This is a genomic window from Pseudomonas sp. B33.4 (assembly GCF_034555375.1).
In the GTDB taxonomy this organism is placed as follows: domain Bacteria; phylum Pseudomonadota; class Gammaproteobacteria; order Pseudomonadales; family Pseudomonadaceae; genus Aquipseudomonas.
The window spans coordinates 288015-343944 of record NZ_CP140706.1 but is presented as its reverse complement, the minus strand read 5'-3'; the positions used below and the strand labels follow the sequence as shown (position 1 = coordinate 343944).

The window sequence follows — 55930 nt, the reverse complement described above, 5'->3', positions numbered from 1 at the left end:
TCGATTTGCGCGTGCTCGGCATGGACTATCGCGTCGGCATCATCGTCGAAGGCGACACCAGTGCCATGCCGGATCCGGCCTGTCAGGTCGGCGAAAAATTTGTCGGCATCGAGTGGCCGCTGCGCTGCCGTGGCCCGCTGGAATTGGGCGCCAAGGCTTGCCGCGTCGACAATGATCGCCTCGGCCAGGTCGCGACCAAAATGGCTGGCGACAAGCTCAGTGAAAAGATCGACGAGAAGCTGGGCGACAAGGTCAGCCCGGAACTGAAAAACGCATTGAAGGGGCTGTTCAAGCGATGAGAGCGGAGCAGTTTTCCACGGCGGTGCTGGACTGGTTTGACCGCCACGGCCGCCACGATTTGCCTTGGCAACAGGACATCAACCCGTATCGGGTCTGGGTGTCGGAGATCATGTTGCAGCAGACTCAAGTCAGCACTGTGCTCAATTACTTCGACCGTTTCATGGCCGCGCTGCCGACGGTCGAAGCGCTGGCCGAGGCACCAGAAGACGAAGTGCTGCACCTGTGGACGGGCCTGGGTTACTACACCCGCGCGCGCAACCTGCAGAAGACCGCGAAGATCGTCGTCAGCCAGTACGGTGGCGAGTTTCCGCGTGACGTCGAAAAGCTTACGGACCTGCCGGGCATTGGTCTGTCCACTGCTGGCGCCATCGCCAGCATCAGCATGGGCCTGCGCGCGCCGATTCTCGACGGCAACGTCAAACGCGTTCTGGCGCGCTTTACCGCGCAAGAGGGCTATCCCGGGGAGCCGAAGGTCGCCAAACAGCTCTGGGCCAACGCTGAGCGCTTTACGCCACACGACAGGGTCAACGCTTACACCCAGGCGATGATGGATCTCGGCGCCACGCTGTGCACGCGCAGCAAGCCGAGTTGCCTGTTGTGTCCGCTGGAGCGCGGTTGCGAGGCGCACATGCTCGGCCTCGAAACCCGCTACCCGATTCCCAAACCGCGCAAAGCCATCCCGCAGAAGCGCACGCTGATGCCAATGCTCGCCAACGGCGACGGCGCGATTCTGCTTTACCGTCGCCCCTCAACGGGTTTGTGGGGCGGTTTGTGGAGCCTGCCGGAACTCGATGACCTCGACGACCTGCAACATCTCGCCGATCAGCACGCGCTGACCATGGGCGAGCAGCAGGCGCTGCCGAACCTTGTCCACACGTTCAGCCATTTCCAGCTGTCCATCGAACCCTGGCTGGTTCAGGTGCAGGAGGCTGCCCATCACGTGGCCGAGGCCGACTGGCTCTGGTATAACCTCGCCACCCCGCCGCGCCTGGGCCTCGCCGCCCCGGTCAAAACCTTGCTCGAACGCGCGGCCGCCGTCTTGAATGCAGGAGAGTCGCCATGACCCGCACCGTAATGTGCCGTAAGTACAAAGAAGAACTGCCTGGCCTGGAACGCCCTCCTTACCCGGGCGCCAAAGGTCAGGACATTTTCGACCACGTCTCCGCCAAGGCCTGGGCCGACTGGCAGAAACACCAGACCCTGCTGATCAACGAAAAGCGCCTGAACATGATGAACGCCGAAGATCGCAAATTTCTTCAGGGCGAAATGGACAAGTACTTCTCCGGCGAGGAATACGCTCAAGCCGAAGGCTACGTTCCGCCTGCAGAGTAAACCCCGGAAATCGGGGGTCGGATCGTAAGCGACGGAATTAATTTAAGAAATTTTAAAAAAGTCGTTGACGTAAATCCGAAAAACCCTTTTAATGCGCCCCGTTGCCCAGATAGCTCAGTCGGTAGAGCAGGGGATTGAAAATCCCCGTGTCGGCGGTTCGATTCCGTCTCTGGGCACCAAATACCGAAAACCCTGAATCGCAAGATTCAGGGTTTTTTTATGCCTGCGATTCAACAGGCCGTACTTCATCCCCTCTTTCAGTGCTTTTGCTGGCCATTATTTTGATGTTAGGCTCCGTCAGCTTTTTCCGGCAGGTCATTGCTGACTGTCGAAAATAATCGCCGAGTACTTCAGTCCTGATGACCGGCATTTAACGCATTACCCGAATAACGCACTCCGCGCCCTCGAACCCTCGAACCCTCGGAATCTATCGAGGTTATTGCAGGCAGCAGGAGAGTTGCGTCTGCGAGCAGGATCGCTCGCAGAACCAAGCCCCCTCATAAAGTTGTCATGGAGGACAAGACCTCAGCGCAGGTCATCTGCTGTTGTTTCAACTGTCAGGCAAGCGACAGCAAACACGGACCCGGCATCAACATTTGTTTGAAATGTCGTGTCACAGCGCCCTGTGCCCTCCCGAAAAAACCAGACCTGTATCAACTCGCCCACGTCCGGATCTGTGCGTGCGCCACACGCATGCATCATCGAAACAGCCAACAGCTCCCATAAAAAAATACAAAGGGAGCCGATACGACAGGGATGTAAAAAATGACCGAAGTCCTACAACAAACCAATAAAACCGTTGAGTCTTTAGTTGAACAGGAAGTCAGAACTTTCAGTTTTGATACGCAACAAGCAAAGCTGCTGCACACCTTCTCCGAAGAACTGGCGGTCATGGGCGGGCCACAAGCCGCAGGCGCAAAGTCCAAGGCCTCGCTGGCAGCGACCGAGTTGAAGTTTTCGTTTTCCAAGAATCAATGCGAACTGCTTGGCGCGTACTCCGACGGCCTCGTTTCCCTGCTGATTTTTGAGGGCATGCACACATTCACCGAGACCAGCCCACCTGATGAACTTCCCGAGCTGGACGCGCTGGAGAACCGTCACGACGTACTGTGTCTGGCGGCACGTAATCAGATTCTGTTGAAACTGGTGGATAACAGCTCTTTTGCTTACGACATGGACAACGAAGGAAAACTGGTCCGACTCGTCGCCAACTTCAAGGGCGGCGGACTGACCAAAATCAATGATGAACCGGAAATCAAAGAGCTGAGTTCCCATTCCGGTCTCGCCCTCGGCCCGCACACCGAAGCGCCGTACTGGTGCGCCGTGAACGCGAAAGACGGGCACTCACCCTCGCCTTCGTCGTTGATACTTTCGGCGCTGTGGAATCCAAGCCTGGAACCGACCTCGGTGATTCCGTTGCCACCTCTGCTGGACGAAATCGGCGTCACTGGATGCCTCGCACTGACGACAGGCAGCTTCCAGTTCACCCGCAGCGACTCTTTCGTCAACGGTAAGGGCGAAGACGGCCGTAATGTTTCGATTCTGGAGTTCGACGACAACGTCGGATTCGCTGCGCGTTTCAACTCGTACCGTTTTTCGGTCAACGAAAACGCCTCGGACTTTGTAAAAGACGCTTATTCCGCGCTTTGCCAAAGCGTGGGTGAAGCATCACCGGTTCAATACACGCTGACGCAAGAGTCGGCGATGGTGATCAACAATGTCCGGGCGCTGCACTGTCGCGATGTCATTAAAGACAATCGACGGGTATTGGTGCGCATCTTCGGTCTGTCGAAGTTCTCATCCCCCATTGTCATTTCAGACGATCCGCTGCTGATACAGGGCTGAGATTCACTGCACGGCAAGGCTGTTGAACGGCCAGTCATGTGAATGACTGGTCAATAACTATAAAAGGGAAAATGTAATGGCTTGGGATGTAATTGGCATGTTGGCGCTCGTGGCTTTTTGCGCCGGTTTTTTTGATGCGATTGCCGGTGGCGGCGGACTGATCACATTGCCTGCCTTGTTTCTGGCCGGTGTCGATCCGATCAGTGCGATTGCCACCAACAAGTTCCAGGCTGCGTCGGCCACTATCTCGGCCACGGTCACTTTTGCTCGCAAAGGCATGATTGAATGGCGCGAAGGACGTTTCCTGGTTATCTGCGCATTTCTGGGTGGCGCCAGCGGAGCACTTTTGGTCAGTTCTATTGATAAGCGCTACCTGGAAGTGTGCGTGCCCGTCATGCTTATTCTGGTGGCGATCTACTTTGCGCTCTCGCCGAAACTGGCCAATGAGGATCGACGCAAGAGAATCGGCATTCTGCTCTTCTCGTTCACCGTGGCACCCATCCTGGGTTTCTACGACGGTATCTTCGGTCCGGGCGTAGGCTCGTTCTTTATCGTCGGTTTCGTGCTGCTTTGCGGGCTTGGCATGATGCGCGCCATGAGCTTCACCAAACTGGCCAACGCTTCGTGCAACCTGGGTTCGCTGTCAGTCTTCATCACCAAAGGCGTGATCATCTGGCCGATCGCGATTGCCATGGCTTTGGCAGCCTTTCTCGGCGCACAACTCGGCGCCAGAGCCGCCGTGCGGGTCGGCCCACGCTTGATCAAACCCATGTTGATCGTGGTCTGCTGTGCCCTGGCGATCAAGCTGCTGAGCGTGGAGACCAATCCATTGCGTGTTGCTGTCCTGCACACCCTGGCAGCCCTGTGATCAATCGGTTGGTATTGACCGGCGCGTCTCGACTTCAATCTCGATTGCAGTTCAATGAGGCGCCAACAGGTCCCGAGTTTTTCTTTTCGCAGAACTTTGCGGGCTACCAACTGGAAGCTCGAGTACTGAGCGGCTCCGACGGCGAAGCGTCAATGCCAAAGGTGCTGGCGATTCACGGCGCCCGCTCTGACTATTCGCGACTCAACACCATTCTGCACCCCTTGCAGGCGCTGGGGGTTGCCAGCCTGAGCTTCAATCTTTCCGGGCACGGCCCCGGCGCTGACGTCGCCCTCGAGGACAGTTCGCTGGCGCAAAACCTTCAGGAGGCTTTGCAGTTTGCCGGTCATCTTGGCGCCGAACTCAGCACAGTGATCGGCCACAGCCTGGGGGGCGCACTGGCGCTCAAGGTGGCGCAAGTGCATCGCGCTTCAGTCAGGCATATCGTGCTGTTCTGTCCTGCCCTGTATGCGGAGGCGGCCTGGCCGCAACCGTTTGGACCACCCTTCAAAAGCGCCATTTCCGTGCCTTACGGTTTTCTCGACTCGTCATCGCTGGATTTCCTGCGCACGTTCGACGGCAAGGTCTTGCTGGTGATCGGCGAATACGATGGCCTTCGATCAACCGCGTTTGGCGGGATTCCCGGTACGTCTGCCGGGACGCAGCAAATGAGAGCGCGCGTGATCAATAGCGCCATTCCTCATGAGGTCATCGAGGCCATTGAAAAGAGTCTGGCCCCCCATCAGTTCAGAAAAATCGTGCTGCCAGAGTGTGATCACGCTGTATCAACGTGGCTCAGGGAAAACCCGCTGCACGCGGCGGATCTGGCGAACGAGATAGCGCGGTTCATCAATGCCTGATCGCCGCTGTGCCGCCACAACAGAAAACAGGTCCCAAGCGTCATGAACCAAAGGAAAACCCGCGTCCCCCTGCCCCATCCGCCACCCTATCGCCCAAGTCGGGTGACTTACTGGCTGACTGTTCTCGTTGCTCTGCTGATTACTTTCGCCATCGGGCTGTCGATGTGGATGCTGATCGACAGCTGGATCACCGGCTCTATCACCACCAATAATCGCGGCCCGCGCAGCACTTACACCCTGGCCCTGCAACCGCGGCAGTTCTGGTTCGAGTTTGTCTGGCAGAGCGTTGCCACAGTGTTTCTGCTGGCAGTGGGTGTGTTCGGCGTGTGGATCTATCGCAAAGTGCAAGAGCCAGTGCACACGCCGAAGAGCAAGCGTCGCGCAAAGAAAACCTAAAGCGTATTGATGTAATCGACAGGCAACAAAACCGTGTCCAGAGCGGCGTCCACTGGCAGGGATACGACGGTAATAAGCGGACAGACAATCATCATGTAACAGACGATCGCCGCCGGCATGCCATCGCTGCCGCCGCCACGCACACCCAGCAGGTGAAGGTTGCCATCCACCCCACGGTAATACTGAGCATCGGACAAACCGTCATTCAAACGCCCGATAAACGTTCCGCAGCCGGCCAACTGCAATAACAGGCCGATGACACCAACAGTACGCAAAATCCCTTTCAAACCAGCGTTTCCTTACGTCACAAAGATGAGGCGCGGGATTGTACCCGCGCCTCGGCTTGGCAATCACATCCATCGCTATCCAGCGTCATTCCAGTGGAACACCAGATTGCGCGCCGTGCCGCTGCCAACGTCGGTCACGTCGTGCCGCGTTTCGCCTTTACGCGTGGCCACCACCGTGTACTTCCCGGGTGGTAGTTGCACATATACCAATGGGCCCGTCTGGTTAAGCGTCAGTACGGTTTGCCCTGGCGACTTTTCAATCATCACATCGACATCAGCGGTGTACTCGTCCTGCGCGCCGACTGCGAACGTCATGTGCAGGTTGTAACCGCTGCTTTGCTGAATGGCCTTCGCCTCATCCTCACCGATCCCGCCGGCCAGATAAGTGACGCCGTTCTGTTGTTGCTGCTGAACTTGCACCCCGGCACTGTCGATGGGCTCAAGACTGGCTGCCTGCAACATCACCGGAAACAACAATGCAGCGACGGCGGCGATGGGCAGCATGAATGAAAGAACGCGTTTCATGATCACGACTCCCGGGTTCGTGTAGAACCCAACCGTTACTCCTTTTAGATTTTGCGTACCGGGGTGGGTTTTAGATTGTTTGGAACTTGGTGCGTGTACGAAATGGACTACAGATCATTTCGTTCTGGCGCATCTTTCAACGGCAACGTCCTGCAACATCAATCCCCTCTTCCTTCCCATATCACCGGCTCGCCCGACATACGCGGTCGGCGACTCTGGGCATGCTTTGACGCCTGTTTCCAACGATGTGGAAGAGCCGATGAGCCCGCTAAAACCTGCTGACACGCAAGACCCGAAAATCGATTCATTGTTGGGGGAGCTAGGCGAACTGATTCGCCAGGCGCGGCAAAAAGTGCTGCGTGCGGTGGATACGATTCAAGTGCAGACCTGCTGGCAGATCGGCAGGCATATTGTCGAGTTTGAACAAGAGGGAGCCCAGCGTGCGGGGTATGGCAAACAGCTGATCGGCCTACTGGCGAAGGATCTGACTGAGCAGTTCGGAAAAGGCTTTGATGAAACCAATTTGTGGAAGATGCGCCTGTTTTATCAAAAATTTCCAATTCGAGACGCACTGCGTCCCGAATTGAGCTGGACCCACTACCGCCGACTACTGCGGGTCGAAAGCGAAAAAGCACGCCATTGGTACATGGACGAATGCGCCAACCTGAACTGGTCAAGCCGCGCCCTCGATCGCCAGATCCTCACGCTCTACTACGAGCGGCTTCTCATGAGTCGCGACAAAGCCGATGTCATCGAAGAAGCCACCACCAATATCGAAGCGCTGAAATGCAACCCGCGTGAATTCATTCGCGACCCCGTGATGCTCGAGTTTCTCGGTCTGCCCTCAGCAGGCAAGGTCAGGGAAAGCGGTCTCGAGCAAGCCCTCATCGACCACCTGCAGGGCTTCCTGCTTGAGCTGGGCAAAGGCTTTTCCTTTGTCGCCCGCCAACAACGCATCAGTACCGACGGCGTCGATCTGTACATCGATCTGGTGTTCTACAACTACCTGCTCAAATGCTTTGTGATCATTGATCTCAAACGCGGCAAGCTCAGCGCCCGCGATGTCGGGCAGATGGACATGTATGTGCGCATGTACGACGAGCTCATGCGCAGCGAGGGCGACAAACCGACTGTTGGCATCATTCTGTCTGCCGAGAGCAACGAATCGGTGGCGCGCTACTCAATGCTCAAGGGCAATGAGCAACTGTTCGCCAGCAGTTACAAGACGATCCTGCCGAGTGAAGAAGAGCTGCGTGCAGAACTCAATCGCGAACAGGCCTTGATCGAAGAGCGAATGCTCACTCAATCCACTGAATAAAACCTGTGGATTGTTCCCGGGCGGCACGGCGACTATCGTTGGCAGCTTACCCGTCAAGGTCGAGAGTCATGAGCTGTCAGGACATGCCCGCAACGCAGAATGTGCAGTCAATGTCACCGACTCTGGCTGCAACGCCAGGGGAGCCTTTCAAGGAATCGGCTGCCGACGGGTATGTCCTTGGCGGTTTTACCTGGCGCCACGCATCACCCGATGCTCAACGCCCGGTGGTCATCATCAACGCCGCCACCTCAGTGCGTTGCCGCCACTACTCGCGCTTCGCAGCTTATTTGTTCGCCAATGGCTTCGACGTGATGACCTACGACTACCGCGGCATCGGCGAATCGCGCTCCGTGTCGATCAAAGGCTTGGATGCTTCATGGACAGATTGGGGCGCGCTGGATTTCGAGGCGATGCTCAAACGCGCGCAACGGGAGTTTCCCGGTCAGCCAATCGACGTGGTCGGTCACAGTTTTGGCGGTTGCGCGGCAGGTCTGGGCGAGTCCGGGCGGGTTATCCGACGGCTGGTCACCGTTGGTGCGCAGTTCGCCTACTGGCGCGATTACGCCCCCGAGCATCGCTGGCGCATGTTCGGCAAATGGCATGTCGTCATGCCGTTGCTGACGCTGTTCTACGGCTTTTTCCCCGGCAAGCGGCTCGGCTGGCTGGAAGATACGCCGACAGGCGTTGTGCGCGACTGGAGCACGCCTGCCACGCGTTACGAACAGCGCCCAAGTGGGTGCGCACTGATGAAAAAGACCGGCGCCCTGCCCTTCGCCAACGTCCGCGCGCAAACCTTGGCCATCAGCATCAGCGACGATCCCTATGGCACGATTCCAGCCATCGAACGCCTGCTCGGTTACTTCAGCAACGCGGCAAAAACCCACCTGCGCATCGATCCGCAGGACATCGGCGAACAACAAGTCGGACATTTCGCCTTTTTTCGCAGCGCATACCAAGCCACACTATGGCCCATCGCTCTGACCTGGCTGCAAACCGGCGCACTGGCCCCCGACACACCCGGGCGGCAAGTCCCGCGCAGCTGAGCCCCTCTCAACGCACGACGGAACACATCATGGCCTCCGCCAACAAGCAGCAGAAACGCGCCACCCGGGCCAAAGCCAAGGCCAAGCAAAACCGCACCAAACGCGCTGAAACGCCGGTCGAGCTGGACCCGAACGATGACCGCATCGATTTCGAGTCGGTGGACCTGACCGAGCTGTTCAAGAAAATGATCGACGCCGAGAAGATCAGCCAGCAAGCGCTGTGCAGCGCATTCCTCGAAGACCCGCTGCTGGAGCTGGTCTACGAACAGGAAGGCGAAGAAGGCGCGATGGATTTCATCCTCGCCGCGCTGATCGAGTATCGCCAGTGGTCGCAGGAAACCGACGAAGCCGGCGCGCTGGCGTGGATCGAATCCCCGGCCTTCCAGGCCGACTATGTGGCGGCGTCCGACGCGATCGCCGCGCAAACCCAACAGAAGAACTGAGTTCCCATGGCATCCCTGAACAAGCAACAGAAACGCGCCAAACGCGCCAAGGCCAAAGCCAAGCAAATCCGTATGGTCGGCCGCAAGCCGCTGGAGCAGGACGAAGATCTCGACCACCTCGCCGAGCCGGTGCCGGAATACGTCCTGGCGATGTTCAGCAAAATGCGCGACGCCGAAGCCATCAGCCGCAACGAAATGCTGCTGACCCTGCTGCGTGAACTGGCGTTCGTCATCGTTGACCATCCAGAGCTGCTGGACATGGAAAACGCCGACAACGAAGGCATGGCCGCCACCCACCTGGCCGCCGACATGCTGATCGACTACCGCATGTGGGCCGAAGGCGTAACGATCGAAGAAGCCCAGGCCTGGCTGAGCGAGCCGCAGTTCATCACCGATTTCGGGGTTGCGCTGGATGCGTATGGCAAGTCAGTGGACACCCAGGAAGAAAAGAGCGAATAACCCCTCTCACAAACAAAAACGGCCGCTCGTCATCACTGACAGCGGCCGTTTTGCATTACGCGTAACGGATCAGTTCAACACCACCGCGCCACGTTTTTCCAGCTTGCGACGGCGTGCAACCAGCAAACCGGCAGCCACCACCATCAGGCTCAGCAGGCCAGTCGCGAGGATCTCCACGCGATGCGCTTCCTGGAACAACATGATGGTCAGGGCTGCGACGATGAAGATGATCACCGCGTAGGTCAGGCCCGGGAACAGCCACATGCTGAAGACGATTTTCTCGCCGCGCGCCATGCGCTGTTTGCGCATACGCAGTTGCGAGAAGGCGATTACCAGGTACACCAACAGTGCGATCGCGCCGGAGCTGGCCAGCAGGAATTCGAACACGGCGGCCGGGGCCACATAGTTGGCGAAGGTGCACAGGAACGCCGCGCCGGTGGACAGCATCACCGCCCAGTAAGGCGTACCGCTTTTGTTCACCCGAGTTGCCATGGCCGGGGCATCGCCACGCTTGCCGAGGGAGAAGAGCATGCGCGACGAGGTGTACAGCGCCGAGTTCAGGCAGCTGGTTACCGCGACCAGAACCACGATGTCGACGATCATCTTGGCGTTCGGGATGCCCATGCGCTCAAGCACGGTCTGGTAGGAACCGAGGTTAGCCAGCGTAGGATCGTTCCAAGGCACCAGGGCCACAACGATGAAGATCGACACGAGGTAGAACAAGCCGATCCGCCAGATCACCGAGTTGGTGGCTTTGGAGATTTGCTTGCCCGGGTTTTTCGATTCCGCGGCCGCGATGGTCACGATTTCGGTACCCATGAAGGAGAACATGGTGGTCAGGATCGCGCCCAGTACCGCACCCATGCCGTTAGGCAGGAAGCCGCCGCTGTCGAACAGGTGCGAAACGCCGCTGACCTGGCTGTTCGGCAGGAAGCCGAAGATCGCCGCCAGACCGAGGGCAATGAAGCCGATGATTGCCAGCACTTTGATCAGGGCAAACCAGAATTCGAACTCGCCGTAATTCTTCACGCTGAACAGGTTGGTAACGGTCAACAGCAGGGTGATGACCAGCGCGAAGGCCCAGATGCCGACGTCAGGGAACCAGGCGTGCAGGATGGTCGCGGCGGCGTTGGCTTCCAGCGGAATCACCAAGACCCAGAACCACCAGTACAACCAGCCGATGGTGAAACCGGCCCAGTGGCCGATGGCACGGTCGGCGTACGTCGAGAAGGAGCCCGTGTCCGGCGAGGCAACGGCCATTTCGCCGAGCATGCGCATCACCAACACCACCAAGGTACCAGCGGCGGCGTAAGCCAGCAGCACGGCAGGGCCGGCGGCAGCGATGGCGTGGCCGGAGCCAACGAACAGACCGGCGCCGATGACACCGGCGATCGACAACATGGTCACATGACGCGGTTTGAGCCCCTGTTCGAGGCCATTGGAGCTTGGGGTACTGCTCATCGAAACTACCTTTGCAAGGAAAGCGATTCAGTCCGTCCTGCCTGGTGTGTTCTTTCTCGTAAAAAGAAACCAACAGGGCGTTCCGGATTCTGCACGCAATAAATGCGCCAAAATGTTTCAAAGTCTTTTGGCTCGCGGCTTTGCGCGCGACCGGATGGTCATCGCAAGTCCTTGAGATTAATGGCTATTCGCCAGAGCGTTACCCTGCGACTCACTTTCAAGACGAATTCGCGCACCAGAAACACACTGAAAAAGTGTGGGATGCACAATAAAAGGGCGAATCCGGAACGTTCGGCCGGATAGCGCTTCCAACACCCCGCCAAAGCTGGCAACATCGCGCCTTTTTTTACGCGACACCCACGGGTTTGCACGATCAAACACCCGTTCGGTTGTTGATGGGGCGACAGTCTGCTGTGCCGATGCGACAACCTGCCACATGCCACCCGTTAACCGCTCGTAGCGCTGTTGGCTGCCATTGAAACGCTATGCTAGCTTGGCCGCCTCGCCAGGAAGGCCATCCAACAGCAGGAGCGCAACATATATGAGGAACGCACATGGCTGAGGCCACGCCCGCGCTTGAAATCCGCAACTTGCACAAACGCTACGGACAGCTTGAGGTGCTGAAAGGCATCTCGCTGACCGCCCGCGACGGCGATGTGATCTCGATCCTCGGTTCCTCCGGTTCCGGCAAGTCCACGTTCCTGCGTTGCATCAATCTGCTGGAAAACCCGCACCAGGGCCAGATTCTGGTGGCCGGTGAAGAACTCAAGCTCAAGGCCGCCAAGAATGGCGAACTGGTTGCCGCCGACGGCAAACAGATCAACCGTCTGCGCTCCGAGATTGGTTTTGTGTTTCAAAACTTTAATCTGTGGCCGCACATGAGCATCCTCGACAACATCATCGAGGCGCCGCGCCGCGTGCTCGGCCAGAGCAAAGCGGAGGCGATCGAAGTCGCCGAAGCACTGCTGGCCAAGGTCGGCATCGCCGACAAGCGCCACGCCTACCCGGCGCAACTGTCCGGCGGTCAGCAACAGCGCGCGGCGATTGCCCGCACGCTGGCGATGCAACCGAAGGTGATCCTGTTCGACGAACCCACCTCCGCGCTTGACCCGGAAATGGTTCAGGAAGTACTTAGTGTCATCCGCGCATTGGCCGAGGAAGGCCGTACCATGCTGCTCGTGACCCACGAAATGGGTTTCGCCCGTCAGGTCTCCAGCGAAGTGGTGTTCCTTCATCAGGGCCTTATAGAAGAGCAAGGATCGCCTCAGCAGGTGTTCGAAAACCCGCTTTCGGCGCGCTGCAAACAATTCATGTCCAGCAACCGCTAACGGAGCAACATGCATGCAGAATTTCAAGAAGGTCTTCCTGGCCGCCGCCGTCACCCTCGCGTTCAGCGCCGGCGCGATGGCTGAAACCCTGAAGATGGGCATCGAAGCGGCCTACCCGCCGTTCAACAACAAAGACGCCAGCGGCAACGTGGTCGGCTTCGACAAAGACATCGGCGACGCCCTCTGCGCGAAGATGAAAGTCGAGTGCACCGTGGTCACTTCCGACTGGGACGGCATCATTCCGGCCCTGAACGCGAAGAAGTTCGACTTCCTGATCTCCTCGCTGTCGATCACCGAAGAGCGCAAGGGCGCGGTCGACTTCACCGACCCGTACTACTCGAACAAGCTGCAGTTCATCGCGCCGAAAAACGTCGACTTCAAAACCGACAAGGACTCGCTGAAAGGCAAGACCATCGGTACTCAGCGTGCCACTCTGGCCGGTACCTGGCTGGAAGACACCTACGCCGATGACATCAAGGTCAGCCTCTACGACACCCAGGAAAACGCTTACCTCGACCTGACTTCCGGTCGTGTCGACGCGATCCTCGCCGACAAGTACGCCAACTACGACTGGCTGAAAAGCGACGCCGGCAAGAATTACGAGTTCAAAGGTGACCCGGTCGTAGAAAGCGACAAGATCGGCATCGCTGTGCGTAAAGGCGACCCACTGCGTGAGAAGTTGAACGCTGCTCTGAAGGAAATCGTCGCCGACGGTACCTACAAGAAGATCAACGACAAGTACTTCCCGTTCAGCATCTATTGATCCTGACCTGTGGGACTGGCGCCGTGATTCGACGGCGCCGGCTCCCGACTTTGCCTGCCGCAATTTGAACAGAAACCCATGATTATCGACCTCTACGGATTCGGCCCGGCCCTCACTGCCGGCGCGCTGATGACCGTCCAACTGGCTCTCACCGCCCTGTGCCTGGGACTGGTACTCGGCCTGCTCGGCGCCTTGGCCAAGACTTCCCCGTACAAGCCGCTGCAATGGCTTGGCGGCACTTATTCGACCCTGGTGCGTGGCGTCCCGGAATTGCTCTGGGTCCTGTTGATCTACTTCGGTACGGTCAACCTGATGCGCGCCCTCGGTGAGTTCTTCGGCAACCCCGACCTGCAACTCAACGCCTTCGCCGCCGGTGTAATCGCTCTGGGCCTGTGCTTCGGCGCCTATGCCACGGAAGTGTTCCGCGGCGCGATCCTCGCCATTCCCAAAGGCCACCGTGAGGCCGGCCAGGCCCTGGGCCTGTCGAAATGGCGGATCTTCACCCGGCTGATCATGCCGCAGATGTGGCGTATCGCCCTGCCCGGCCTGGGCAATCTGTTCATGATCCTGATGAAGGACACCGCGCTGGTCTCGGTGATCGGCCTGGAAGAAATCATGCGTCACGCGCAAATCGGCGTGACCGTGTCGAAACAACCGTTCACCTTCTATATGGTCGCCGCGATCATGTACCTGGGCCTGACCGTGCTGGCGATGACCGGCATGCACTTCCTGGAAAAACGCGCCGCTCGCGGCTTTGCGAGGAGCGCCTAATGAACTGGGAAGTCATCATCAAGTGGCTGCCGAAACTGGCGCAGGGCGCGACCCTGACCCTGGAACTGGTGGCCATCGCGGTGATTGCCGGTCTGCTGCTGGCAATTCCGCTGGGCATCGCCCGTTCTTCGAAGCTGTGGTACGTGCGTTCGCTGCCTTACGCCTACATCTTCTTTTTCCGTGGCACACCGCTGCTGGTTCAGCTGTTCCTGGTTTATTACGGCCTGGCGCAGTTCGACGCAGTGCGTGAAAGCGCGTTGTGGCCGTACCTGCGCGATCCGTTCTGGTGCGCAACCGTAACCATGACTCTGCACACGGCGGCGTACATCGCCGAGATCCTGCGCGGGGCGATTCAGGCGATTCCGCCGGGCGAGATCGAAGCGGCGCGGGCCTTGGGCATGTCCAAGCCGAAAGCGATGTTCTACATCATCCTTCCGCGTGCCGCGCGCATCGGCCTGCCGGCCTACAGCAACGAAGTGATCCTGATGCTCAAGGCCAGCGCGCTGGCTAGCACCGTGACGCTGCTGGAACTGACCGGCATGGCGCGCACGATCATCGCCCGCACCTATCTGCCGGTGGAGATCTTCTTCGCCGCGGGCGTGTTCTATCTGCTGATGGCTTACGTGCTGGTCCGCGGCTTCAAGCTGTTGGAGCGCTGGCTGCGCGTCGATGCCTGCCAAGGGCGTTGATTCTTCCTACGTGCTGACGGGCGAGGACTTACTCGCCCGCTTCACGGCGCTGGATGCTTTTTTGATTGAGCATCAGGCGCTGTGGAAACCTCGACCGTTCACACATCTTTCGCTTGCTTGGGAAGCGTCCTACCCGGAACTGGCCTTGTGGCTGCGCGGGCGGTCGCTGGAAGACGCGGAAAACGCTCACAACCAACCTGCTGATCTTGTTGATGCGCCGGAGCCGTTTGCTTCATTGGCGGCGTTGTCGGCTGAGCTGAGTGCTATTGGTGAGTTGCCGGGGCATGCACTGGAAGTTGCGGGCCATCGATTGAATGTCGATGTGCCGGGGCGCAAGTGGCAGCAGATCGAGGCGTTTGCCAGCCGTTTGTCCTTTGCTTCGCAGCCGACGCACTGGCTGGATTGGTGTTCGGGCAAGGGGCATTTGGGGCGGCGCTTGCTGGGCGCGGGGCAGCAACTGACTTGCGTTGAATACGATCCGCTATTGGTTGCCAGCGGTCAGGCGTTAAGTCAGCGCCATCATCTGCACGCTTTGCATGTGCAGCAGGACGTACTGGCGGCGGACGCCTCTGCCGTATTGAGCGCGACTCAAACTCCCGTCGCACTCCACGCCTGCGGCGATTTGCACGTGCGCTTGATGCAACTGGCCAGCGCTGCCGGTTGCCGGCAAATGGCGATCGCGCCCTGCTGCTACAACCGCGTCAGTCGCAGTGAATATCAGGCTTTGTCTTCGGCCGGTTCGGGATCGCTCCTACAGCTCTCGCTGGAAGATCTGGCACTGCCGATGAGCGAAACCGTCACCGCTGGTGCTCGCGTCCGACGTCTGCGCGACATCTCGATGGCCCGTCGTTTAGCCTTCGACCTGCTGCAACGGCAAGTGCGTGGCGTCGACGAATACCTGCCGACGCCCTCCCTGCCCAGCGCCTGGCTGGAAAAACCGTTCGCTGATTACTGTCGAGATGTGGCTGTGCTCAAAGAGTTATCCACAATCGGTGCGCCAGATTGGCTCGCAATCGAAGCCGCCGGTTGGCAGCGGTTGGCCGAAGTTCGTAACCTCGAATTGCTTCGCGGATTGTTCCGACGGCCACTTGAGCTTTGGCTGAATCTGGATCGGGCGCTTTTCCTCGAAGAACAGGGATACGTCGTACGCCTCGGCACCTTTTGCGATACCACGCTTACACCGCGTAATTTGCTGCTACTGGCCGAACGCGCTTAAAACGTTACAGCCTGTGGATAACTCTGTTGATGGTTTTCCCATGGATCCAATATCTGCGCCTGTTTCGCGGCCTTAACAGCACTGGTCATTTTTTGTTCATATAAATAAAAAACCTGTAAAACAGGGATTTGCGAACAAAATGAGAATGGGTTCACAAAACCTCGCCTGACTTCGATTTCGTGCCTTTCAGTTGTGCATAAGCTGCCAATCAAAACGACATAACCGCCGAACAATGGGCTCGCCGAGTGAATAATTGCAGCCTCGCGAAAGCCTAAACTCCACTGCCTGCCCTGCAAAACAGCCCTATCGTGCGTAAGGCGCAAATGCTGTGTTACGCATTGCGCAGGACTTAATTTGCTGTGATGCAAAAATAGTCTGAATTCAGGGGTTTACAGGATCTTCCCAATCGCTATAATCGTCGCCCACAACGCCGGTATAGCTCAGTTGGTAGAGCAACTGACTTGTAATCAGTAGGTCCCGGGTTCGACTCCTGGTGCCGGCACCATACAAAACAAAGCCCCTGCAGAAATGCAGGGGCTTTGTTGTTTCTGGGGTGGTCATATTTTTGGCAGTGTTTCTGCTTCAGTAGAAATTGCTCCCTTCTTCCCCGTACTCGCCACACTTCCGCTTACAAACCCCGAAAGCATCGCTTTGCCTCATAAGTTCACACTTCAGTCTTTATGCCAAATTATGAGCTGGCGATAATTATTGTGTGGGCATAAAGAGGTGTAATCGTATGAGCCGCATTTTTCAGCGCCCTGTATTGGCTGAATCAATGGCACGCCAGCTTCTCAATCCAGATGTACTCGATGAAAGTCTGCGCTCAGGGCTCTTTCTGTTTGGCCTGCGCCGCACAGGCAAAACGACGTTTCTGAGGAACGACCTTATCCCGGCCTTGGAAGAAGCAGGTGCTTTGGTCATCTACGTCGACTTATGGAGCGACACTCTGGCCAACCCGGCAACGCTCGTGCACAACGCCATCCGGGAAACCCTGAAAGATCTTCAAACACCTGGCTCCTCTGCCTTGGAAACATTCAAACGAGTCAGCAATGTTGAAATCGGCGCCGCTGGGTTCAAGTTCGGCTTCAAACTCGACAGCATTGGCAACGTCGACGGCCCAACACTGGCGCAAGCACTCACCGAAGTCGTAGATCAAGCCAGGACTGATCTGGTGTTGATCATTGACGAGGTGCAGCACGCCATTTCCTCAGACGACGGCAATCAGCTGCTCCTGGCACTCAAAGCCGCCCGCGATGCAATCAACCCTCGTCCGAAAACGCCGGGATACTTTCTATTTATCGGAACAGGTTCGCACAGAGCACAAGTCAGCGAACTGACCGCCAAACGCAACCACGCCTTTTCCGGAGCCACGTCAGCAGCCTATCCATTGCTGAAAGGCGATTACGTTGAATTCCTGCTCAACCGACTCGCAATGACAGTGAAGAAGGACAAGTTGCCGTCCCTCGAAGCCGCTGTCGAAGCGTTCAACACTTTGGGAAATCGCCCTGAAGAAATGTTGAAGGCCCTACGCCAACTCTTGCAGCAAGAGGGCGAGCCCGATGTTTTCCTACCCGTAATAGCCAGCACATTACGCTCGGCCGCGGCGAGCATCGAGCTGGAAAAAGTCGAGCAACTGGGTAGCTTGGCTCAAGCCGTTTTCAACAAAATCGTATCCACAGAAGGCGATGCTCGCGGAATTTTCTCCACTGACGCAGCGGCCGAGTATTCGAAGTCAGTCGGGCGAGAGGTGCGGGTCGAAGAGATTCAACCGGTGGTGATTGCGCTGGTTGCCGAGAACATCATCATGCGACGCGGGCATGGGATCTACGCCATTACAGATCAGTTTGTTCAAGAGATCTGGCTGGAAGAGCGGGCTTTGATTGAGGGGAGTTAGGCCGCTAGGTATACGTTACAAAAAAAGCCCCTGTAGAGATGCAGGGGCTTTGTTATTTCAGATTAAGCAGGATGCAGATCCCGCAGCGCTTCAGGATGCTGACTGGCAACCCTCAGAAGAGTTTGCGCCGCACCAGTCGGCTGCCTGCGACCTTGCTCCCAATCCTGCAAAGTCCGCAAACTCACCCCAATCAACTTGGCAAACGCACTTTGAGAAACGCCCACTTTGGCACGTGCTTCCGCTGCCGCAGAGAGCGGCACCTGCGTTACACGCGCGGCCTTCCCGGCCTTCATCTGACGTACAGATTCCAGCAAGTCCTGCTGGAATTGCTCCAGTTCATCGACCATCGCTGATTTCCTCCTTCAGTTGCTTAAGGAAAGCTACGGGCAAGTTGTCGAGCTTTGCCTTGGTGTAGGCAATGAGCAACCAAATCGAGCCTTCAGAAAGCGTGTTGTAATAAATGATACGTGTACCGCCTCGCTTACCCATGCCGGTGCGAGTCCACCGCACCTTGCGCAAACCTCCACTGCCAGGCACGACATCACCAGCCAGAGGATTTGCAGCAAGCCAATTTATGAATTCATGGCGCTCACCATCGACCCATATGGCGTCTGCATAGTGCTTGAACATTTCCGTTTCGATGATTGTATACATGAACCTGACTATACGGCTACGCCGTACAAACAAACCATAAACGTTTATAGGGACAGATCGACGAAATGCATGGCGCGAAGCCTTGTGAAATCTGTTGTAACGACAAGCCACTACTAGCCACCGTTGCTCATTCGCCCCTCGCAGAGCTACCGTTCAGTTCGTCGCTGCCAATTCAGCGACCGGGCCTGAGAACCCGCGTAAGATGCAGGCGCACCAGCGCCCCAAACCACGATTGCCGACGCTGTTTTAGTGTCCGCATTCACGTGCAATGGCGGCTGTGCGTGGGAGACCTTCGGGTCTGCCGGGTTCCTGTATCTCCGGTTTCTCAGCCTGCGCATAGCTGCCACCTTTTCGCCTGAGAACGAAATAGCAGCTCTCATTTGATACAGGGAGTTCACAAATGAAAGCCATTGATCCGTCAGCACACCGGTCACTTCACGCCCGTCCATCTCGAACGGAAGGTGAAGCGAAATGACCCATTCTCAAGATCTGAAAACCCTCGGCCTCACCCACTTTTCCTTCCACTCCAATCAAGCGATGTTCCGCACCAATCGTGGTGTGCCCGTAATCGCCGCCCTTTCCCACGCCTCATACTTGCTTCACATTTCACGACTGCTCACTGCGGACACTTCAGTTTCTCGCGACCCTGACCTTCACGCGTATGCCTCGCAGTATCTGCAGGAGTTAAGCAAGGCGCTGATCGATGATGTCGTGAAAGTGATGGATACGCCGCCGGACAAGCCGTTGATGTGAACGCCGGTGTCAGGCCCTCGCCGATGCGAGGGCTTTTGCGTTTCAGACCTGACTGATCTCAAGCACAAACGAAATTTTCTGCTGACTCGCACTCCACACATACCGCAAATGCTTGCCCTGCTTCGGAATCGATACCGCTGGAGGTCGAAACGCGGCAACGCATTCATGGCCCGGCAGGCGAACGCTGTTGTAAAGCAGCCCCCACGACTCGGTTTCGCGCAGTTGCCGGGCGAATAGCTGAGACGGCCCGTAAGCCTCCGGATCCGGATTGTGCAGCTCGGGGTGATCGTGACGAATGTCGTGTAACGCTTTAACCACCCGATTAACGTAAGTCCGCATGGTCAATTCAAGGTCCGCTTCTTGGGTCGCCGCAAGAAATCGTTCCTGGTGATAACAGGTCTCGGCGATGGCAGCCGCCTGGCTGCTCGCAGCGTAGTAAACGCCGAAGGTGCCGTCGCAGAACCGACTGCGTTTGCCGATGTGGGTAAAAGCGGCCATCACCGGAGTCGAGCCGGGGCCGGAGAGTCGATCTTTGGGACGCACTCGGGCGAGAACGCCGGCCTGCTCGATCAGGCGATCGTTGGTCAGCGCTTCCAGCGCGTAGGCAACTTCCAGGTCTTCGGGATCGAGCACATCTTCGAACAACGCGATCGGCGGGAAGCTACTGTTGACGATGCGGTAGGCTCGCGGCCATTGCACATCCACCAAATCAGGCACTTTCAACCGCGCACTCCGTCGAGGTAGCGACGCACATCGGCGATATCGACTACGCGTCCGGCGAGCATGTAATCCAGCGCCGTTCGCCCGTTGAACGGCGCCGCTGTGTTCGGACTGCTGACCCACGTGTAGGCGCGGTCGCGGCTGTTGCTGAAGATGATACTCAGCGCCTTGTGAATGCCCATCAGGTAAGAGATGCGCTCAAGCGTGTCATTGGGCAGACGGATATTCGGCAGGTGTTTGTATTTGTAGAACGTGGTGTTGCCGACGCCGCCCAGCAATGTGCGTTGCTGCTCGGCGCTGCAGCCCCAGCGCTCCATGAGGTTGAAGAAGAACTTCAACGCGACGCGACCGGCTTCGGGGGCGTCGCGTTGTTCGCTTGGAGTGAGGGCTGGAGGTGAAGTAGGCATCAGATCGTTACCAACTCGTTATGTGATACATCAAGATTAGTACACATATGAACCAAACAAATAAAGCGCTTCATATGCGGACTCCTATTGCCTATTTTTCGTTTGACTTGCCAATACGCCTGACAGAGAATCGGCCCCAAGAGCGCGAAACCGACTGCCTTCAGGTGGCAATAGTCGGCGTTAGGAACCCCGTTGATGACCTGAATATCAGCGCTCGGGTGAGACCTCTTCTCCCCTGCTTGAGGGAGCACAATATCAAGCACCTACTTCAGAAAAAGCAGCCTCTTCAGGCTGCTTTTTTTGTTTGGCGGTTTGGAAACGCTGATACACCACTATCCCGTGGCGATGCTTATTCAAGGCTTTCTTGTCGCAGTTCATGAAATTCCAAAGAGCGTGTCCATAGTCAGCGTGGATCACCACAAGCATCTGATATTTCGTGTTGTACGCACCGATAAACGCCAGTCGTATCGAGCCGTCATCGTAGGAAATTTGCCAGATTTCCAAGGGGTTCTGAATGGTATCCAGTGCAAACTCGGTGAATCGCTCTCGCGCATTGGGCCTTTTTTCCACGATATGTAGTAGATATTCGCGTCTGACAGTGACTGCGACGTAAGGCGTTTGTATCACGGAGTAACTCTTGCCTTCCGACAACCCAAACCCCGACGCAACTTGCTCCCAAGCCAATTCCAAACTTGTCGCACCAGGAATTTCTCGAGCATTCGAATTCAATAACCTCACTTCGATATCGCGTATGTCCGGTAAGCCAAGGGCTATCCAATTGGTTTGATTGGGAGTAGCGCGCTTTCCTGGCAAATTCATTGGTACCCACCCAGTCGCGCCTTGGCTAGGCGGAAATATCCTTAACTCCAATGGATTCGGCCTTAACAAAATCCTCAAAGTAACAAGTCCATATTTCGCTGGTTTTTGGCGGTGGGGTAACTCAGCCACATCCTCATTTGCAATCGGACGCTTCTGGTATCGGGAAGGATTGCTGCCGAGCGAAGGTGGGAAAAATCGCCACAGCTCTTAGATTCCAAACGAAAAAAAGCGCCCGGGTCCTTCGATCCGGGCACTTTTTTTTGACCCCCATCACCCCCACGTCACCAAAAACCCCGATCCTGTGTCAGCCTCCAGCCATCGGCGGAGACATCGATTCGCTACTAAACCCGCGACAACTATGCTCAGGTGCAGGAATATAGCCAGCATATGGCGCCTGACCGGCAGTCTCGTAAACAACAATACCCAGCCCACTTTAGAGGGCATTACCCATGGATAGCAGAACCTTACGCAACCTCATGCGCATCGTGCAGACCGGCTCGTTGTCGGCCGCAGCCGAGCATTCGTGCCTGACTGTGCAAGCGTTGGCCGCGCAGTTGAACAAGGTCGAAGAGCAGTTCGGTTTCCGCTTGTTTCGACGTTCCAACAAAGGGCTGACGCTGACGCCGCAAGGCACTGAGCTGACGCCGTATATGGACAAAGTGCTGATTGCCACGCGACAGATGGAAGAGAAAGTCGAGGCACTGAAGGTGCCGGGCCAGCGCACGTTGAAGGTTGCGTTGAACAACACCTTGTCGCCGGATTTCAACCGGCGAATGATTGGACGCCTGATCGAGGTGTTTCCCGATTATCAGATGGAATTCAGCTACGCCGAGTCGATGGAAAACCTCAGCAAGCTGAAAAATGAGGACTTCGACCTGGCGGTGCTGATCGGTCCGCAACGGCCGGGTTTGCCAAGCATTGTCTTGCCGGAAGTGCAGGTACAAGTGGTCGGCGCGCATTGTGGTCAGGAGAACGATCCACTGACGTTGCTGGGCAATAAGTTTCAGGTGCGTCCTGCAGAAGATTGTCCGTATTCCCACAGCTTTCTGCGTTTTCTCGACGCTGGGCTGGGCAATCACGAGAACGGCCAGCGCATGGTCTATTCGTGCAGTGAAACGTTGACGCTGTCGCTGATCACGCAGATGGACGCGGTCGGCATGGTTTCGCGTGAGGCCGCGCAAAAGAACGGCCTGACGATTTTCCCAGGTTTCGAGGATTTCCTCGAAGTGCGCCTGGCGGTGAACAATCCGGAGTTGTCGAGCCAGGCGTTGAGTGATGTCGTCGATCTACCGCTACATGAACGAGCCGAGCGCAATGTACGCAGCCGTCCCAACCGCCACACTGAGAAAGAGGTTTTTGCTGAAATACGCACATAACAACGTCGGAATTGCGGCATAGAATTCCGGGCGATCGAGCTGTATGTGCTGATCCTTGATCAACAAGGGAGTCAGGCTGATCGCAGCGACGATCGCCACCGGCAGGTATTCCAGCGCTCGCGCCACGAACGGCGGCCAGTGCTCGGTATTGACTTGCAGTGGCAGGGCGCGTGGCAGGAAGGTCACGGCCATCATCAGCGCGACCACCAGAATCAGGAACGTTTGGTCAGGCATACACCCACTCCGCAGCCCACAAACGTGGCGATAAACACATTGAACGGCGAGCTGCCGACCAGACTCAACGCGCCCATGCACAGCACAGCGGCCGCAGCGGCGATGAGTTTGTTGCGGGTGTTGCACAGCGACACCAGCACGTAGAGCATCATCGCCGTCAGGGCGTAGTCGAGCTGATACTTGATCAGGTGCGCCGCGTACTGCGCGCAGACCGCGCCGAGCAAACCGCCAAGCACCCACGAGGTGTGACAGAACAAGTTGAAGCCGATCAGATAACGCACGTTGACCGGAGCGCCAGTGCCGAGTTTCACACTGTGGAAAGCGAAGGACTCGTCGGTTAAACCTCCGGCGTAGCACCAGCGTTCCATGCGGCTCAATCCGAGGGCGCGCAGAGCCTTGGCCATGTAAACCGACATCAACATGTGCCGCGCGTTGATCAGGAAAGTGGTCAGTACGATAGTCGTCAGCGAGGCGCCGCTGGAGATCAGCGCCAGCGCGGCGAATTGCGAAGCGCCGGCATAGACGAACAAACACATCGCCACTGGCAGCCACATCGGCAACCCGGCGTTGACGGCCATCAACCCGAACACGAATGACACCGTGAAATAACCGGCGACCACCGGGCTGGCTTCGGCAAACGTGCGCGACGGCTGATGGTTGACCATCAACGGCGCACTGCCGGACGTTTCATTCATAGATCCCTCTCAAATGTCCGTTCGCCATGGGGCTCGCAAAAACCCTGGGCAGTCCAAAAACGCTTGCCCGCGAGGTTAGCATCGTCGACGAACAGAAACATCCGTAACACACCGACACGCTTCATGTCTGACGACGCCGCTTCAACCAGTCGTTGACCGACGCCTTGGCTGCGATAGCGCGGGCTGACGGCCAGGTGGTTGATGGTGCCGCGACTGCCGAGCATGCCGCCCAACACCGCACCGACGATTTCGCCTGCAACGTCAAAGGCGAGATAGGACGTGGTGGTTTTCTGAATCAGCACGCCGCGCAGGCACTTGGCGTCCTGCCATTCGCAGAAGGACACTTCGTCGAATTGGCGGAAGTAGCGCTCCATGCGCTGCGCATCCTTGGCCGTGGCGCGTCGCAGCACCACCGGCGTCGAACACTCGACGCCGTCGATTGGAGTGATCTGATTAGCGAACAATGTCGAAAGCGGTCCCGGGCCGCGAGAAGGAAATCGCCAGAATCTGCCGGTACGCCATGGCATGGGTGTGATTGTTGCGCGCTGGCGTCACGTAGTGGCGCATGTCGCGATCGAGGAAGTAAGTGGTGTCGAGAATTTCCTGGTAGGTGGTCGACGCCAGTTGATGCTCGTGGATGTCGTACAAACGACTCTCCGCGCCCTCGACATTGTTGCGCCCCCAGAAGTGCACACCGCTGAACGGATAGCCGTCGCAGTGAATCCCTTCAGGAGTGATTTCCAGTTGTTTGCCGGGTTTGATCTCGATGCGGATCTGATGGATCTGGCACTGCCAGATTTCATCGTGCAGCTCTTCCGGCAGGACGCTTTTGTACACTTCGAAATCGGTGTCGATCAGGCTGCGCATTACCGGCGAAGTAATCACTTCATCGGAGAAGTCCTGAAAGTGCCGCACTAGGCCGCCGACATAGGCGTTGTTTTCCTTGGACTGCACATAGGCGCGATGCTCGAGTTGCTTCAGCTCGCGCGTCTTCGGGTTGTACTCGAAGTCGCTGTAACGACGGTAACGCATGCCGGCTTCGGCCTGACCGTAGTAACTGTCAGGCTCCATGTTTTCCCAACTTTTGGTCAGTCTGACGAAGTCGGCAAAATGACCGTAGAGATTGAAGTCACCACCCTGGACGTTGACATATTTGTCGCGCCGTAGCGATTCGCCCACTTCTCTGTTCAAAACGATCATTACCAAATTCTCCGCTGCGTTGAGCGGCCTAATCTATTAGGTGGAGAATTTGCGTCCATGAGAAAGAATTTCAGGCATTTAAAGCCCTGTTTGAAACGGCGTTTGCAGCGACCTGAAAACAACTTTTACATGACAAAAACACCGGTTTTTTCCGGTTTTCATCGAAAAACCGTCGAAAAAAAACCCCGAACCAGTCGGGGTTTTTCTCATGTTTCTTACACTTGATCAGGCATCAGAAGATGTTGATCGGGTAATCCACGAATACACGCAGTTCGTTACCGCTGCTGTTGTAGTCGGCGGATTTCTGCGAAACGCGCAGGATCGAGCTGCGCAATTTCACGCTAAGGTCTTTGGCCGGACCACTTTGTACGACGTATTTGACCTGATTGAAGATCTCACGCTCGGTACCGCCGCTGCTGGTGTCGGTGGTGATGTTGTCGCCACGCACGTAAGCGAAGTTGTAGCTCAGACCCGGTACGCCGAATGCGCCGAAGTCCAGGCCGTAGCCCAGTTGCCAGCTGCGCTCGTCTTCAGCGTTGAAGTCCGACCAGTAGGAGTTCGCCAGGTAGATGGTGTTGCCACCGTCACCCTGACGGCGACCGTCATTCTGATATCCGCCGTACGGATAACCCAGGTTGCTGTCACCCGTACTGCGCTGGTGAGCCACGGTGAACGAGTGCGGGCCTGTAGCAAACGTGGCTGCCAGGCTCCAGATCTTGTTGTCCTGACCGCCCGTGTTCTTGATGTCCGCATAAGACTTGTCAAGTTTGGTGCGGTAGCCGTTGAAGTCCAGGGTCAGCGACTGATCCTTGTTGATCGGGAACACGTAGTTGGCGTTCACGTACTGCTTCTTCATCACGTCTTCGACGTCGGAAGCGTACAGCGCTGCCTTGAACTGTTCGGTGAACTGATAGCTACCGCCCAACACATTGATCGACTTCAGACCACCGCTGTCACGGCCTTCAGCGCTCTTGCGCGATTCGGCGGTGAAACGACCGGCGTTCAGCTCCAGGCCTTTGATCTCTTTGGAAGTGATCAAAGTGCCGGTGTAGCTTTCTGGCAGCAGACGCGAATTGTCGTAGTTCAGCACCGGCAGGGCCGGCATCTGGTCGCCGTAGGTCAGAACGGTGTTGGAGACACGGAATTTGACCGCTGCACCGAATTTGGACAGATCGTCAGCCGCGTTGCCGCTGTCGCCCTGTTTGAAGAAGTCGATGCCGCCGGCGCCGCTGCGCCCCTTACCACCGTCCAGACGCAGCGCGTACAGACCAAAAGCATCGACACCGACACCCACGGTGCCTTGGGTGAAGCCGGACGAGAACGTACCGATGGCCGCCTGGCCCCACTCGGCTCTGTCCGGGTTACCGTCTTTGTAGTCACGATTGATGTAGGCATTGCGCAGCAGCACTTTGAGGCTGCTGTCTTCAACAAAACCCTTGGACTCGGCCTGGTCGTTAGCCATGGCCTGAGTGGCGCTCAACATCCCCAGTGCGATCAGACTGATTCGCTTGTTCAACATTTTGTTTTCCTTATTACGGGTTGAAACGCGCTGTGTCGAACGGCGGAAACGGCGCTTTTGCACTCTTTTATTCACCCCGAAACAAAAAGGCCCGCCCACGATAACGTGATGGCGGGCCTGCTCCTTGTTTTGAGTCATGGCGGTTGGCCACAGGCGTTGGGCCGAATCGTAGCCGCGCCCTGAACAATGTGTCAATTTCAAGAATCGTCTTTAAATAGGTAAAAATCGTCTAAGAAACGTAAATTTTGCGCTGACTCCTTGCTGGGAAATGCATACAGTCAGTGAATCCAGCGCGTATCAGGCGCAACCATCGATAGAACAAAATGCAGAAGTTTTACCGGTTTCATCGAGGACGATTGCCTGTTTCAACCAATCGGCAAATGCCTGCGGCTTGCCCAGCCAGGGACTGATGTCGACCAACTGGAACGTGCCGTTCTGCTCCAGAGCAATCGTTGGAAAACCCTGGCCGCCTAATTGCGCCAAAAAATGGCGACTGGCTTTTATGTGCCCCTCGCTATCAACGGACTCAAACGCAATGTGGAAATCTTCCTGCGCATAGCCCATCTGCATCGCCAACTCCAACAGCACGGCTGAATCGGCAATGCGTCGCCCTTCTACATAGTGCGCGGTCTGCAACCGCCCCAGCATACGCAAACCGCCTCGGTCGATGGCTTCGGCCGCCATGACCGCAGCAATCGGTGGCGTTGAATCGAAGACGGCTGAGTGATCGCGCAGTAAACCGTCGAAATACGCCTCGCCAAACGGCTGACCGGTGTACTCGGCAATGCGTCGGTCGTGGGGCATGACGTAATTGCGCAATTGCGAGGAAACACGCTGGCGATTGGCACCACTCATCATGCCCCCGGCATGGGCGACCACTGGCAACACAGCCTGCGCCGCTTCTACCAGCGGCTTGGCGCCATAACACCAGCCACACAACGGGTCGTAGATGTAATGAAGAATCATGGGGAAAGCTCCGGCAAAAGTGAGAGAAATCGATGGCGGCAGATTAGTCCCCGCACTCATGCGGAAAAACGCCGGAATGGCTTTCAGTCTGTTTCATGAATCGGTCGAATTGGCCGAGCGGTCAGATTGTGTCGATACGGACACAAATTGAAACAATCAGACAGGGGAACTTATAAGGAATAATTAACGGAAGTAAATGCAAAGCATTACCATTCGCGCGATCGAATTCTTCCACCCTCTCGGATGCGCTGTTCAATGCCTGCCCCGTTCCGTCTTACGCCTGTCACTCTTGGGCTTTCTGCTTTTCTGTCCAGCGGTTTTGCCTATTCCGCGACCGAGTTACCCGCCACTGCGATCAGCGCCGAAGCGCAAGCCGATGACCCGCGCGTTAAGCTCAGCAGCACCGCAACGCGCACCTCGACGCCGGTGCGCTACGTGCCGCAGGCAATCGATTCGATCAAGACTTCGAACGTCGCCAACTACGGCACCAACGATATTGGTGACGCCTTGAGCGGCATGCCCAACGTCAGCAGCAGCGCCGACACCCGCTTCGACAGCCTGCGCATTCGCGGCTTCGATGCCAGCAACGATTTCTATCTCGACGGCATCCGCGACGACAGCCAATACAAACGCGACCTGCACAACATCGAACGCGTCGAAGTGCTCAAAGGCCCGGCCGCCGTGCTGTACGGCCGCGGCAGTCAGGGCGGGATCGTCAACCGCGTGAGCAAAATGCCCGAGTTCGGCCGCCGCTCGACCATCGAAGCCCAGGCTGGCAGCGAAGATTTGCGCAGTCTTTACGCCGACCTCAGTACTGACCCGAGCGAAAACATCAGCCTGCGCCTGAACATGGGCAACATGGATGAAAACAGCTTCCGTGACGGCGTCAGCGGCAATCGCCAACTGTTCGCGCCGTCGATGAGCTGGCAACTGACGCCGGATCTGAACTGGCTGGTGCAGTACGAATACAGTCGCTACAACCGCACGCCGGATCGCGGCATCCCCGGCGTCAACGGACGCCCGGCCGATGTCGGGCGCGACACGACCTACGGCAACGATCACGACTTCATCGACGACAAGTCGCAATCGCTGCGCTCGAAACTCACTTACGAGATCAACGACAACTGGCAACTGCGCCAGACCCTCGGCGTGTTCAAGCTCGACAGTGATTTCGACAACACCTACCTCACTGGTTACACCCCGGCGACCAACAAGGTCACGCGCCAGCACTGGCAGCAGGATCTGACCACCCGCAACGTTTACAACAACGTTGAACTGGAAGGTGGTTTCGATACCTTCGGCCTTGAGCATCGCCTGTTGACCGGGATCGAGATCGGCAGCCAGCGCCGCGATCCGACGCTGTACAACGCCGCCACCGGTAGAACGCCGGGAGCACAACCGGTGCCGTCGCTCGACCTCTTCAATCCGAATCGCGATCTGCGCCACACCGGCAGCATGCAGGTTTCCAGCAGCAGCCACACCGAAGTCGAAAGCCGCGCAGTCTACGTGCAGGATCAGTTGCGCCTGAACGATCAATGGCAGGTTCTGGCCGGTCTGCGTTACGACACCTTCGATATCGAGTCGACCAACAAGCTGCGCAACATCTCGGAAAACCGCGACAGCCACAGCACCAGCCCGCGCGTCGGCCTGGTCTGGACGCCGCTGCAGAACCATTCGTTCTACGCCTCGTGGTCGAAAACGTTTTCGCCAGTGGGCGGCGGCTTGATCGGCATCACCCCAGGTGCGGCCGGCAACACCAACGACCTCAGTCCCGAGCTGACCAAGCAAAAAGAGATCGGCGTGAAGAGCGACTGGTTCGATGACCGCTTGAGCACCACGCTGGCGATCTATGACCTGGAACTCTACAACCGCCGCACCACTGATCCGAACGACCCGACCCTGACCGTGATGTCCGGTCTGCAACGTTCTCGCGGGATCGAGTTGACGGCCACCGGCAACATCGTCGGCAACTGGTACGTGCGCGGTGGCGTCGGTATGCAGGACGCGAAGATCGAGAAGGACAACAACGGCCTGGAAGGCAAACGCATCAACAACGTCGCCAAGCACAACGGCAGCCTGTTCCTGACCTGGAAACCGGAAATGGGCTGGTACGGCGAAACCGGTCTGACCCTGGTCGGCCAGCGCTATGCCGATAACGCCAACACCACGGTGTTGCCGGGTTATGGTCGCTGGGATGCGCTGGTCGGTTACCGCTTCAAGGATTGGGATTTGCGCGCGGCGCTGAACAACATCACCGACCGTGAGTATTACGCGTCGGCGACCAGCCAGTATCAAATCCAACCGGGCGCACCGCGCAGCGTCGTGATGACCGGCACCTATTCCTTCTGATTCAACGCAAAACCTGTAGGAGTGAGCCTGCTCGCGATAGCGGTGTGTCAGTTGATATTGATGTCGACTGACACACCGCTATCGCGAGCAGGCTCACTCCTACATTGGTTTTTGTATGGTGCATAAAAAAGCGCCGCCATCCCGGCAGCGCTTTTACCAATCCCTGTTGTTCTTCTTATCCTTCCATCACAGCCCACAACGCATCCAGTTCGGCCTCGCTGAACAGGTCAGCGGGGTAACGCTCGATCATCATCCGGCGCGGATCAGGTTGCCTGATCTGACGCGTTCCATTGGACTTCAACCAGTGCGCGACAATCTGGAGCGATTCGCCGTTAACGGCCATGGGATGCAACGTCCGCTCGCTGACTACGTTCACTTCGGCGTTCATTTCAGCGCTCTCTCCCCGTTCGTGAGCGGCTACGTTATCCAAGGTTTATGACAGAACTGTTGAAGTTCTCCCCCCTCCCTAGTGCACGGGTGATGAATACAAGAGCTATGCCAAGGTTTCGCATTTGTCGACAAGCGGATACAAAGAAGCCCGCAGTCCAACCGGGCTGCGGGCTTCTTTGCATGCATAGCGAGCTAATCATTGCTCGGCTGATTTGTTAATCAACTCAAGCTGTTACGACTCAACTCACTCGTTGTGCGGCGCGGGTTGCTGTTGGGTAAGGCAGTGGATATTGCCGCCACCCAGTAACAGTTCGCGGCCCGGTACCATCACCACTTCGTGCTGCGGGAAGAGTTTCTGCAGGATTTCCTTGGCCGGGGCATCCATCGGATCGTCAAAGCTCGGCGCAATGATGCCGCCATTGACGATCAGGAAGTTCACGTAGGAGCCAGCCAGGCGCACCGACGGATTGCGCTCCTGCGTGCCGTCCACCGGATCGACACCGGCGCACTCTTCTTCGGTGGCAAACAGCGGCCCCGGAATCGGCATTTTGTGCACCGTGAATGGGCGACCCTTGGCGTCAGTGCTGCTTTGCAGGACTTTCATTGCCGCCTGGCAGCGCGGGTAGTTCGGATCCTGCGGATCGTCGGTCCACGCCAGCAGCACTTCACCCGGACGCACGTAACAGCAGAAGTTATCCACATGGCCATCGGTTTCGTCGTTGAACAAACCGTCCGGCAGCCAGATGATTTTATCCACAGACAGATTGGCGCTCAGCACCGCTTCAATCTCTTCGCGGCCCAGATGCGGGTTGCGATTGCGGTTGAGCAGGCATTCTTCGGTGGTGATCAGCGTGCCTTCGCCGTCGACGTGAATCGAACCGCCTTCGAGCACAAAACCTTCGGTGCGATAACGCGGGCTGCGTTCGATCTCAAGGATCTTGCCGCCCACCTGCGAGTCACGATTCCACGGCGAGTACAGGCCGCCGTCAAAGCCGCCCCAAGCGTTGAAGTCCCAGTTCACACCGCGCACTTCGCCGCTGTTGTTGATGACGAAGGTCGGGCCGCTGTCGCGTACCCAAGCGTCATCGCTGGACATCTCGACCACGCGGATATTCGGCACGTCGAGACGCGCGCGGGCGTTTTCGTATTGGCCGGCGGAAACGGCAACGGTCACCGGTTCAAAGCGCGCAATGGCCTTGGCCACTGCTGCGTGTGCGGCTTGCGCCGGTTTGCCGCCAAGACGCCAGTTGTCCGGGCGCTCTGGCCAGATCATCCAGGTCTGCGTCTGTGGCGCCCACTCGGCCGGCATGTGAAAGCCGTCGGCGCGCGGGGTACTTTTCAAGGTGGTCATCGGGATCAGGACTCCAGGGAACCGTCGAGGGTTTTCAACGCGCCGTACAGGTTCGGACGGCGGTCACGGAATGAACCCCACGCGCTGCGAATGTGTTCGAGCTCGTCGAGGTTGAAAGTGTGCACAAGAATACCTTCTTCGGTTTTATTCAGCTCCTGCACTTTTTCGCCGAACTGGTTGGCGATGAACGAAGAGCCGTAGAACGTGATGTCGTAGCCGTCCTGTTCTTCATTGCCGATGCGGTTGCTGGCGATCAGCGGCATCAGGTTGGCGCCGGCATGGCCCTGTTGCACACGCTGCCAGTGATCGCGCGACGAGATAGTCTTGTCGTGCGGCTCGCTGCCAATTGCCGTTGGATAGAAGAGAATTTCCGCCCCTTGCAACGCCATGCTGCGTGCGGCTTCCGGGAACCACTGATCCCAGCAGATGCCCACGCCAATCTTCGCGTATCGGGTGTTCCACACTTTGAAACCGGTATCGCCCGGGTTGAAGTAATACTTCTCGTGGTAGCCCGGGCCGTCCGGGATGTGGCTTTTACGATAAATCCCGAGGTTGCTGCCGTCGGCGTCGATGATCGCGATGCTGTTGAAACGCGCGCGGCCGGCCAGCTCATAGAAGCTGATCGGCAGCACCACTTGCAGTTCTTTGGCGACTTTCTGGAAGTGCCTGATCGCGACGTTGTCTTCCACCGTCGTCGCCAGTTGCAGGTAGTCCGGGTTCGGCTTCTGGCAGAAGTACGGCGCCTCGAACAGCTCCTGAATCAGGATGATCTGCGCGCCTTTGGCGGCGGCTTCGCGCACCAGCCTTTCAGCGATTTCGAGGTTGGCTGGCAGATCCCACGAACAGGCCATCTGAGTGGCGGCGACGGTAACGATACGGCTCATGAATCATCTCCGGGCAAGTGCTTTGACGGTCGACAATTCGACCGAAAAGAAAACGCGCGCACCGGACAGCGAGACGCCATGCCGGAGCAATGGCGACTTTATAGCCGATAAATATCGGCTTTAGAAGCTACGAAAATGCATTTCGTCTAATTTAGCGCAAAGAAAGCCGATACAAATCGAATTACAACCGTATCCATGTAGGAGCTGCCGAAGGCTGCGATCTCTTGATTTTGCTATTGAAAGACAAGATCAAAAGATCGCAGCCTTCGGCAGCTCCTACATGGGGTGAGTGTCAGAGGCCCTCGGTGAGCACCCGATCCAACATGTCGACGAAGAAGTCGACACTCTGGCGTGGCGTCACCATCGGCGGTTTGATCTTGAGAATGTTCAGATCATCACCGGTCGGCTGCATGAAAATCCCCAGCTCACGCAAGCGATCACAGAGCAATGCGGTCTCCTCGGTCGCCGGTTCCAGCGTCTCGCGATTGCGGATCAGCTCAAGTCCGAGATAGAACCCGGAACCGTGCACTGCGCCCACCAGCGGATGTTTATCGATCAACGCTTCGAGCCGCGCCTTGAAGTGGCCACCGACCACCTGCGCGTTCTCCCAGAGCTTTTCTTCTTCCATGACATCGAGCACCGCCATGCCGATCTGGCAACTGACCGGACTGCCACCCGCTGACGAAAAGAAATAACCCTCAGCCTCCAGCGCTTCGGCAATTTCCCGGCGAGTGATGACCGCCCCCAGTGGCTGACCGTTGCCCATACCCTTGGCCATGCAGATGATGTCCGGCACCACGCCCTGTTCTTCAAAGCCCCAGAAGAAACGGCCCATGCGCCCGTAACCAACCTGCACTTCATCGGCGATGCACACGCCGCCCTGCGCACGCACCAAGGCGTAAACCTGTTTCAGATAACCCGGCGGCAGCGAAATGCCGCCGGCATTGCCATACACCGGCTCGCAGATAAACCCGGCCAATTGGCGCTTGTGCTCGGCGAGTTTTGCCAGGTGATGCTCAACGCTGCGCACGTAATCCGGCGCCGAATCGAGGCCACGGAATTCACCGCGATAAGTGTTTGGCGCCGGTACCGGATGCACCCAGTCCGGGCGGCTTTCCAACGCTTTCGGGTTGTCGGCGATCGAGGTCGATACCGCATCGGCGCCGACCGTCCAGCCGTGATAGGCCTCGAGCACACTGATCATGTCGCGCCCACCGCTGTAGGCCCACGCCAGACGAATCGCCAGGTCATTGGCCTCGCTGCCGCTGTTGACCAGAAACACTCGATCCATGCCTTCCGGTGCCAGTTTCAGCAAGCGCTCGGAAAACTCCGCCACCGCCGCATAGTTGAACCGCGAGTTGGTGTTCAGTAACGACCACTGGCGCGCCGCGACCGCTGCCATGCGCGGATGACCGTGACCGAGCACCGCAACATTGTTGAGCATGTCCAGATAGGAGCGGCCCTGCATATCGATCAGATGATTGCGCCAGCCACGTTCGATGCGCGGCGGGTCGACGTAGTAGTGTTTTTGCGTACGGGCGAAACTGGCATCGCGGCGTTCGAGCAGGGTTTTCGCGTCCAGCTCCGGCTCTGCATCGCAAGCCAGGCCTAACAGCGCGGCCGGCGAGGGACACAGCGCCTGCCAAGCGGCTGCTTGCGCCGGGGTGCAAAACAACGGCGCATCGAGCTGCGCACCGCGGCACAACTGCACCCGCAACGGGCCGCTGACCGCACCCAGCACCTGACCTTTGACCAGCGCCGCGCCGCTGTGCAGCGAAGGTGTCACGCCCCACAGACGAACGCTCAGCTGTGGACCATCCAGCTGCAGCACACCGTCCGCCGCCTGATGCAGCACGCCGGCAAACGGGGCTTCCACCGCGGTGCCATCGGGCACGCGCAGTTCCACATGCAGCGGGAACGTGTCCGGCTCTACCGCACTGTCGGGACGAGTGCGTGACAAACGGTACTGACCATAACGGCTTGCCGCCAAACCATGGGCAGTCGCCGCTTCGTTCAACAGGTGCTGATCAATGCCTGCCTGCTCCCAGTTGCCGGCCTCGAAATGCGGACTCAGGACACCGAGATCGATCAGGGCAAATTCACGCCCGACCAGACCGGGCAGCAAGGGCGCAAAACCTGCGCTGTCGATCGTCGGCAAGGTGTGACCGACGGCCGTGAGGATCGCCGCTTCCATCAGTGCCTGCGGCACCGAAGTGGCCACGCGGAAGATCTCCCACTCATGGGTGAGATTGTCGCGGCTGTAACTGTTTGCGGGGTCGATGCTGACCTGCTGCTCGCCACTGAGCACCAGCACCGCCGCGCGCGCCACAATCAAAGGCCACAGCGCTTGCAGCTCTTCGTGTTGCAGCGGGTTGACCGCGTGGTAGGCCTGAACCGCCGGCAGGATCACAAACGGATCGCCGCCAGCGTGATGCAGCAACGCCGCACAGGTCACCGACAGATCGGTGATGCGCCAGGTGCGCACCAGATCGCCAAAGTCGATCACGCCCTGCAACTGCCAGTGCCGCTGGACATCGCGCGCCCAGACAGCGTTGTCATCGGTGATGTCCATGTGGATCGCCTGCACCGGCAGCTCGCCCTGCAACGGCTGCAAACGGCGCTCGGCCTGTTCGGCAGCATCGGCGATCAATGCGCGTTGCTGCTCATCCTTGATCACCGGCAGCAAATGGCTGATCAGTGCACTGGCGTGGCGGGCATCCCACTGCAACGTGCGCTCAAGGCCCGGATGGTCGAACCCGACCAGCGCCAGATCCATCTCACCGCAGAGCCGGCCAAACCCGGCCACCACGTCACGCCCCAGGTGATCGAGGTGCGTGAGCGGCTGGCCTTCGATGTAATCCAGCAGCCGCACATGAACGGCTTCGCCGCCGACCTCCAGTGACAGCAGATCCGCGCCGTTATTGGCCGCGATCACCCGCGGCACCGTCACCGCAGAATGCTCGGCCAGGTACTTGAGACCGGCGTGCTGGGCTTGCAGCTCCACCAAGGCGTAATCGCCACGGCAGATTTTCAGCACAAACCGCCCGCGCGGGCTGTCGACGCGATAATTCAGATCCTGCTGGCTGCCAAGCGCCTGCAACGTGCCGCTGAGGCCGTAATGCTCCGCCAGCCATTGCCGGGCCTGCTCGGCAGACACCTGCGGGCTGGGCAAACTGGCGCGATGAATCAACGTGGCGAGCGGCATGAAACGACCCCTGAAATTTTATTAGGCGCCTATATCGCCATTGCCGGACCGGATCCGCAACCCCCAACCGCGCAAAGGTATCCGGGCTATTTGTCTTGCAGCACTCGCACCCTCCGGCACTTTGCGCAAGAATGTCGGCCATTCACACCTGCCTATGGAAATCCTCATGAATGTAATCACCACCGACCTGCCCGGTGTCCTGATCATCGAACCGAAGGTGTTTGGTGACGAGCGCGGTTTTTTCTACGAGAGCTTCAATGCCAAGTCGTTCCAGGACGCCACCGGTCTGGACACGAAATTCGTCCAGGACAACCACTCGCGTTCGCAAAAAGGCGTGTTGCGTGGCCTGCATTACCAACTGCAAAACACTCAGGGCAAACTGGTCCGCGTGACGGTTGGCGAAGTATTGGATGTGGCCGTGGATATTCGCCGCAGCTCGCCGCACTTCGGCAAATCCGTAGCGGTACGTCTTTCTGCCGACAATCATCGTCAACTGTGGGTGCCGGAAGGTTTTGCCCACGGTTTCGTGGTGCTGAGCGAGTTCGCCGAGTTCCTCTACAAGACCACCAACTACTACGACCCGGCGTCCGAGCGCAGCATTCGTTGGGATGATCCGGCTCTGGGCATCGACTGGCAGCTGGACGAAGCGCCGAAGCTGTCCGCCAAGGATCAAGCCGCAGCGCTGCTCAAGGACGCTGACGTCTTCGCCTGAGGCCGGGCATAATGCGCCTGTCCCTACAGGCGCATCCGGCTTATGAAACCAACCCTCCCCCGCAGACCCCGCTGGCGCAGCCTTGCGCTGCTGGCCCTGTGTCTGGCGCCGCTGTTGTGGCCGCTGGAGCATCTCGCCGAACGTTACTACCGCAGTGAACTGGCCGGGCAAAACCGTCAGACCCTCGACCTGTACGTCGCCAACCTGCTGGGCACCCTGCACCGCTACGAAGTGTTGCCGCAAATCCTCGGCGATCTGCCGGCCCTGCGCTCGGTACTTGGCGCGCCGGACGACGGCGTCACCCAAGGCAATGCCAACCGCCTGCTGAAGAACATCGCCGCGCAAACCGGCGCCGAAGTCATGTACCTGATGGACACCAGCGGCCAGACGCTGGCGGCGTCGAACTGGGACAAGCACGACAGTTTTGTCGGCCGCAATTTCTCGTTTCGTCCGTACTTCAGTGAAGCCATGGCCGGACGCCTCGGGCGCTTCTTCGGCCTCGGCACGACGTCGGCCAAGCGCGGTTATTTCTTTGCCGCCGCCGTGCGTAACGGCGAAAAAATCATCGGTGTGCTGGTGATCAAGGTTGACCTGGACCACACCGAAAGCCTGTGGGGTAAAACCCCGGAACAACTGCTGGTCACCGACCACAACGGCGTGGTCATCCTCACCTCACGGCCGGAATGGCGCTTTCGTTCGACTCGTAACTTGAGCGACAGCGAACGCTCGGCGATCACCGCTATCCAGCCTTACCCGACCCGCGACCCGCGGCCGCTGAATCTTAGCCCGACTGCGTGGCTGATCCAGACCCACGACATCGCCGAAACCGGCTGGAGTGTCAGCATTCTTGCCCCGCGCACGCTGATCGACCGCCCGGTGCGCACCGTGGTCGCCATCGGCGGCGCCACGCTGCTGGTGGTGATGTTACTGCTCGGCCTGATGATGCAGCGCCGCCGGCATTATCTGGAACGTATTGCGTTCGAAGCCAAGGCACGCCGTGAACTGGAAGGTCGTGTGGCGGAACGCACCAGCGACCTCGAGGGCCTCAATCGGCGCCTGAAGGAAGAAGTTCTGGAGCGTGAGCAAGCCCAGCAAGAACTGGTGCGCGCCCAGGATGATCTGGTCCAGGCTGGCAAGCTGTCGGCGCTGGGGACCATGTCAGCGAGTATCAGCCACGAACTCAATCAGCCGCTGGCAGCGATCCGCAGCTACGCGGAAAACGCCGAAGTGCTGCTCGATCATCAGCGCACCGACGACGCGCGCGGCAACCTCAAATTGATCAGCGAACTGACCGGGCGCATGGCCTCGATCATTGCTCACCTGCGCGCCTTCGCTCGGCGCGATCGCCACGCCCCGGAAAGCGTAGCCCTGCAACCGGCGCTCGACGATGCCTTGGCGCTGCTGGCCAAACGTCGCCGCAGCATGGACGTTGAGCTGATCCGCGATTTGCCCGCCGCTACTCTGTGGGTCGAGGCCGGCGAAACTCGCTTGCGCCAGGTGCTCGGCAATCTGCTGGCCAACGCCCTCGATGCGCTCACCGAGAAAGGCCCGCCGCGCAAACTGTGGCTGAGTGCCGAATCCACCGCCGAGGGCGTCAATCTGTACATTCGCGACAACGGCCCGGGCTTTTGCATGGAAGCCCTCGGCCGCGCCAGCGAACCCTTTTACACCACCAAGACCCGCACGCAGGGCCTGGGTTTGGGGCTGGCCATTTGTGAAACGCTGATGCGCGCCTTCGGCGGTGAACTGTCGTTCGCCAACCACAAGCAAGGTGGCGCCTTGATTACCCTGCGGCTGCGCGCCGGTGCGCCCGGGGTCAGCCTGCAACCGTCCGAGGATCGAAGTGCATGACCATCGACAATCGCATTCAGGTGGTGTTGATCGACGACGATCCGCACCTGCGTCAGGCCCTCGGCCAGACCCTGGACCTTGCTGGCCTGAAAATTCTGCCGCTGTCCGAAGCCAAGGGTCTGGCCGCTCAGCTGGAGCGTGACTGGCCAGGCGTGGTGGTCAGTGACATCCGCATGCCGGGCATGGACGGTCTGGAGTTGCTCAGCGAATTGCACGCGCAGGATCCGGAATTACCCGTGCTGCTGATCACTGGGCACGGCGACGTGCCGCTGGCGGTGCAGGCCATGCGTGCCGGCGCTTATGACTTTCTTGAAAAACCGTTTGCCAGCGATGCGCTGCTCGACAGCGTGCGCCGCGCCCTCGCCTTGCGTCGACTGGTGCTGGACAATCGCAGCCTGCGCCTGGCCCTCAGCGATCGCAACGAATTGAGTGCACGTCTGGTCGGCCACTCGACGCCCATGCTGCGCCTGCGTGAGCAGATCGGCGCGTTGGCCGCGACCAAGGCTGACGTGCTGATCCTCGGCGAAACCGGCGCCGGCAAAGAAGTCGTCGCCCGTGCACTGCACGATTTATCCAGCCGCCGTAACGGCCCGTTCGTGGCGATCAACGCCGGCGCACTGGCCGAGTCGGTGGTGGAAAGCGAACTGTTCGGCCACGAACCCGGCGCGTTCACCGGTGCGCAAAAACGCCGGATCGGCAAGTTCGAATTCGCCAATGGCGGCACGCTGTTTCTCGATGAAATCGAAAGCATGAGCATGGACGTGCAGGTGAAGTTGCTGCGCATGTTGCAGGAGCGCGTGGTCGAGCGCCTGGGTGGCAATCAACTGATCCCGCTGGACATCCGCGTGATCGCCGCGACCAAGGAAGACCTGCGCCAGGCCGCCGATCAGGGGCGCTTCCGCGCCGACTTGTATTACCGCCTCAACGTTGCGCCACTGCGCATTCCGCCACTGCGCGAACGCGGCGAAGATGCACTGGTGCTGTTCCAGCATTACGCCGATGAAGCCAGCGCCCGCCACGGCCTGCCGCCCCACGAACTGCAACCGGCCCAACGCGCCTTGCTGCTGCGCCACACCTGGCCGGGCAACGTGCGCGAACTGCAGAATGCCGCCGAACGTTTTGCCCTCGGTCTGGAACTGGCGCTGGATAACGCTGGCGCCGAAAGCGGTGGCAGCACCACGGTCGAAGTCATCAACGGCGGCCTCAGCGAGCAAGTGGAAAACTTCGAAAAATCATTGATCGCGGCCGAACTGGCGCGCTCCCACAGCTCCGTGCGCAGCCTCGCCGAAGCCTTGGGCATTCCGCGCAAGACCCTGCATGACAAGTTGCGCAAGCATGGCCTCAACTTTGGCGACAGCAGCCATGGGGACGAGAACGAATGAGCACAGACACTCGCTATCTGGAGTCGGTCCTGCATCACGACATCCCGCTGACACGAGACATGGGCCTCAAAGTGCTCGACTGGCATGAACAGCAGTTGAGTCTGCATTTGCCACTCGAGCCGAACGTCAATCACAAGAGCACCATGTTCGGCGGCAGCCTCTACTGCGGCGCAGTGCTGGCCGGATGGGGCTGGTTGCATTTGCGTTTGAAGGAAGAAGGCATCACCGACGGGCACATTGTGATTCAGGAGGGGCAGATCAGTTACCCGCTGCCAGTGACGGGGGATGCCACAGCGATTTGCCCGGCGCCTGATGTGGCGGTGTGGAAGAGGTTTCTGGCGATGTATCGGCGTTATGGGCGGGCGCGGTTGATGCTCGATACGCGGATCGTCAATCAGGGCAGCGAAGAAGACGCCGTGACATTTACCGGGCAGTACGTTTTGCACCGTTGAAGATCAACAGCCCCTCACCCTCGCCCTCTCCCTGAGGGAGAGGGGACTGATTGGGGGATGCTTCAGAAGTACACCGACCTGAAGGCGCTTTGCCGAATCCACAATCGACCCAATCTTTCAGGTCGATGTGAGACGCAAGACAACTCGATCGGCTCTCTCTCCTGGGGGAGAGGGCTGGGGTGAGGGGGATTTCGGATCAGCCCATTTAACCCCGAGCCAACTCCAACAATTGCGAACGCCAGGCTGCCTTCGCCGGCAACGCCAAGAAGAACTCATTGCGCAGCGATTCCCGCGCTGGATAGCAGAACGCATCCCCGCGCAGATCCAGCACCTCACCACCCGCCCCTTCGAGCACACCCTGCGCCGCCGCCGTGTCCCACTGCGAGGTCGGCGCCAGTCGCGGATAGCAATCCGCCGCGCCTTCCGCCACCAGGCAAAATTTCAGCGAGCTGCCAATATTGGCCAACTGCAATTCACCGAGGCTGGCACTCAAACCCGCCAGCAAACGCTCTTGCTCGGGGCTGGAGTGTCGACGACTGGCGACCACGGTGAACGCTTCACCCGGCCCGGGCACATCACGCACCTGAATCGAAACCGGCGTGCCGTCCTGATCGCAACGCCAGGCACCGAGGCCAGCGCCGCCGACGTAGTAGCGACCGTTAGTCGGCATCGACACCACCCCAAACACAACCCGACCGTTTTCGATCAGCGCAATGTTGACGGTGAACTCTTCACTGCCGCTGATGAACTCCTTGGTGCCATCCAGCGGATCCACCAACCACCAGCGCTGCCAACCGGCGCGCACGCTCTGGGGAATGTTGGCGTCTTCTTCCGACAACACTGGAATGCTTGGATCCAGCGCCGTCAGCCCGGCAAGGATCAGGTGATGCGCGGCCAGATCCGCCGCCGTCACCGGCGAGTCATCGGACTTGGCCGTGACTTCAACGCCAACACGCCAGAACGGCAGAATCGCCGCGCCAGCCTGCAATGCCAGCTCAACCACTGGCGCCATCAACGGGTGGGGAAAATTCATCGACATCTCACTCATGCTGGAAAGAACCCGCGCTGGGTCAGCAGATCGCGGGTCAAATACAGTGCAGCCAGCGCGCGACCTTCGGAAAATTGCGGATTGAGCGCCAGCGACGACAGTTCGCGCAGGTTCACTTTATCGACGCGCATCGGCTCCGGCTCATCGCCTTCCAGACGCTCCTCATACAAATCAGTGGCCAGGACCACCTGGATCTTCTGGCTCATGTAACCGGGCGACAGCGACAGCTCGGTCAGATGTTCCAGTTGCCGAGCGCCAAAACCCGCCTCTTCCTTGAGTTCGCGCTCGGCCGCTGCCAATACATCCTCGCCGGGCTCGATCAGGCCTTTGGGCAGGGACAACTCATATTCGTCAGTACCGCCGCAATACTCTTCGACCAGCACTGCGTGTTCAGCATCCAGCATCGCCACGATCATTACCGCGCCGTAGCCCGCACCTTTGCCGACCAGACGCTCATACGTGCGTTCCACGCCGTTGGAAAAACGCAGTTTGAGTTCTTCAACGCAAAACAGGCGACTGGTGGCGACGATCTCGCGGGCAAGTACGGTGGGTTTCTGGCGCATGCAAAGCTCCTAGGCGTGAACGCGCTACTATAACGCGGCTTTCCCGATTGTTTATGTCGGATATCTTTCTACCGTTCGAGACGTTGCCATGCCTACATTACCGTGGTCCGACATCGATACCGTTCTGCTCGACATGGACGGCACGCTGCTGGATCTGCACTTCGACAATCACTTCTGGCTGGAACATCTGCCCCAGCGTTACGCCGAACTGCACGGGGTCAGCCGGGCCATGGCCGAAATGGAATTGCAGCCGTTGTTCGAACGCCATGCCGGCCAGTTGCAGTGGTACTGCCTGGATTTCTGGAGTGCCGAGCTGAAGTTGTCGGTGCGTGAATTAAAGCTGGAAACTGCGCACCTGATTGCCTTGCGGCCGGATGCCGATACCTTTCTGGAAGCGATCAAACGCGCCGGTAAACGGGTGATCATGATCACCAACGCGCACCGCGACTCACTGTCGCTGAAGCTTGAGCGAATCGAACTGGCGCCATATTTCGAGCGGCTGATCAGCTCGCATGACTACGGTTTCCCCAAGGAGAACCCGCAGTTCTGGGATGCCTTGCAGGCGGATATCGGTTTTGATCCGGCGCGCAGTCTGTTTATCGACGATACCTTGCCGGTTCTGCGCAGTGCGCGGGATTTTGGTGTGGCGCATTTGCTGGCGGTGAAAGAGCCGGACAGTCGCAAAGGGCCGAAGGACACCGCTGAGTTTGCGGCCGTAGAGGATTACCGCAATCTGATCGCTGGTCTTTGATCTTTGTAGGAGCTGCCGAAGGCTGCGATCTTTTGATCTGTTTTTTAAAAATCAAAGTCAAAAGATCGCAGCCTGCGGCAGCTCCTACAGGGTTTTTGTGTTACTCAGGAATACGCAGAGTCTGCCCCGGATAGATTTTGTTCACATCCTTGAGCATCGGTTTGTTGGCATCGAAAATTTTCTGATACTTGTTGGCATCCCCGTACACGCGCAGAGAAATCGCGCTGAGAGTGTCACCCGACTTGACCACGACAAATTGTGCGGCAGTGACAACTGGCCCGCTGACGGTGATCTGATCATCCACGCTGCCAACCCCGGCAATATTGCCCACCGCCAGCAGAATCTTCTCTTTCTCTTCCTGACTCGCGACTTCACCGGTGACAGTCACTTTGTCGCCATCCACGGTCGCCTGCACATTCGGATTGCCCAGGCCGACCTTGCTGATGTGTTCCTTCAACTGCTCACTGGCATTGGCGTTGCCCGGGGTCAGCAGATCGATCAACTTCTCACCAGCTTCTTTAACAAAACTAAAAAGGCTCATCGTGGTTCTCTCCATGGAATAAAGGTTCAGTCGTCCAAGCCTAGACCACCCCGGACAAACCCGGTTCCAAGCCGACCAATGACCCTGCCACCGCCGAAACGGTAGAATCCCCCACCCCTGCCAGCGCCTGGAGCGAAGATGGACATCAAGCAGCTGAAATTCCTCATCGCCCTCGACGAAACCCGCCACTTCGGCCAGGCCGCCGCGCGTTGCCACATCACCCAGCCAACCCTGTCGATGCGCCTGCGCAGCCTCGAAGAAGAACTTGACCTGCCGCTGGTCAACCGGGGCCAGCGCTTCGAAGGTTTCACCGCGCCGGGTGAACGCGTGCTGGCGTGGGCACGCTCGGTGATGGCGGCTTATGACGGTTTGCACGCGGAAGCGGCGGCGTGTCGTGGCAACCTGATCGGCACGCTGCGACTGGGCGTGGTGCCGCTGTCGAGTTTCGATCCGCTGCCATTGATGCAACGTCTGCACAGCGCCCACCCGAACCTGCGTTTCGAAATGTCGGCGCTGAGTTCAGAACAGATTCTCGAACATCTGGCGAACAACCGTATCGACCTCGGCGTGTCCTATCTGGATCGCCTGGATAACGAACGTTTCGAATCACTGGCCTTCAACGAAACCCGCATGGGCCTTTTATACGACCAGCGAACCTTTACCTTCGGTGACGCACCGTTGAGCTGGGAATCGCTGATCGAACTGCCGCTGGGCATGCTCACCAGCGGCATGCATTTTCGCCAGTCCATCGACCACAACTTCCACAGCCGCGGCCTGACCCCGCAACCCTTGCTGCAAACCGACGCCGTGCATCAATTGTTACAAGCAGTACACGGCGGCTTTTGCTGCGCGATCATGCCGCTCGACGGTGGTCTGGAAAAACTCACCGATCACCTGCGCCTGCAACCCATCGAAAACGCTCAAACGCTCGCCCCGCTCGGCCTGATCATGCGCCGCGGAGCGCCACGCTCGGCGCTGGCCGAGGCCTGTTTCGCGCTTTATCAACAATCGCCAGACGACGCTTGATCGACGGCATCTATCGATAGATCGACAGTAGCGATTAGACGCGACAAGTTGCCGCGCCTAGTCTTAACGTTGATCAAACCGTCGGTGATGCCATGAACGCCAAGCGCCCAGCCTGCGCGGCGCCTGCAATTGAAACGCCCGCGCCTGCCGCCAGCCAGACCTACAGTTACAGCGATTTACCCCGCGAGGAATCGGCCAGCACCGCGCTGGCCGAGGAAGTCGCGTTGGCGATCGCCTACAACGGCATCAGTCAGGCGGTAATGCTGGTGACGCCGACCGATCTTGAAGACTTCATCGTCGGTTTCAGTCTCGGCAGCGGCATCATCATCGACGCCACTGACATTTATGACCTGCAACTGACCGGCGCCGGTTCTGCGCAATACGCGCAAGTGACCATCGCCAACCGCGCTTTCTGGAACCTCAAGCAACAACGTCGGCAACTGGCGGGCACCAGCGGTTGCGGACTCTGCGGTGTTGAAGCGGTGGAACAGGCGCTGCCCGATCTCAAGGTCCTGCCCGGCGCGCCGTTGCCACCGATTGAATGGCTGGACGGTTTGCGTCAGCGCATCGGCGCATTTCAGCCTTTGGGTCAGCATTGCGGTGCGGTGCATGCGGCGGTGTTCATGAACGCCAGCGGCGAATTGCTGCTCGGGCGCGAAGACATCGGCCGGCACAACGCCCTCGACAAACTGATCGGCGGACTGATCCGGCAAAAGATATCCACAGCAGGCGGACTGGCGATTGTCACCAGCCGTTGCAGCCTCGAATTGATCCAGAAAGTCTTGCGCGCCGGCATCCAGACCCTGGTCAGCCTGTCCGCGCCCACGGGTCTTGCCGTGCAATGGGCCCGTCGACACAACCTCAATCTCATCCACCTGCCGCAGAAAAGTGCGCCGCGGGTGTATAGCCCCGCGATGGAGAATCAAGCGTGAGCCAACATCATCAAGCCGACCAGAAACCTGTCCCGCGCTACAAGCCTTACAAAGGTGCCGCCGGCGGCTGGGGTGCCCTGATCAGTGTGGCTCAGGCCTGGTTGACCAGCGACAACGCCCTGAAAAACCTGCGCATGATGCTCAAGACCAACCAGAACGGCGGCTTCGACTGCCCGGGTTGCGCGTGGGGCGACTCGCCGGAAAGCGGCATGGTCAAGTTCTGCGAGAACGGCGCCAAAGCAGTGAACTGGGAAGCGACCAAGCGTCGCGTGGACGCCAAATTCTTCGCCAAGCACAGCGTGACTTCGCTGCTGGAGCAGAGCGACTACTGGCTGGAATATCAGGGTCGTCTCACCGAACCGATGGTTTACGACGCCGAAACCGATCGCTACAAGCCGATCAGTTGGGATGACGCCTACACGCTGATCGCCAAACACCTGCAAAGTCTGCCGAGCCCGGATCTGGCCGAGTTCTACACCTCCGGTCGCGCCAGCAACGAAGCGGCGTATCTGTATCAGCTGTTCGTGCGCGCCTACGGCACCAACAACTTCCCTGACTGCTCGAACATGTGCCACGAGGCCAGCGGTGTGGCGTTGGCGCAAAGCGTCGGCGTCGGTAAAGGCACCGTGACCTTCGACGATTTCGAACACGCCGACGCGATTTTCGTCTGGGGCCAGAACCCCGGCACCAACCACCCACGGATGCTCGAACCGCTGCGTGAAGCAGTGAAGCGCGGTGCGCAAGTGGTGTGCATCAACCCGTTGAAGGAACGCGGCCTGGAACGTTTCCAGCACCCACAACACCCGATCGAAATGCTCACCAACGGTGACAAGCCGACCAACACCGCGTATTTCCGTCCGGCCCTCGGTGGCGACATGGCGCTGCTGCGCGGCATGGCCAAGTTCCTCCTGCAGTGGGAGCGCGATGCGCAGAAGGCTGGCGAGCCTGCTGTGTTCGATCACGACTTCCTCAACGCTCACAGCGCCAATGTGCTGGAGTACCTCGGTGTCGTCGACGATACCCCGTGGGAACAGATCGTCGAGCAATCCGGCCTGACCCTCGTCGAAATCGAGCAAGCCGCGCGCATGTACGCCAAAGGCAAAAACGTGATCATGTGCTGGGCGATGGGCATCACCCAGCACCGCCATTCGGTGCCGACCATCCAGGAAATCGCCAACCTGATGCTGCTGCGCGGCAACATCGGCAAGCCGGGTGCGGGTCTGTGCCCGGTGCGCGGCCACAGTAACGTGCAGGGCGACCGCACGATGGGCATCAACGAGCGTCCGCCGGTGGCGTTCCTTGACTCGCTGGAGCGACGCTTCCAGTTCAAGGTGCCGCGCCACAACGGCCATAACGTGGTCGAGGCGATCCATGCGATGGCCGAGGGACGCGCCAAAGTCTTCATCGGTCTGGGCGGAAACTTTGCCCAAGCAACGCCGGACAGTCCGCGCACGTTCGAAGCACTGAGCAATTGCGACCTGACCGTGCAGATCAGCACCAAACTCAACCGCAGCCATCTGGCTCACGGCAAGGACGCGCTGATCCTGCCGTGCCTCGGTCGGACCGACATCGACATCCAGACTGAAGGCGCGCAAGCGGTCACCGTGGAAGACTCGTTCAGCATGGTGCACGCTTCCAACGGTCAGTTGCAGCCGCTGTCGAACCAGATGCGCTCCGAGCCGTCGATCATCGCCGGCATCGCTGCCGCCACACTGGGCAGCAAACCGGTGGACTGGAACTGGCTGGTGGCCGATTACGGGCGCATCCGCGACCTGATCGCTGACACCATTCCCAACTTCAAAGAATTCAACGAGAAGATCAAGAACCCAGGCGGTTTCTACCTCGGCAACAGCGCTGGCGCGCGCAAGTGGAATACGCCGTCGGGCCGGGCCAATTTCCGCGCCAATATGCTGCCGAAAGATCTGGTGCACGAGCGCACCCGCGCCACCGGGCAACTGCCAGACCTGATCCTGCAATCGATGCGCTCCCACGATCAGTACAACACGACGATTTATGGTCTCGACGACCGTTATCGCGGGGTGAAAGGCCAGCGTGATGTGCTGTTCGCCAATGAGGCCGACATCATTCGTCTGGGCTTCCGGCCTGGGCAGAAGGCCGACATCGTGTCACTGTGGGACGATGGTCGTGAGCGTCGGGTGAAGGGCTTCACCCTGTTGGCATTTGATATTCCGGCCGGGCAGGCAGCTGCTTACTACCCGGAAGTGAATCCGTTGGTGCCGCTGGAAAGCACCGGGGATGGTAGCCATACGCCGACGTCGAAGTTCATTGCGATCCGGTTGGAGGCGGCGAGTGAGACCGGGTTGATCATGGCCAAGTCGGCTTAACCCGGTGTCAGTCCGATTGCCATCGCGAGCAGGCTCACTCCTACAGTTGATCGTGTTTTACCTGTAGGAACGCGGTCACTGTAGGAGTGAGCCTGCTCGCGATAGCGGTTTTAGATGCAACGAACTTCTCTGCATTTGTCTCTTTTCAACGCCCACAAAAAAGGCCGATTTTTCACAAAAACGGCCTGTCCGAAGTAGCTAAAGACCGGCGAAAATCGGTTAAGTTCCGCTGATAAAACAGCAACTTGCAAAATTGTATACAAGTCGTGTTATTCGTCGGATTTCGATTGTCACGCTTGTTACACAGCCTCAGGATCGGCGCCGTCATCCCTTTGAGGCTCATCTATGAAGTTCTCCTCGATTCTCTTGTTGTCCCTTGGCCTGGTCAGTGGTTTGGCGTCTGCAGGCGGCACCACCGAAGCAGGTGTGGGCGGCGCATTGGGCGGGGTTCTTGGCTCGGTCGTCGGTCAGTCTTTAGGCGGCAATACAGGTTCCACCATCGGCGCAGCCTTGGGCGGCGCGGGTGGTAGCGCGGTTGGTGCCGACAAACGCAGCCGTGGCGAAGCCGCCATCGGTGGTGCGTTGGGCGCAGCCGGCGGTAACGTAGTCGGCCGCAGCATGGGCGGCACCACCGGCAGCCTGATCGGCTCCGCAGCAGGTGGCGGCGCCGGTGGCGCGCTGGGCAACTACATGGGCAACAAGAGCGATGACGACGATCGTCGCTACGACCGTCGCCATGATGATCGCCGCTACTATCGCGACGACCACCGTGGTCGCGGCCATGCCTACGGCCACCGCAAGCATCACAAGTACTATCGCCATCGTTAAGGCGAATGCTTGAATAAAAATCGCAGCCCGAGGGCTGCGATTTTTTTTTGCCTTTCTCAAACCACCAGACGCCCCAGCGCCTCGCGCAACCGGGCAGGAATCGGCACCGGCTGATTACTCGCCCGATCGACGAACACGTGAACGAAGCGCCCGGCTGCACACGCTTCACTTTCGCCGACCTTGAACACCGCCAGTTCATATTGCACCGAACTGTTGCCCAACTTGCCGACCCGCAGACCGATCTCGATCAGATCCGGAAACGCGATCGAAGCGAAATAATCACACGCAGAGCTGACCACGAATCCCACCACCTCGCCGTCATGGATATCCAGACCACCGACCTGAATCAGATAGGTGTTCACCGCCGTGTCGAAGAAACTGTAGTAGGTGACGTTGTTGACGTGACCGTAGGCGTCGTTGTCGTGCCAGCGCGTGGTGATGGGCTGGAAGTGTGGGTAGTCGGTGCGCTGAGGGGTGGACATGGTTGGGCTGATTCTCTTGTGTTTTCAGTGAGGCCGCTTGCCCTCACCCTAGCCCTCTCCCAGAGGGAGAGGGGACTGACCGAGGTGTTTTCTCGGAATACACCGACCTGAGGCTTTCGATTCGAACTCAAATTCTGAAACACACGAAAATCGGCTCCCTTTCCCCCTCGCCCCCTTGGGGGGAGAGGGCTGGGGTGAGGGGGATAGATTTTCGCCGTAACACTAAGCTTGAGCAAACCCCTTCCCTTGCGCCGCCAACTCTCCAATCAACCGCGCCGGTTTCCACTGATCACCTTGCCGCGTCTCCAGCGCCAGCAAGCGCTGATGAATGTCCACCAGCCCTTGCTGATCCGCCCACGCCATCGGCCCGCCCTTGTCCGCCGGAAAGCCGTAGCCATTCAGATACACCAGATCGATATCGTGCGCGGACTCGGCAATACCTTCCTGCAGAATCTTCGCGCCCTCGTTGACCAGTGCTAGCAGGCAGCGCTCCAGAATCTCCTCAGGACCGATCTCACGGCGCTGGAAACCCAACCCTTCGCTGACCTGCAACACCAGCGCATCGACCTCAGGATCGTGCTCAGCCTGACGACTGCCCGGCTCGTAATGGTAATAGCCATTGCCGGACTTCTGCCCGAACCGGCCCAGCTCGCACAAGCGGTTATCCACCTGAACCTCAGGCGCATCCTGACCCTTGCCGGCCAATTCGCGCGCACGCCACTCCAGATCGATGCCGACGACGTCGTACATGCGAAACGGCCCCATGGCAAAACCAAAACCTTGCAGCGCCGCGTCGATCTGCTGTGGATAAGCGCCTTCAAGCAACATTTTGCGCGCCTCAAGCACATACGGATGCAACATGCGATTGCCGATAAACCCGTGGCAATTGCCCGACACCACACTGACCTTGCCCATACGCTTGCCAAGCACCAGCGCTGCTTCCAGCGCGGCCGGCGAAGTCTGCGCACCGCGCACGATCTCCAGCAGTTTCATGATGTGCGCCGGGCTGAAGAAATGCAGGCCCAGCACTTGCTCCGGGCGCCTTGTCGCGGCAGCAATCGCATCGATATCCAGCGCCGAAGTATTGCTCGCCAACAATGCCTCGGGCTTGAGCAAGCCATCGAGTTCACGAAAGATCTTCTGCTTCAGCTCAAGATTTTCGTACACCGCCTCGATCACCAGATCAACATTGCGAATCGCCGCGTAATCCGCCGCCGCACTGACCCGAGCGATACGCGCATCCGCCTCGGCCTGATCAATCCGCCCTTGCCGCACGTTGTGTGCATAAGTCTCGGCCACGGTGACGAGTGCCTGCTCAAGCATCTGTGGATTGTTATCCACCCACTGTACGCTCACGCCGGCATTCGCCAGGCACATGACAATGCCACGGCCCATGGTGCCCGCGCCGATTACGGCGGCCTGCTGAATATCGAAGGATGTCTGGCTCATGTTGTTCTCTTGTTGGCGATCCAAAGACTGGTCTCACCATAGTCAGCCAACGACGATTTTTGAAGTTTATTACCGTGATGATCGACATTCAGCGGATGGATGCAGGTGCCCTGATTCCCACAGGATTTTTTTCAACCGAGCAAATGATCGTCAGCCCAGCTGCGGACTTGCGCATAGGGATACTCTTCCAGCGCCGCAAACCCGGGAATCGCTCGCGCCTTGAGCTTGGTAAACAACGGCACGCTGATCCCGCACAGAAACCTCGTCAGCCGCTCTGCTGTCGGAATAACCCCGGTGTGCTGCTCATGCCTGTGGATAAAATCACCACACAACGCCGCAAAGTTTTTATCCACAAGCGGGGGCAACTCCGGCGGTGCCGGCAATCGCGCAACCTGGCCATGACACACCGAACAATGCCCACACTGCTGAGGCGCATTGTGATCACCGAAATACTCGGCCAGGCGATAGCCCAGGCAGCGCTCGGTGGCGAACACTTCAAGCATCGCGTGGATGCGCGCCACTTCAGCCTGCTCATGCCGGGTGAAATATTCATGCAGCTCAGTGCTCAGGACATCACTGTCAAAGTCGCTGTTCAGCAGGCTGTAGACCTCGGTCATCTGCTTGCTTTCCAGTTCGACCCAGCCCTTTTCCTGAAAGTAATCCAGCGCCTTCACCACTCGATTGCGTTCGGCGGAATACTGCGAGTACATCGCCTCGAAATTCACCGTGGCCCAGGTGCGTGCACGCGCCGAGGTCTGAACGATCGCGGCGACGAAATCCCTGCGCTCACCGTCGAAACGCTCAAGCAGCGCTTCGGGTTCCAACAGGTATTTGAAACGGTATTCGGCGTAATAGGCATAGCGCGGCGCGATCAAACCGCGCAGCTCCAGTTGCACCAGCAATGTTTTCAGCGGCAATGAGCGAATATTGCTCTGATCCGCCAATGGCCCGAGCAGAAACTCCCATTGCCCTTCCGGCACCGAAGCCTTCAGTTCGTCGAGTACATAGCGAATACCCTCGCGCTCCGGCGTATCACCGTAGACGAAGTTTTCCAGCACATTGAGGCTGTCGCGATTGGCCAATACCAGACAGTCCGATGGCTGCCCGTCGCGTCCGGCGCGGCCGATTTCCTGACTGTAGTTTTCGATGGATTTGGGCAGATCGAAGTGCACCACATTGCGGATGTCACTCTTGTCGATGCCCATGCCGAAAGCGATGGTCGCGACGATGCAATTGGATTGCCCGGCCATGAAGCGCTTCTGGATCGCTTCGCGTTTGTCGTGGGCTAAACCGGCGTGATACGCCTCGGCCTGAATGCCGTTGCGCTCAAGGTGTTCGGCGATGTGTTCGGCGGTTTTCTGCAAGGTCACGTAGACGATGCTCGGCTGGCCGGCACGCTCGCTCATCCACTGCACCAGACGCCGACGCTTGTCCTGACCACGCACCGGTTCCACCAGCAGATTGAGATTGGGCCGGTAGAAGCCGGTGGTCACCACATCGTCAGCGGCGATAGCGAATTTGGCCTGCATGTCGGCAATGACTTTCGGCGTTGCCGTGGCCGTCAGCAGCAAGGTCTGCGGGATGTTGAACTGGCGTTGGTAGTCCGGCAGCTTGAGGTAATCTGGGCGGAAGTTGTGGCCCCATTCCGAGATGCAATGCGCCTCGTCCACCACCAGCAGCGAGATCGGCACCTGCTGCAAAAAGTTGCGGAAGCGCTCGTTCTTCAAACGCTCAACCGAGATCATCAGAATCTTCAACTCACCCGAACGGGCGCGGGCCATCACATCATTGGCGTCATCGCGGCTCTGCGCCGAATCGATGCTGCCTGCCGAGATCCCGTGACGCTGCAGAAAGGCCAGTTGATCCTGCATCAGCGCCAATAATGGCGAGACCACCAACGTCAGGTGCGGCAGCATCAGCGCCGGCAATTGATAACAAATCGACTTGCCGGAACCGGTGGGAAAAATCGCCGCCGCCGAACGCCCGGCCAGTACCGCGCTGATCGCGGTTTCTTGACCGGGTCGAAACTGTTGAAAACCAAAAACCTGTTCCAGGGTGTTGTGCATTCGCTGTCACTCCATTGACTGCTGCCATGCCAACAGCCTAGCGGGCGATCGCAGCGAGTCGAGAAAAGGTCGGGGCCAAATCGATTCGGAATGATACAGCGATTACTTGAACGCCACGGTCTCTGTGGGAGCGAGCATGCTCGCGAAGAGGCCGGTCAGAACAACGCAAAATCCTGAAGTTCAGGGACGCAAAACCGCCACTCGCAACTGCTCGTTCAGCATCTGCTCATGCACGTCCTGGCTTTTGCTGGCCCACAGCTCATGGGCCGGGCTGATGTCGCCAGTGAACGCTGCCGCCAACTGGCGCAGGTCAGCGACACTGCGCACGCGCGGGCAGAACGGCTGTTCATCACAGTTCTGACTGGCATTGCGATAGGTGCTCAGCAGCCCCTCCCAGAGCCCATCGCGCACATGGCGAATCGACTTCAGTTGCACGTGCTGCACACCGAGTCGCTGCTCAAGCCCCTCTTCATCCAGCGCTTCGCTGGCCAACAGCGCTTTGGCGAACATCAACACTTCACCGCGCGACGCCGTGTCCATGCTCGCCTGGCTGATGAGTGCTTCCGGCCAATCAGTGCGATCGAGACGATCCAGCACCCATGCATTGCCAACGTCAGAGGCCATCGTTAAACGGCAGGTGCTAAGCCCGAGCAATAAAATCGCGGCCATTCGTAGCCAGTGCATACCTAATTCCCTTTAAGCGCGTGTCAGACGTTTGGAAACGCCCTACAGATTCTGGCGCGCACGATACAGCGGTTTACCGCGAATCGCCTGACAAACAAGTAGGAATTATTACGCCTAAGGGTTTTGGCCTGAAAAAGCTGCGAAAACACGTAGGGCATTTCCTCAAACCACGGAAAAACCCCTACGAATACTGTCCATTGCGGCTGTCTTGTCCCACAGAGAAACGCCCTTCTATAGTGGCCGGCGCGGCTGCAAACACTCTGCCAGCCCGCCCCAGCGCCTTCGAACAGGACACGCCTCACCATGATCAACCGCTATCGCCCACTCAAGACTTGCTACAGCGAAAACCCGGTGCTGCTTATCGACAGCCACTCCAGCCAGACCGACCTGATCAATGCCGCCGATCAGCGCTTGCGCGCAGCCAGTGACTTACTGGAAACACTTTATTGCTTATGTTTCAAACAGGCTGATGTGAAAGACATCCCCAACATCGTCAATGCACTTTATTTACTGATACAGGATGGCTGCGACCTGCTTGAAGTTGCAAAACAAAAACCGCCACAAACAACATACAACTAAAACTTGCTACAAATCCGGAAACACCAGAACTCTTTATTTATAGATGCAACTCACACTAACTTGTTCGCTCTTACAACTAAACGAGAGCAACACCATGACAGTTTTAACTATATTTTTTTGCGGTACGGGTTCCAACAAGTTCGATACAACTCATGAAAACTTCTGGGACGGCGAACTGGTTTCCACATTGGCTTCCAACCATACCGGCCGTGAGTTCGCCGAATGGATCGTCGTCGACGGCCCCGGCAGCGGCAACCTGCAAGCCGATGACCTGTTCACCAAGACCAAGGAGTACGGCCTCACCGGCACGCTGTTCGGCAAAGGCTGGGAAGAAAACGTGCAGCATGCCGTCAATGTCATCAAGGGCAAATGCGACTGGCAGCGCGAGCAACTGACCGAGGCCGAATACAACCGCCTTAAAGCCGCCGGGATTCCTATTGAGGATGTAAAGGTCGAAGGTTCGTGGTTCTGGCGCAAATATAACTACGGTGATCGCAGCGTGACCCAACAGAAGTTACAGGAGCAGATTATCAAGACGTTTCGCAAAGACGCTGTCATTCCCACTCAAGTCAATCTGGTGGGTTGGAGCCGAGGCGGTATAAGTTGCCACATGCTGGCCAATGCGATGTTAAAGGACAGCCAACTTAAAAACATTCCGGTGAACATCTTTGCATTGGACCCTGTTCCGGGTATCGGAAACTTCCAGGAAAACCGGGTCAAACTCGGCGCCAACGTCAAAGAATATGTCGCTTTCTATGCCCGCGATGAACGCTCCAAGGGTTTCAGCTGCGTCATTCCACAGACCGCCACCGGCACCAAAACCAGCGTCTACCCCATGGCCGGCCGCCACGCGACCATGGCCGGCAACGGCACAGCTGACGGTGGCGTGCCTGCCAGCGCAAGCGACCTGAAAACCCTGGTGGAACCTGGCCGCGTGGTCCGTCACTACGCCGAAACGTGCCTCAAGCGCTGGGGCGTACAACTGAACAAAACCCTCAACCTGACCCAGACCGACCTGCAAAACCTCACCAACGGCATCGTCCGCGATGAAGCCCGGTACAAACGGATGCACAACATCTCCTACACCTACTTCACCGAACTGGATAAAGGCGAACGCTACGTGTCTCTGGGCAGCAAAGGCGTGCCGTTCTCGGCGGTGAAAGGCCCGATCTACGCGCCTGCGACGGGGCTGACGACGAGTGTGCTGGATGTGGCGGCGTATCGGGTTATTGGCTGAAGGCCGTGGGCGCGTGAACGGACGAAAAAACCTACAGCAATGGCCTATCTGGTATTCGTCCCATTCCTACAAACCCAGACTCCCTTGCCGCCTATCGCAGCTTGGTAAGTCAAATCTATAGTCGTGACTGTCGCTGCCTAATCAGCGACTCAGGCTTGGTCACCTGATGGAACACACAAACACGTCCGTTGTATGCTGCCGACACTTCAAATGTCTGCATGCTTCATGGTGACTGTGTTCGGGACGCTTTCGAGCGTGCCGGATTGTGTGTTCCTCCGGTTGACCAACCTGAACACAGTTCGCCTCCCATCGCTTGGTCACGGTGGGGATGACACTTCACGACATCTGGAATACACATTATGAAAGCATGGAACCCGCTTACCCCTGATCGCTACCGCCCACTCGAATCCAACCTCACCGACACCAAGCCCCTGATCATCGACACAATGGCCAATCCACAAGACATCCTCGAATGCGCCGTCCAGCGCCTGCGCGCTTCAAGCGACCTGCTACGCACCCTCTACTGCCTCAACTTCAAACAAGCCGACGTCGAAGACATCCCCCACATCACCCACGCCCTCTATCTGCTGACGCAGGATGGCTGTGACCTGCTGCAAGTCGCACAGCAGCAGATGCTCAACTGGAAGGCTCCAGCCTGAAATCGAGTGATCGTATCGCTCTTTTGCACTCTGTAAGAGCGATCAAAAAAACGGTAATCAACCATGGGAGCAACCATGAGCAAATTCTTTGATGAGCTGATGGAAAGCGTGCGAGAAATTGACGAAATTCTGCGTGGTGAATGTGCACCATCGCGTATATCCAAGGCTGGCAAAATGATTCAAAAAAACCAACAGACTCTCGATGAACAGCCTCGCTTTAAGGATCGAAAATCCAGACCTATCACTCCACACGATTGCGCTACACTGGAGTCCTGCACCAAGAGGCCTATGAAATGAGCGAATTGACGTTCCAGCAGAAGCAGGCTTATTACGACAAAGTACGCCGGTCAAACTATCTGGCGAGCTTACGTCTGGAAGGTTTCGATACCAGCCGTGCCGATGCCGAGAAACCGCTTCCATCAAGGGAATCGGTCATTGAAAAATATCGTCAGACTGCACGTTAATGACGGACAAATATGGGGTCGGACAAGACCCCTATTGCTACCCTCATAGTGATGTTCTGCGTAACTTGCTCGACATCCACTCTGAGGAAGAACTGCAAAAAGCAGAGCGAGAGCTCTCGGAAATCGCGATCAGTCGATTTCGTCTTCTCCCCCCTCCTTATGATTTAAGTGTCCTGCAGCACGCCCATAAAACTCTTTTTTGCGATGTTTACGATTGGGCCGGGCAGTTGCGTACCGTTAACATCAAAAAGGGACAAACATTTTTCTGTACTGCAGAGCGAATTCTTCCAGAAGCGCAAAAAATCTTTAGCGTGATGGAGCGCTCGGCGTGGTTCGCGGGAATGGGCAAACCAGAACTTGTGGTGAACATCGCTGAGGCTTATGGCGATTTGAATGTCATCCATCCTTTTCGCGAAGGTAATGGCCGAGCGCAACGTCTATTATTTGAACAAATCATTATTAACGCAGGCTTCCCAGTCGATTGGTGGCTCGTTAAAGATGACGCTTGGGTCCCAGCAAACATTGATGCTGTGTCATGTGATTATCGGGGGCTAGTGGCGAT

At 58.1% G+C, this 55930-nt stretch carries 60 protein-coding genes and 2 tRNA genes (2 of these 62 only partly in view); 37 read left to right on the top strand and 25 right to left on the bottom strand.

Annotated elements, in window-relative coordinates:
• The 8 genes from U6037_RS01555 to U6037_RS01520 all read left to right on the top strand — a co-directional run.
• Nucleotides 1-299, top strand: the final stretch of a protein-coding gene (locus tag U6037_RS01555; RefSeq protein ID WP_322845574.1) for an AsmA family protein. It extends 1927 nt beyond the left edge of the window; only the last 299 of its 2226 coding nucleotides appear in the window; its start codon lies beyond the left edge, outside the window; the stop codon is at nt 297-299.
• Nucleotides 296-1363 carry an A/G-specific adenine glycosylase gene (mutY, locus tag U6037_RS01550; RefSeq protein ID WP_322845573.1) on the top strand — a complete coding sequence of 356 codons (1068 nt, stop codon included), beginning with the start codon at nt 296-298 and terminating at the stop codon, nt 1361-1363. The genes U6037_RS01555 and mutY overlap by 4 nt, the downstream gene beginning before the upstream one ends.
• A complete protein-coding gene (locus U6037_RS01545) occupies nt 1360-1632 on the top strand; it encodes an oxidative damage protection protein (protein ID WP_141127218.1) in 273 nt (90 codons plus the stop codon). The genes mutY and U6037_RS01545 overlap by 4 nt, the downstream gene beginning before the upstream one ends.
• 103 nt (nt 1633-1735) lie before the next feature.
• Nucleotides 1736-1811 (top strand) — tRNA-Phe (locus tag U6037_RS01540).
• Nucleotides 1812-2397: 586 nt separating this feature from the next.
• Nucleotides 2398-3477 carry a hypothetical protein gene (locus U6037_RS01535; RefSeq protein WP_322845572.1) on the top strand — a complete coding sequence of 360 codons (1080 nt, stop codon included), beginning with the start codon at nt 2398-2400 and terminating at the stop codon, nt 3475-3477.
• 76 nt (nt 3478-3553) lie between these two features.
• A complete protein-coding gene (locus U6037_RS01530) occupies nt 3554-4345 on the top strand; it encodes a TSUP family transporter (RefSeq protein ID WP_007909181.1) in 792 nt (263 codons plus the stop codon).
• Nucleotides 4342-5202: an alpha/beta hydrolase gene (locus tag U6037_RS01525; RefSeq protein WP_322845571.1), complete on the top strand. Its 861-nt coding sequence runs from the start codon at nt 4342-4344 to the stop codon at nt 5200-5202. The genes U6037_RS01530 and U6037_RS01525 overlap by 4 nt, the downstream gene beginning before the upstream one ends.
• A gap of 42 nt (nt 5203-5244) precedes the next feature.
• Entirely contained in the window at nt 5245-5598 is a 354-nt protein-coding gene (locus tag U6037_RS01520; RefSeq protein WP_322845570.1) for a hypothetical protein, read from the top strand.
• Here the strand turns inward: U6037_RS01520 and U6037_RS01515 are convergent.
• On the bottom strand, nt 5595-5885 hold the full coding sequence (locus U6037_RS01515; RefSeq protein WP_322845569.1) for a YceK/YidQ family lipoprotein: 291 nt from the start codon (nt 5883-5885) through the stop codon (nt 5595-5597). The genes U6037_RS01520 and U6037_RS01515 overlap by 4 nt on opposite strands.
• 75 nt (nt 5886-5960) lie before the next feature.
• The gene (locus U6037_RS01510) at nt 5961-6410 is read right to left on the bottom strand and encodes a carboxypeptidase regulatory-like domain-containing protein (RefSeq protein WP_322845568.1); all 450 of its coding nucleotides are present in this window, start codon (nt 6408-6410) and stop codon (nt 5961-5963) included.
• Nucleotides 6411-6669: 259 nt separating this feature from the next.
• On the opposite strand from U6037_RS01510, the gene U6037_RS01505 reads away from it, so the two are divergent.
• The 4 genes from U6037_RS01505 to U6037_RS01490 all read left to right on the top strand — a co-directional run bounded on the left by U6037_RS01505 (nt 6670) and on the right by U6037_RS01490 (nt 9673).
• Entirely contained in the window at nt 6670-7728 is a 1059-nt protein-coding gene (locus tag U6037_RS01505) for a PDDEXK nuclease domain-containing protein (RefSeq protein ID WP_322845567.1), read from the top strand.
• Nucleotides 7729-7796: 68 nt separating this feature from the next.
• On the top strand, nt 7797-8771 hold the full coding sequence (locus U6037_RS01500; RefSeq protein WP_322845566.1) for an alpha/beta fold hydrolase: 975 nt from the start codon (nt 7797-7799) through the stop codon (nt 8769-8771).
• 29 nt (nt 8772-8800) lie between these two features.
• Complete coding sequence (locus tag U6037_RS01495; protein WP_007909170.1) at nt 8801-9214, top strand: hypothetical protein; 414 nt, start codon at nt 8801-8803, stop codon at nt 9212-9214.
• A 6-nt stretch (nt 9215-9220) separates the two neighbouring features.
• Nucleotides 9221-9673 (top strand): hypothetical protein, encoded by a 453-nt coding sequence (locus U6037_RS01490; protein WP_322845565.1) that lies wholly within the window; start codon nt 9221-9223, stop codon nt 9671-9673.
• Nucleotides 9674-9742: 69 nt separating this feature from the next.
• Here the strand turns inward: U6037_RS01490 and gabP are convergent, their stop codons facing one another.
• Nucleotides 9743-11134, bottom strand: a complete 1392-nt coding sequence (gabP, locus tag U6037_RS01485; RefSeq protein ID WP_322845564.1) for a GABA permease — start codon at nt 11132-11134, stop codon at nt 9743-9745.
• A gap of 554 nt (nt 11135-11688) precedes the next feature.
• Between gabP and U6037_RS01480 the strand changes: the two genes are divergently transcribed.
• The 7 genes from U6037_RS01480 (at nt 11689) to U6037_RS01450 (ending at nt 17795) form a co-directional block, all read left to right on the top strand.
• A complete protein-coding gene (locus U6037_RS01480) occupies nt 11689-12462 on the top strand; it encodes an ABC transporter ATP-binding protein (RefSeq protein WP_007909167.1) in 774 nt (257 codons plus the stop codon).
• Between the two features lie 13 nt (nt 12463-12475).
• Nucleotides 12476-13225, top strand: a complete 750-nt coding sequence (locus U6037_RS01475) for an ABC transporter substrate-binding protein (RefSeq protein WP_034153033.1) — start codon at nt 12476-12478, stop codon at nt 13223-13225.
• A gap of 78 nt (nt 13226-13303) precedes the next feature.
• Nucleotides 13304-13996 carry an ABC transporter permease gene (locus U6037_RS01470; protein WP_322845563.1) on the top strand — a complete coding sequence of 231 codons (693 nt, stop codon included), beginning with the start codon at nt 13304-13306 and terminating at the stop codon, nt 13994-13996.
• Nucleotides 13996-14685 (top strand): ABC transporter permease, encoded by a 690-nt coding sequence (locus U6037_RS01465; RefSeq protein ID WP_007909164.1) that lies wholly within the window; start codon nt 13996-13998, stop codon nt 14683-14685. The genes U6037_RS01470 and U6037_RS01465 overlap by 1 nt, the downstream gene beginning before the upstream one ends.
• The gene (locus U6037_RS01460) at nt 14666-15901 is read left to right on the top strand and encodes a methyltransferase (RefSeq protein WP_322845562.1); all 1236 of its coding nucleotides are present in this window, start codon (nt 14666-14668) and stop codon (nt 15899-15901) included. The genes U6037_RS01465 and U6037_RS01460 overlap by 20 nt, the downstream gene beginning before the upstream one ends.
• A 429-nt stretch (nt 15902-16330) precedes the next feature.
• A tRNA-Thr gene (locus U6037_RS01455) sits at nt 16331-16406 on the top strand.
• Between the two features lie 231 nt (nt 16407-16637).
• The gene (locus U6037_RS01450) at nt 16638-17795 is read left to right on the top strand and encodes an AAA family ATPase (RefSeq protein WP_322845561.1); all 1158 of its coding nucleotides are present in this window, start codon (nt 16638-16640) and stop codon (nt 17793-17795) included.
• 62 nt (nt 17796-17857) lie between these two features.
• Here the strand turns inward: U6037_RS01450 and U6037_RS01445 are convergent, their stop codons facing one another.
• Both U6037_RS01445 and U6037_RS01440 read right to left on the bottom strand, forming a co-directional pair.
• Nucleotides 17858-18142, bottom strand: coding sequence for a helix-turn-helix domain-containing protein (locus tag U6037_RS01445; RefSeq protein ID WP_016986316.1), 285 nt, complete (start codon nt 18140-18142; stop codon nt 17858-17860).
• Nucleotides 18132-18449 (bottom strand): transcriptional regulator, encoded by a 318-nt coding sequence (locus U6037_RS01440; RefSeq protein WP_322845560.1) that lies wholly within the window; start codon nt 18447-18449, stop codon nt 18132-18134. Before U6037_RS01440 ends, U6037_RS01445 begins: the two co-directional genes overlap by 11 nt.
• Nucleotides 18450-18920: 471 nt before the next feature.
• Here U6037_RS01440 and U6037_RS01435 point away from each other — a divergent pair, with 471 nt between their 5' ends.
• Nucleotides 18921-19202 carry a DUF3077 domain-containing protein gene (locus U6037_RS01435; protein WP_322845559.1) on the top strand — a complete coding sequence of 94 codons (282 nt, stop codon included), beginning with the start codon at nt 18921-18923 and terminating at the stop codon, nt 19200-19202.
• 42 nt (nt 19203-19244) lie between these two features.
• Here the strand turns inward: U6037_RS01435 and U6037_RS01430 are convergent, their stop codons facing one another.
• From U6037_RS01430 to U6037_RS01420, 3 genes are all read right to left on the bottom strand, one after another.
• Complete coding sequence (locus U6037_RS01430) at nt 19245-19910, bottom strand: RES family NAD+ phosphorylase (RefSeq protein ID WP_416221714.1); 666 nt, start codon at nt 19908-19910, stop codon at nt 19245-19247.
• 11 nt (nt 19911-19921) lie between these two features.
• On the bottom strand, nt 19922-20329 hold the full coding sequence (locus tag U6037_RS01425; RefSeq protein ID WP_322845557.1) for an MbcA/ParS/Xre antitoxin family protein: 408 nt from the start codon (nt 20327-20329) through the stop codon (nt 19922-19924).
• A 255-nt stretch (nt 20330-20584) separates the two neighbouring features.
• The gene (locus U6037_RS01420) at nt 20585-21148 is read right to left on the bottom strand and encodes a PBECR2 nuclease fold domain-containing protein (RefSeq protein WP_322845556.1); all 564 of its coding nucleotides are present in this window, start codon (nt 21146-21148) and stop codon (nt 20585-20587) included.
• Between the two features lie 449 nt (nt 21149-21597).
• On the opposite strand from U6037_RS01420, the gene U6037_RS01415 reads away from it, so the two are divergent.
• On the top strand, nt 21598-22524 hold the full coding sequence (locus tag U6037_RS01415; RefSeq protein ID WP_150708002.1) for a LysR family transcriptional regulator: 927 nt from the start codon (nt 21598-21600) through the stop codon (nt 22522-22524).
• On the opposite strand, the gene U6037_RS01410 is transcribed toward U6037_RS01415, so the two are convergent.
• From U6037_RS01410 to U6037_RS01385, 6 genes are all read right to left on the bottom strand, one after another.
• Complete coding sequence (locus tag U6037_RS01410; protein ID WP_007952614.1) at nt 22441-22758, bottom strand: AzlD domain-containing protein; 318 nt, start codon at nt 22756-22758, stop codon at nt 22441-22443. The genes U6037_RS01415 and U6037_RS01410 overlap by 84 nt on opposite strands.
• Nucleotides 22737-23453 carry an AzlC family ABC transporter permease gene (locus U6037_RS01405; protein WP_129387687.1) on the bottom strand — a complete coding sequence of 239 codons (717 nt, stop codon included), beginning with the start codon at nt 23451-23453 and terminating at the stop codon, nt 22737-22739. The genes U6037_RS01410 and U6037_RS01405 overlap by 22 nt, the downstream gene beginning before the upstream one ends.
• Nucleotides 23450-23827, bottom strand: coding sequence for a GNAT family N-acetyltransferase (locus U6037_RS01400; protein WP_322847272.1), 378 nt, complete (start codon nt 23825-23827; stop codon nt 23450-23452). The genes U6037_RS01405 and U6037_RS01400 overlap by 4 nt, the downstream gene beginning before the upstream one ends.
• A gap of 79 nt (nt 23828-23906) precedes the next feature.
• Nucleotides 23907-24653 (bottom strand): 2OG-Fe dioxygenase family protein, encoded by a 747-nt coding sequence (locus tag U6037_RS01395; RefSeq protein ID WP_116029292.1) that lies wholly within the window; start codon nt 24651-24653, stop codon nt 23907-23909.
• Nucleotides 24654-24885: 232 nt separating this feature from the next.
• The gene (locus U6037_RS01390; protein WP_322845555.1) at nt 24886-26172 is read right to left on the bottom strand and encodes an OprD family porin; all 1287 of its coding nucleotides are present in this window, start codon (nt 26170-26172) and stop codon (nt 24886-24888) included.
• A 297-nt stretch (nt 26173-26469) separates the two neighbouring features.
• A complete protein-coding gene (locus U6037_RS01385) occupies nt 26470-27138 on the bottom strand; it encodes a DsbA family protein (protein ID WP_322845554.1) in 669 nt (222 codons plus the stop codon).
• A 255-nt stretch (nt 27139-27393) separates the two neighbouring features.
• Between U6037_RS01385 and U6037_RS01380 the strand changes: the two genes are divergently transcribed.
• Complete coding sequence (locus U6037_RS01380; protein ID WP_322845553.1) at nt 27394-29487, top strand: TonB-dependent siderophore receptor; 2094 nt, start codon at nt 27394-27396, stop codon at nt 29485-29487.
• A 175-nt stretch (nt 29488-29662) separates the two neighbouring features.
• On the opposite strand, the gene U6037_RS01375 is transcribed toward U6037_RS01380, so the two are convergent.
• The 4 genes from U6037_RS01375 to U6037_RS01360 form a co-directional block, all read right to left on the bottom strand.
• Nucleotides 29663-29875, bottom strand: coding sequence for a hypothetical protein (locus tag U6037_RS01375; RefSeq protein ID WP_016986304.1), 213 nt, complete (start codon nt 29873-29875; stop codon nt 29663-29665).
• Between the two features lie 246 nt (nt 29876-30121).
• Nucleotides 30122-31228: an agmatine deiminase gene (gene aguA, locus U6037_RS01370; RefSeq protein ID WP_322845552.1), complete on the bottom strand. Its 1107-nt coding sequence runs from the start codon at nt 31226-31228 to the stop codon at nt 30122-30124.
• 5 nt (nt 31229-31233) lie between these two features.
• Nucleotides 31234-32112: an N-carbamoylputrescine amidase gene (gene aguB, locus U6037_RS01365; RefSeq protein WP_322845551.1), complete on the bottom strand. Its 879-nt coding sequence runs from the start codon at nt 32110-32112 to the stop codon at nt 31234-31236.
• A gap of 292 nt (nt 32113-32404) precedes the next feature.
• Nucleotides 32405-35317, bottom strand: a complete 2913-nt coding sequence (locus U6037_RS01360; protein WP_322845550.1) for an aminotransferase — start codon at nt 35315-35317, stop codon at nt 32405-32407.
• A gap of 166 nt (nt 35318-35483) precedes the next feature.
• Here U6037_RS01360 and rfbC point away from each other — a divergent pair, with 166 nt between their 5' ends.
• The 4 genes from rfbC to U6037_RS01340 are packed head-to-tail and all read left to right on the top strand — an operon-like array spanning nt 35484 to nt 39714.
• The gene (gene rfbC, locus U6037_RS01355; RefSeq protein ID WP_322845549.1) at nt 35484-36029 is read left to right on the top strand and encodes a dTDP-4-dehydrorhamnose 3,5-epimerase; all 546 of its coding nucleotides are present in this window, start codon (nt 35484-35486) and stop codon (nt 36027-36029) included.
• 42 nt (nt 36030-36071) lie between these two features.
• Entirely contained in the window at nt 36072-37880 is a 1809-nt protein-coding gene (locus U6037_RS01350; protein ID WP_322845548.1) for a sensor histidine kinase, read from the top strand.
• A complete protein-coding gene (locus U6037_RS01345; RefSeq protein WP_150649951.1) occupies nt 37877-39262 on the top strand; it encodes a sigma-54-dependent transcriptional regulator in 1386 nt (461 codons plus the stop codon). The genes U6037_RS01350 and U6037_RS01345 overlap by 4 nt, the downstream gene beginning before the upstream one ends.
• Nucleotides 39259-39714, top strand: coding sequence for a YiiD C-terminal domain-containing protein (locus U6037_RS01340; RefSeq protein ID WP_322845547.1), 456 nt, complete (start codon nt 39259-39261; stop codon nt 39712-39714). Before U6037_RS01345 ends, U6037_RS01340 begins: the two co-directional genes overlap by 4 nt.
• A gap of 205 nt (nt 39715-39919) precedes the next feature.
• Here U6037_RS01340 and cysQ read toward each other — a convergent pair whose 3' ends face one another.
• Nucleotides 39920-40753, bottom strand: coding sequence for a 3'(2'),5'-bisphosphate nucleotidase CysQ (gene cysQ, locus U6037_RS01335; protein WP_322847271.1), 834 nt, complete (start codon nt 40751-40753; stop codon nt 39920-39922).
• Between the two features lie 5 nt (nt 40754-40758).
• Nucleotides 40759-41325 (bottom strand): ADP compounds hydrolase NudE, encoded by a 567-nt coding sequence (nudE, locus tag U6037_RS01330; protein WP_077570256.1) that lies wholly within the window; start codon nt 41323-41325, stop codon nt 40759-40761.
• A gap of 88 nt (nt 41326-41413) precedes the next feature.
• On the opposite strand from nudE, the gene yrfG reads away from it, so the two are divergent.
• Complete coding sequence (gene yrfG, locus U6037_RS01325) at nt 41414-42076, top strand: GMP/IMP nucleotidase (RefSeq protein WP_322845546.1); 663 nt, start codon at nt 41414-41416, stop codon at nt 42074-42076.
• Between the two features lie 100 nt (nt 42077-42176).
• On the opposite strand, the gene lysM is transcribed toward yrfG, so the two are convergent.
• The gene (lysM, locus tag U6037_RS01320; RefSeq protein ID WP_322845545.1) at nt 42177-42617 is read right to left on the bottom strand and encodes a peptidoglycan-binding protein LysM; all 441 of its coding nucleotides are present in this window, start codon (nt 42615-42617) and stop codon (nt 42177-42179) included.
• Nucleotides 42618-42755: 138 nt separating this feature from the next.
• Between lysM and U6037_RS01315 the strand changes: the two genes are divergently transcribed.
• The 4 genes from U6037_RS01315 (at nt 42756) to U6037_RS01300 (ending at nt 47748) form a co-directional block, all read left to right on the top strand.
• The gene (locus U6037_RS01315; protein ID WP_322845544.1) at nt 42756-43643 is read left to right on the top strand and encodes a LysR family transcriptional regulator; all 888 of its coding nucleotides are present in this window, start codon (nt 42756-42758) and stop codon (nt 43641-43643) included.
• Nucleotides 43644-43735: 92 nt separating this feature from the next.
• Nucleotides 43736-44575 (top strand): formate dehydrogenase accessory sulfurtransferase FdhD, encoded by an 840-nt coding sequence (gene fdhD / locus U6037_RS01310; protein ID WP_322845543.1) that lies wholly within the window; start codon nt 43736-43738, stop codon nt 44573-44575.
• Nucleotides 44572-46920: an FdhF/YdeP family oxidoreductase gene (locus U6037_RS01305; RefSeq protein ID WP_322845542.1), complete on the top strand. Its 2349-nt coding sequence runs from the start codon at nt 44572-44574 to the stop codon at nt 46918-46920. Before fdhD ends, U6037_RS01305 begins: the two co-directional genes overlap by 4 nt.
• A gap of 345 nt (nt 46921-47265) precedes the next feature.
• Nucleotides 47266-47748, top strand: coding sequence for a glycine zipper domain-containing protein (locus U6037_RS01300; protein ID WP_034151892.1), 483 nt, complete (start codon nt 47266-47268; stop codon nt 47746-47748).
• Nucleotides 47749-47804: 56 nt separating this feature from the next.
• On the opposite strand, the gene U6037_RS01295 is transcribed toward U6037_RS01300, so the two are convergent.
• From U6037_RS01295 to U6037_RS01280, 4 genes are all read right to left on the bottom strand, one after another.
• Nucleotides 47805-48230, bottom strand: coding sequence for a thioesterase family protein (locus U6037_RS01295; RefSeq protein ID WP_322845541.1), 426 nt, complete (start codon nt 48228-48230; stop codon nt 47805-47807).
• A 222-nt stretch (nt 48231-48452) separates the two neighbouring features.
• Nucleotides 48453-49679: a 3-hydroxyacyl-CoA dehydrogenase gene (locus tag U6037_RS01290; RefSeq protein WP_322845540.1), complete on the bottom strand. Its 1227-nt coding sequence runs from the start codon at nt 49677-49679 to the stop codon at nt 48453-48455.
• A 131-nt stretch (nt 49680-49810) separates the two neighbouring features.
• Complete coding sequence (locus tag U6037_RS01285) at nt 49811-51745, bottom strand: ATP-dependent DNA helicase RecQ (RefSeq protein ID WP_322845539.1); 1935 nt, start codon at nt 51743-51745, stop codon at nt 49811-49813.
• A 180-nt stretch (nt 51746-51925) separates the two neighbouring features.
• A complete protein-coding gene (locus U6037_RS01280) occupies nt 51926-52429 on the bottom strand; it encodes a polysaccharide deacetylase (RefSeq protein ID WP_322845538.1) in 504 nt (167 codons plus the stop codon).
• Between the two features lie 303 nt (nt 52430-52732).
• On the opposite strand from U6037_RS01280, the gene U6037_RS01275 reads away from it, so the two are divergent.
• From U6037_RS01275 to U6037_RS01250, 6 genes are all read left to right on the top strand, one after another.
• The gene (locus U6037_RS01275) at nt 52733-53008 is read left to right on the top strand and encodes a hypothetical protein (RefSeq protein WP_322845537.1); all 276 of its coding nucleotides are present in this window, start codon (nt 52733-52735) and stop codon (nt 53006-53008) included.
• A 94-nt stretch (nt 53009-53102) separates the two neighbouring features.
• A complete protein-coding gene (locus tag U6037_RS01270) occupies nt 53103-54245 on the top strand; it encodes a hypothetical protein (RefSeq protein ID WP_322845536.1) in 1143 nt (380 codons plus the stop codon).
• Between the two features lie 359 nt (nt 54246-54604).
• A complete protein-coding gene (locus U6037_RS01265) occupies nt 54605-54904 on the top strand; it encodes a hypothetical protein (protein ID WP_126359110.1) in 300 nt (99 codons plus the stop codon).
• A gap of 75 nt (nt 54905-54979) precedes the next feature.
• Nucleotides 54980-55201: a hypothetical protein gene (locus U6037_RS01260; protein WP_232013057.1), complete on the top strand. Its 222-nt coding sequence runs from the start codon at nt 54980-54982 to the stop codon at nt 55199-55201.
• Nucleotides 55198-55368, top strand: coding sequence for a YhfG family protein (locus U6037_RS01255; RefSeq protein ID WP_007917944.1), 171 nt, complete (start codon nt 55198-55200; stop codon nt 55366-55368). Before U6037_RS01260 ends, U6037_RS01255 begins: the two co-directional genes overlap by 4 nt.
• On the top strand, nt 55368-55930 hold the 5' portion of the coding sequence (locus U6037_RS01250) for a Fic/DOC family protein (protein WP_126359108.1). It continues 37 nt past the right edge of the window; the window shows 563 of its 600 coding nt (coding positions 1-563); it begins with the start codon at nt 55368-55370; its stop codon lies beyond the right edge, outside the window. Before U6037_RS01255 ends, U6037_RS01250 begins: the two co-directional genes overlap by 1 nt.

Bases quoted from the DNA above. Each gene is read 5' to 3' on its own strand.
- U6037_RS01315 (WP_322845544.1), top strand. From the start codon at position 42,756: ATGGACATCAAGCAGCTGAAATTCCTCATCGCCCTCGACGAAACCCGC.
- fdhD (WP_322845543.1), top strand. From the start codon at position 43,736: ATGAACGCCAAGCGCCCAGCCTGCGCGGCGCCTGCAATTGAAACGCCC.
- U6037_RS01425 (WP_322845557.1), bottom strand. From the start codon at position 20,329: ATGCCTACTTCACCTCCAGCCCTCACTCCAAGCGAACAACGCGACGCC.
- lysM (WP_322845545.1), bottom strand. From the start codon at position 42,617: ATGAGCCTTTTTAGTTTTGTTAAAGAAGCTGGTGAGAAGTTGATCGAT.
- U6037_RS01255 (WP_007917944.1), top strand. From the start codon at position 55,198: ATGAGCGAATTGACGTTCCAGCAGAAGCAGGCTTATTACGACAAAGTA.
- U6037_RS01360 (WP_322845550.1), bottom strand. From the start codon at position 35,317: ATGCCGCTCGCCACGTTGATTCATCGCGCCAGTTTGCCCAGCCCGCAG.
- U6037_RS01275 (WP_322845537.1), top strand. From the start codon at position 52,733: ATGATCAACCGCTATCGCCCACTCAAGACTTGCTACAGCGAAAACCCG.
- U6037_RS01295 (WP_322845541.1), bottom strand. From the start codon at position 48,230: ATGTCCACCCCTCAGCGCACCGACTACCCACACTTCCAGCCCATCACC.
- U6037_RS01390 (WP_322845555.1), bottom strand. From the start codon at position 26,172: ATGTTGAACAAGCGAATCAGTCTGATCGCACTGGGGATGTTGAGCGCC.
- U6037_RS01375 (WP_016986304.1), bottom strand. From the start codon at position 29,875: ATGAACGCCGAAGTGAACGTAGTCAGCGAGCGGACGTTGCATCCCATG.
- U6037_RS01290 (WP_322845540.1), bottom strand. From the start codon at position 49,679: ATGAGCCAGACATCCTTCGATATTCAGCAGGCCGCCGTAATCGGCGCG.
- U6037_RS01380 (WP_322845553.1), top strand. From the start codon at position 27,394: ATGCCTGCCCCGTTCCGTCTTACGCCTGTCACTCTTGGGCTTTCTGCT.
- U6037_RS01260 (WP_232013057.1), top strand. From the start codon at position 54,980: ATGAGCAAATTCTTTGATGAGCTGATGGAAAGCGTGCGAGAAATTGAC.
- U6037_RS01345 (WP_150649951.1), top strand. From the start codon at position 37,877: ATGACCATCGACAATCGCATTCAGGTGGTGTTGATCGACGACGATCCG.
- rfbC (WP_322845549.1), top strand. From the start codon at position 35,484: ATGAATGTAATCACCACCGACCTGCCCGGTGTCCTGATCATCGAACCG.
- U6037_RS01510 (WP_322845568.1), bottom strand. From the start codon at position 6,410: ATGAAACGCGTTCTTTCATTCATGCTGCCCATCGCCGCCGTCGCTGCA.
- U6037_RS01495 (WP_007909170.1), top strand. From the start codon at position 8,801: ATGGCCTCCGCCAACAAGCAGCAGAAACGCGCCACCCGGGCCAAAGCC.
- U6037_RS01285 (WP_322845539.1), bottom strand. From the start codon at position 51,745: ATGCACAACACCCTGGAACAGGTTTTTGGTTTTCAACAGTTTCGACCC.
- cysQ (WP_322847271.1), bottom strand. From the start codon at position 40,753: ATGTCGATGAATTTTCCCCACCCGTTGATGGCGCCAGTGGTTGAGCTG.
- nudE (WP_077570256.1), bottom strand. From the start codon at position 41,325: ATGCGCCAGAAACCCACCGTACTTGCCCGCGAGATCGTCGCCACCAGT.
- U6037_RS01265 (WP_126359110.1), top strand. From the start codon at position 54,605: ATGAAAGCATGGAACCCGCTTACCCCTGATCGCTACCGCCCACTCGAA.
- U6037_RS01300 (WP_034151892.1), top strand. From the start codon at position 47,266: ATGAAGTTCTCCTCGATTCTCTTGTTGTCCCTTGGCCTGGTCAGTGGT.
- U6037_RS01280 (WP_322845538.1), bottom strand. From the start codon at position 52,429: ATGCACTGGCTACGAATGGCCGCGATTTTATTGCTCGGGCTTAGCACC.
- U6037_RS01490 (WP_322845565.1), top strand. From the start codon at position 9,221: ATGGCATCCCTGAACAAGCAACAGAAACGCGCCAAACGCGCCAAGGCC.
- U6037_RS01410 (WP_007952614.1), bottom strand. From the start codon at position 22,758: ATGCCTGACCAAACGTTCCTGATTCTGGTGGTCGCGCTGATGATGGCC.
- U6037_RS01440 (WP_322845560.1), bottom strand. From the start codon at position 18,449: ATGTATACAATCATCGAAACGGAAATGTTCAAGCACTATGCAGACGCC.
- U6037_RS01385 (WP_322845554.1), bottom strand. From the start codon at position 27,138: ATGATTCTTCATTACATCTACGACCCGTTGTGTGGCTGGTGTTATGGC.
- U6037_RS01465 (WP_007909164.1), top strand. From the start codon at position 13,996: ATGAACTGGGAAGTCATCATCAAGTGGCTGCCGAAACTGGCGCAGGGC.
- U6037_RS01545 (WP_141127218.1), top strand. From the start codon at position 1,360: ATGACCCGCACCGTAATGTGCCGTAAGTACAAAGAAGAACTGCCTGGC.
- mutY (WP_322845573.1), top strand. From the start codon at position 296: ATGAGAGCGGAGCAGTTTTCCACGGCGGTGCTGGACTGGTTTGACCGC.
- U6037_RS01420 (WP_322845556.1), bottom strand. From the start codon at position 21,148: ATGAATTTGCCAGGAAAGCGCGCTACTCCCAATCAAACCAATTGGATA.
- U6037_RS01350 (WP_322845548.1), top strand. From the start codon at position 36,072: ATGAAACCAACCCTCCCCCGCAGACCCCGCTGGCGCAGCCTTGCGCTG.
- yrfG (WP_322845546.1), top strand. From the start codon at position 41,414: ATGCCTACATTACCGTGGTCCGACATCGATACCGTTCTGCTCGACATG.
- gabP (WP_322845564.1), bottom strand. From the start codon at position 11,134: ATGAGCAGTACCCCAAGCTCCAATGGCCTCGAACAGGGGCTCAAACCG.
- U6037_RS01535 (WP_322845572.1), top strand. From the start codon at position 2,398: ATGACCGAAGTCCTACAACAAACCAATAAAACCGTTGAGTCTTTAGTT.
- aguB (WP_322845551.1), bottom strand. From the start codon at position 32,112: ATGAGCCGTATCGTTACCGTCGCCGCCACTCAGATGGCCTGTTCGTGG.
- U6037_RS01340 (WP_322845547.1), top strand. From the start codon at position 39,259: ATGAGCACAGACACTCGCTATCTGGAGTCGGTCCTGCATCACGACATC.
- U6037_RS01480 (WP_007909167.1), top strand. From the start codon at position 11,689: ATGGCTGAGGCCACGCCCGCGCTTGAAATCCGCAACTTGCACAAACGC.
- U6037_RS01470 (WP_322845563.1), top strand. From the start codon at position 13,304: ATGATTATCGACCTCTACGGATTCGGCCCGGCCCTCACTGCCGGCGCG.
- U6037_RS01530 (WP_007909181.1), top strand. From the start codon at position 3,554: ATGGCTTGGGATGTAATTGGCATGTTGGCGCTCGTGGCTTTTTGCGCC.
- U6037_RS01400 (WP_322847272.1), bottom strand. From the start codon at position 23,827: ATGGAGCGCTACTTCCGCCAATTCGACGAAGTGTCCTTCTGCGAATGG.
- U6037_RS01415 (WP_150708002.1), top strand. From the start codon at position 21,598: ATGGATAGCAGAACCTTACGCAACCTCATGCGCATCGTGCAGACCGGC.
- U6037_RS01475 (WP_034153033.1), top strand. From the start codon at position 12,476: ATGCAGAATTTCAAGAAGGTCTTCCTGGCCGCCGCCGTCACCCTCGCG.
- U6037_RS01450 (WP_322845561.1), top strand. From the start codon at position 16,638: ATGAGCCGCATTTTTCAGCGCCCTGTATTGGCTGAATCAATGGCACGC.
- U6037_RS01270 (WP_322845536.1), top strand. From the start codon at position 53,103: ATGACAGTTTTAACTATATTTTTTTGCGGTACGGGTTCCAACAAGTTC.
- U6037_RS01520 (WP_322845570.1), top strand. From the start codon at position 5,245: ATGAACCAAAGGAAAACCCGCGTCCCCCTGCCCCATCCGCCACCCTAT.
- U6037_RS01405 (WP_129387687.1), bottom strand. From the start codon at position 23,453: ATGAATGAAACGTCCGGCAGTGCGCCGTTGATGGTCAACCATCAGCCG.
- U6037_RS01445 (WP_016986316.1), bottom strand. From the start codon at position 18,142: ATGGTCGATGAACTGGAGCAATTCCAGCAGGACTTGCTGGAATCTGTA.
- U6037_RS01505 (WP_322845567.1), top strand. From the start codon at position 6,670: ATGAGCCCGCTAAAACCTGCTGACACGCAAGACCCGAAAATCGATTCA.
- U6037_RS01500 (WP_322845566.1), top strand. From the start codon at position 7,797: ATGAGCTGTCAGGACATGCCCGCAACGCAGAATGTGCAGTCAATGTCA.
- U6037_RS01435 (WP_322845559.1), top strand. From the start codon at position 18,921: ATGACCCATTCTCAAGATCTGAAAACCCTCGGCCTCACCCACTTTTCC.
- aguA (WP_322845552.1), bottom strand. From the start codon at position 31,228: ATGACCACCTTGAAAAGTACCCCGCGCGCCGACGGCTTTCACATGCCG.
- U6037_RS01460 (WP_322845562.1), top strand. From the start codon at position 14,666: ATGCCTGCCAAGGGCGTTGATTCTTCCTACGTGCTGACGGGCGAGGAC.
- U6037_RS01395 (WP_116029292.1), bottom strand. From the start codon at position 24,653: ATGATCGTTTTGAACAGAGAAGTGGGCGAATCGCTACGGCGCGACAAA.